We start from the raw sequence: 57,671 nt of genomic DNA on the forward strand, positions 1-57,671 counted from the left end.
ATTCATGTCACATTTGTTTACATAAGAATAATTAATAGTTTTACTGTGATCAAGTAAATAGAAGCATGGATAAGGTTTTATACCGATCGATATTGATGTATACGTTTTTTTGGATAAATATAAACCTTGTAAGATTACCTAACATAACTATACAATGTGTCAAAAGCATAGAAACAGAATCGCTGTTAACACACATCAATGAGACACAGGAAGGGAGCGTGGATGCATGACTTATCATGGATCTGTATTGAAAAAAAGTGGGGCTTTGTTACTGGCGGGAGCTGTCGTTGCCACAACATGGGGAGGAACAGTACCTTCGGCATCAGCCGCAACGGCAACGCCTACAAGCAAAACAACAGTAGCAGCTGTCTCCAAAGGGAAAGCGCCTGCTACGCCGGCAGCATTTGTTCAAGCCATGGAAGAAGCCGCTACACTTGCAGGTGTTCCTTTTACCATGGACAAGCTCTCCGGAACAACCGTACAACGTAAAGATGCTGCGGTTGCCTTGCAACAATGGCTCAAGCTGGATTCGACTACCGAATCATTCAAGGATGTCCCGGATGAATCCACCTTTGCAGGCGCTGTCGGTGCATTGAACACTGCGGGGTTGATGAAAGGCTATACGGAATCCCTCTTCCTTCCAAATGCTGTACTTACCGAGAATGACCTCTCCATACTGAAAGATCGTATCTATAATTACATAAAACCGTTTGTCCTGGAGGAAGCAACCATCATGGATCTCCAGGCCGCTATGACGCAAGGAAAACTGACATCAAAAGAACTGGTTCAGAAATATTTGGACCGCATTGAAAAATACGATGATCAGGGTGTAAGCATCAACGCGGTATTAACCCTGAACCCGGATGCGCTCCAAATCGCGGAGCAATTGGATGAAGAACGTGCAGCTCAAGGTGCCCGCGGACCTCTGCATGGCGTTCCAATTCTGGTGAAAGACAATTTCGATACCAATGACATGCCGACAACTGCAGGTTGTATCTGTCTTAAGGATTCCATTCCTGCTCACGATGCTGAACAAGTGAAGAAACTCAAAGCAGCTGGCGCCATTATCTTGGGCAAAACAAACCTGCATGAATTCGCATTTGGCATCACAACATCCAGCTCATTGGGTGGACAAACATTGAATCCATACGCCCTGGACCACTATCCAGGTGGCTCAAGCGGTGGAACAGGCGCTGCCATTGCATCTAACTTTGCCGCAGCTGGCATGGGTACAGACACTGGCGGTTCGATCCGAATCCCTTCCAGCTTCAACAGCCTTGTGGGTATCCGCCCAACCATCGGACTATCCAGCCGTGAAGGCATTATCCCATTGGCTTTGACACAGGATGTCGGTGGACCAATGGCTCGTACCGTAAGTGATGCCGCAATCATGCTGGATGCTACAGCCGGCTATGACAAAAAAGATGTCGCTACAGCTTACGCGGTTGGGAAAATCCCTTCCAGCTACACTGACTTCTTGGATGTAAATGGACTGAAAGGTGCGCGCATCGGTGTGGCCACCGAACTCATCCCAAGTACCAAAGCTGAAGAAAAAGCTGTTGCTGACGTAATCAACACAGCTGTTGAAGAATTGAAATCACTTGGCGCTACCGCAGTTCCAATTTCTATCCCGAACTTGGCTGAGATCAACAAATACCCAAGCCTTAGTGGATATGAATTCAAGTTCCAGCTAAATGACTATTTGGAATCATTGGGTGCAGATGCTCCATACCATAGTCTGTCCGAGATCATCGCTTCCGGAGAGTTTGATAAGTCCCAAGAACAATCCATGAAGACTCGGGATGCACGCCAAACCCTGGAGACTACCGAATATAAGGATATCGTCCTGAAACGTACCCAAGTTACACGTGAATCCTTGCTGAAAGTAATGGCAGATAATAATCTGGATGCCATCATCTATCCTACGTCCACACAAGCCGCTGGTGTTATTGGCGAAGGACAAAACTCTGGTGGTAACAACCGTTTGAGTCCATTCTCCGGCTTCCCGGCGATCACGGTTCCTGCTGGTTTCACAACCGATGGTCTGCCTGTAGGCATGGAGTTCTTGGGTCGTGCCTTTGATGAAGGAACTTTGATCAAGCTGGCTTACAGCTACGAACAAGGTACACATCACCGCCAAGCGCCTAAGCTTACGCCGTAAAATATTTATGGGATTAAGCATTTCCTGTTAACACAAAAAACAGATGCATTCATATCATTTTATTTAAACGAGTTCTCACTAAAGAGACCACCCTCTTCATGACTGAATGGAGTCCGGGTGGTCTCTTTTATTTTCTCTATTTATTTTTGTGTTGCATACAGTCGTATGTTATCCATTACTAAACTTTGTCCGGTACGCCCCACTTCAGCACCAGACCTGCGTAAGTCAGACCACCGCCAAAACCAAAGAGAGCTACAATCTGTCCTTCTTTCAATTTCCCTTCATCCACTGCAAGCTGTAAAGCAAGCGGAATGGAGGCAGCAGATGTGTTTCCACGATACTCGACGCTGGTTAAAGTACGTTCCAAAGGGACCGGGCCACGTTCGCAAACAGCCTCAATCATTCTCATGTTGGCACTATGCGGGACAAACCAGTCAATCTGTTCAGGTCTTAATTTAGCTTTTGCTATAAGCTTATCCAATTGCTCTGGAATCGTCCGTACAGCCCACTTATATACCTCTCGTCCATTCTGAACCAAACAACCTTCGCCCTGTAAAGGCACTCCATCCATCTCTGAAGACAGACCACTCTTATAAAGATGGATACCGCCTTCTCCATGCGTACCGGATATCGCTGCCATAAAGTCACCTTCATCATGTGCAGCTCTCTCCACCAAGAAGGCTCCAGCTCCGTCCCCAAACAGGACACAAGTCGTGCGGTCTGTGTAATCCGTAATTTTGGATAACGTCTCTGCGCCGATAACTAGCACTTTGCGGTACATTCCACTGGTCACCAGACTGTCAGCAAGCTGCAGCCCGTAGGAGAAACCAGCGCATGCCGCATTTAGATCCAGTACACCCGTGTGGTGGATCTTAAGATTAGCCTGTACTCTGGATGCCGTACTTGGAAATGCATATTCAGGTGTGCTGGTAGCCACAAGAATCATATCCACATCTTCTATACTAACTCCATAACGAGTTATCATATCTTCTACAGCCTTCGTAGCCAGGTCAGATACATATTGGTCTTCAGCTGCAATTCGCCGTTCTCTCATGCCTGTACGTTGCACAATCCATTCGTCACTTGTCTCGACTAATTTCTCCAGATCAGCATTCGTTAATATTCGATCCGGTACATATGCTCCCATTGCCGTGATCGTTGCCTTTGATTGATGATTCATATCGGCATTCACCTCATTTGGTTTTTCACCATTATAGCACTAAGTCTTAGGACTTGGTACTAATTTTATAAAATATTTATTATGATTCTTTCGTTAGTTGTTTATTTTAAAATGATCTCTTCATTTATTACCCAGAGCAATACAAACGATGGCATGCATTTTTGATGAAGAATTGTGAATATCCCCTGACTAACATGAAGAATGTCTTAATTAAATGCGTTTTTTATAGACAGTTCATTCCAACAGGGGGAAAATAAACAGATTACCCTACATTACTAAAGAATAGAGTTGATCTATATCCATGAAAGAATTAAATATCCTTGCTCTTTCCGGAAGTCTGCGCAATCAGTCCTCCAATACGTTACTAATGCACGCCATAATTAAGCTGGCTTACACTAACCTTAAGTTTGAAGTATATGATGGATTAAATGATCTGCCGCATTTTAACCCTGACCTCGATGTCGAGGAGGGTCCAGTGTCCATACAGAACTTGAGAGCCCAACTTAAGCATTCGGACGGTGTCCTTATCTGCACGCCAGAGTATGGAAATGGCGTTCCCGGGGTCTTAAAAAACGCACTAGATTGGGTTGTATCTTCTGGAGAATGGCTCAATAAACCCACTATTGCCATCGCTGCTTCCCCAAGCCCCATGGGAGGTGACAAAGCCCATGCTTCCTTATTGCTGACACTAAACATGATCAATGCACAAGTTCTACAGGAGGGCTGTTTAACCATTCCTCATATTACATTGAAAATGAACAAACAAGGCGTCATCATTGATTCGGAAACCCAGCATGCATTGCAGAACTCCCTTTCAATCCTTGAGAATGCTTGCAATCAAATGAAAAGCTAGACAAAATGTCGTACTTAAATCCCTGATAGAGAAATGATCCTTTTAAAGTTATTTAACATTCTCATAAATATTGAAATAAAAAAACAGCCTTGGTTATTTACCAGGGCTGTTAAGGTTTATATAAGTATTTAGGATTAAAATAAAAAAGACACACTCGATATGATCAAGTGTGTCCTTCGATTGCTTGGCGGCGTCCTACTCTCCCAGGACCCTGCGGTCCAAGTACCATCGGCGCTAGAGGGCTTAACGGTCGTGTTCGGGATGGGTACGTGTGGAACCCCTCCGCCATCGCCACCAAACGCGTAGCTTACATTTCAGAGATCGTTCTCTGAAAACTAGATTCGAAACGAAACATGCGAACTATCACTTGCATATTTGGATAAGCCCTCGACCGATTAGTACTGGTCAGCTCCATGCATTGCTGCACTTCCACCCCCAGCCTATCTACCTCGTCGTCTTCAAGGGGTCTTACATACTGGGAAATCTCATCTTGAGGGGGGCTTCACGCTTAGATGCTTTCAGCGTTTATCCCGTCCGTACATAGCTACCCAGCGGTGCTCCTGGCGGAACAACTGGTACACCAGCGGTACGTCCATCCCGGTCCTCTCGTACTAAGGACAGCTCCTCTCAAATTTCCTACGCCCACGACAGATAGGGACCGAACTGTCTCACGACGTTCTGAACCCAGCTCGCGTACCGCTTTAATGGGCGAACAGCCCAACCCTTGGGACCTACTTCAGCCCCAGGATGCGATGAGCCGACATCGAGGTGCCAAACCTCCCCGTCGATGTGGACTCTTGGGGGAGATAAGCCTGTTATCCCCAGGGTAGCTTTTATCCGTTGAGCGATGGCCCTTCCATGCGGTACCACCGGATCACTAAGCCCGACTTTCGTCCCTGCTCGACTTGTAGGTCTCGCAGTCAAGCTCCCTTATGCCTTTGCACTCTTCGAATGATTTCCAACCATTCTGAGGGAACCTTTGGGCGCCTCCGTTACTCTTTAGGAGGCGACCGCCCCAGTCAAACTGCCCACCTGACACTGTCCCCGCACCGGATTACGGTACCAGGTTAGAACCTAGATACGATCAGGGTGGTATCCCAACGTTGCCTCCACACAAGCTGGCGCTCATGTCTCTCAGGCTCCCACCTATCCTGTACAGATCGTACCCAAATTCAATATCAAGCTGCAGTAAAGCTCCATGGGGTCTTTCCGTCTTGTCGCGGGTAACCTGCATCTTCACAGGTATTAAAATTTCACCGGATCTCTCGTTGAGACAGCGCCCAAGTCGTTACGCCATTCGTGCGGGTCAGAATTTACCTGACAAGGAATTTCGCTACCTTAGGACCGTTATAGTTACGGCCGCCGTTTACTGGGGCTTCGGTTCACAGCTTCGGATTGCTCCTAACCACTCCCCTTAACCTTCCAGCACCGGGCAGGCGTCAGCCCGTATACTTCGCCTTACGGCTTCGCACAGACCTGTGTTTTTGCTAAACAGTCGCTTGGGCCTTTTCACTGCGGCCCCCTCGTGCTATTCACACTACCGGGGCACCCCTTCTCCCGAAGTTACGGGGTCATTTTGCCGAGTTCCTTAACGAGAGTTCTTCCGCGCGCCTTAGAATACTCTTCTCGCCTACCTGTGTCGGTTTGCGGTACGGGCACCTTCACCTGGCTAGAGGCTTTTCTTGGCAGTGTGAGATCATGACCTTCGCTACTACAATTTTCGCTCCCCATCACAGCTCAGCCTTATGATGTGCGGATTTGCCTACACATCAGCCTCACTGCTTAGACGGACATCCATCAGTCCGCGTCACTACCCTACTGCGTCCCCCCATTGCTCATAACGGCTTACGGTGGTACAGGAATTTCGACCTGTTGTCCTTCGACTACGCCTTTCGGCCTCGCCTTAGGTCCCGACTTACCCTGAGCGGACGAGCCTTCCTCAGGAACCCTTAGGCTTTCGGCGGATCAGATTCTCACTGATCTTTTCGTTACTCATACCGGCATTCTCACTTGTATAATGTCCAGCGCTCCTTACGGTACACCTTCAACCCTTATACAACGCTCCCCTACCCCTGATGCAAAGCATCAAGCCATAGCTTCGGTGGTGTGTTTAGCCCCGTTACATTTTCGGCGCAGAGTCACTCGACCAGTGAGCTATTACGCACTCTTTCAATGGTGGCTGCTTCTAAGCCAACATCCTGGTTGTCTGTGCAACTCCACATCCTTTCCCACTTAACACACACTTGGGGACCTTAGCTGATGGTCTGGGCTGTTTCCCTTTTGACAATGGATCTTAGCACTCACTGTCTGACTCCCGGAAGTAAGTCTATGGCATTCGGAGTTTGACTGAGCTTGGTAACCCTTGCGGGCCCCGCACCCAATCAGTGCTCTACCTCCACGACTCTGTTTTCCGAGGCTAGCCCTAAAGCTATTTCGGGGAGAACCAGCTATCTCCGAGTTCGATTGGAATTTCTCCGCTACCCCCACCTCATCCCCGCACTTTTCAACGTGCGTGGGTTCGGGCCTCCAGTGCGTGTTACCGCACCTTCACCCTGGACAGGGGTAGATCACCCGGTTTCGGGTCTACGTCCACGTACTACATCGCCCTATTCAGACTCGCTTTCGCTGCGGCTCCGGCTCTTCACCTTAACCTTGCACGGGAACGTAACTCGCCGGTTCATTCTACAAAAGGCACGCCATCACCCCTAAAACGGGCTCTGACTTTTTGTAAGCACACGGTTTCAGGTTCTATTTCACTCCCCTTCCGGGGTGCTTTTCACCTTTCCCTCACGGTACTGCTTCACTATCGGTCGCTAGGAAGTATTTAGCCTTGGCAGATGGTCCTGCCGGATTCATACGGGGTTTCACGTGCCCCGCACTACTCGGGATCCGTCTCGGAGGGAACAGACTTTCAATTACAGGGCTTTTACCTTCTTTGGCGGGCCTTTCCAGACCTCTTCGTTTAACCAGTTCCTTTGTAACTCCATGTGAGACGTCCCACAACCCCAAAGAGCAAGCTCTCTGGTTTGGGCTTCTCCGCGTTCGCTCGCCGCTACTGACGGAATCACTATTGTTTTCTCTTCCTCAGGGTACTTAGATGTTTCAGTTCCCCTGGTATGCCTCACACTAACCTATGTATTCAGTTAGGTGTAACTGGAAATTACCCCAGCTGGGTTTCCCCATTCGGACACCCCCGGATCAAAGCTTGCTTACAGCTCCCCGAGGCAGTTTCGTTGTTCGCCACGTCCTTCATCGGCTCCTAGCGCCTAGGCATCCTCCGTGTGCTCTTAGTAGCTTAACCATTGCGCTCGTGTTCGAGCTGTCGCTCCGCTTGGTTTGCTTGCGCAAATCCAAAAGTCGCTCCATTTCGATCACTCGCTCCAGCAATCTACCGTTTTTATTGAAACTTGTTTACACAAGTTCAGCTAAAAAGGAATGTTCTAATTCGCATTTACTTTCGTTTCGATATCTAGTTTTCAAAGAACAAGCTCCATGCAAAAGCAAGCTGTTTGAGAGTTTGAGCTCTCAAAACTGAGCAACGAGTGAGTGTTTTGCAGCTAAGCTGCGTATTTGAATGTTTCCACGCGGGAAACGATTCTCCATAGAAAGGAGGTGATCCAGCCGCACCTTCCGATACGGCTACCTTGTTACGACTTCACCCCAATCATCTATCCCACCTTCGGCGGCTGGCTCCTTGCGGTTACCCCACCGACTTCGGGTGTTATAAACTCTCGTGGTGTGACGGGCGGTGTGTACAAGACCCGGGAACGTATTCACCGCGGCATGCTGATCCGCGATTACTAGCAATTCCGACTTCATGCAGGCGAGTTGCAGCCTGCAATCCGAACTGAGACCGGCTTTTTAGGATTCGTTCCACCTCGCGGCTTCACAGCCCGTTGTACCGGCCATTGTAGTACGTGTGTAGCCCAGGTCATAAGGGGCATGATGATTTGACGTCATCCCCACCTTCCTCCGGTTTGTCACCGGCAGTCACCTTAGAGTGCCCATCCGAAGTGCTGGCAACTAAGATCAAGGGTTGCGCTCGTTGCGGGACTTAACCCAACATCTCACGACACGAGCTGACGACAACCATGCACCACCTGTCTAGCATGTCCCGAAGGAAAGGACTATCTCTAGCCCGGTCATGCTGATGTCAAGACCTGGTAAGGTTCTTCGCGTTGCTTCGAATTAAACCACATACTCCACTGCTTGTGCGGGTCCCCGTCAATTCCTTTGAGTTTCAGTCTTGCGACCGTACTCCCCAGGCGGAGTGCTTAATGTGTTAACTTCGGCACCAAGGGTATCGAAACCCCTAACACCTAGCACTCATCGTTTACGGCGTGGACTACCAGGGTATCTAATCCTGTTTGCTCCCCACGCTTTCGCGCCTCAGCGTCAGTTACAGCCCAGAGAGTCGCCTTCGCCACTGGTGTTCCTCCACATATCTACGCATTTCACCGCTACACGTGGAATTCCACTCTCCTCTTCTGCACTCAAGTCACCCAGTTTCCAGTGCGATCCGGGGTTGAGCCCCGGGATTAAACACCAGACTTAAATGACCGCCTGCGCGCGCTTTACGCCCAATAATTCCGGACAACGCTTGCCCCCTACGTATTACCGCGGCTGCTGGCACGTAGTTAGCCGGGGCTTTCTTCTCAGGTACCGTCACCTTGAGAGCAGTTACTCTCCCAAGCGTTCTTCCCTGGCAACAGAGCTTTACGATCCGAAAACCTTCATCACTCACGCGGCATTGCTCCGTCAGGCTTTCGCCCATTGCGGAAGATTCCCTACTGCTGCCTCCCGTAGGAGTCTGGGCCGTGTCTCAGTCCCAGTGTGGCCGATCACCCTCTCAGGTCGGCTACGCATCGTCGCCTTGGTGAGCCGTTACCCCACCAACTAGCTAATGCGCCGCAGGCCCATCCCCAAGTGACAGATTGCTCCGTCTTTCCAGTTTCCTTCAGGCGAAGAAAACAACTATTCGGTATTAGCTACCGTTTCCGGTAGTTGTCCCAAACTTGAGGGCAGGTTGCCTACGTGTTACTCACCCGTCCGCCGCTAAGTCTCAAAGAAGCAAGCTTCTTATCAACTCCGCTCGACTTGCATGTATTAGGCATGCCGCCAGCGTTCGTCCTGAGCCAGGATCAAACTCTCCAATAAAGTATTGAAAAGAGCGATAAGCTCATTTTGAATCTGACGAGATTAAAAATCTCATTTGTGCTCCAGTCGATCCAAGCCAAGGCTTATCTCAAACTTTCGCCTTCATTCTGCAAGCAGAATGTTTACTCACTCGTTGTTCAGTTTTCAAAGATCAAACTTGTTCGTTACCGAATGTCATTCTCTTCAGCAACTCTTATATAATATCATGTCCGAACCAACTTTGCAAGCTCTTTTTTAAGTTTCTTTCGAAGCTTATTTCATTCGCTTGCCGCACCGTGTATCTCGTGTTTTCTTGGCCGGAATTAGAATATACCATGTACAGTTATCGGATGCAAGTCTTTTTTTTCGAATAAGATTAGTTTCTTCAAATATATTATCCATAGTCCTTTAACAAGCATTTCCTCAGTGTCGGACGTATGATACGTATGAAAAAATACTCCCGTACGATTAACCAATCCTATTGTAGAGAAAACTCCTTTTCTATACACGCTACCACAATTGTGCTAATGACATTCAGATCACGAGAAGTTCACTTCACTATTATCCTTCATTGTACAAGAAAGTATAGTATAGAATTTTCATACTTATAGAAACATGCTAACTGTATGATCTCATTGGATAAATAATCAACAGATCATAGAACATTATACTCATTCCTTCTATTATAGAAGGAAACAATTTTGAAATTCATTTTACTCAAGTAAAGAAAACAAAAAAAGCGAAAGCTCCCGGTTTAGATCCCGTGGCTTCCGCTTTTCTTTCATATATAAGGCTACATACTTAATGCAGTATTCTTCCTCACAACTATTGTATGCTTACTCCCCGCCAATAAATACGTATCGGCAGACTACAATGATTGCTAAGATCCACATGAGCCAGTGAATTTTAACTTTACGCTCTGTAACCAAGTTACTGAACACCGCCAGAATCACATAAGATACGATACCTGCGGAGATCCCGTTTGCAATTCCGCCTGTGAAAGGCATCAATACAATGGTAAGGAACGCTGGGAAAGCTTGCAGGAAATCATCCCACTCGATGCTACGTACTTGACTCATCATAAGCACACCCACGATGATCAATGCCGGAGCTGTCGCAGCGGATGGAACAACCAGCGCAAGCGGAGCGATAAACAGGGCCAAAATGAACAACAAACCTGTCGTTACCGAAGTCAGTCCTGTACGCCCACCCGCCTCAACGCCTGAAGCACTTTCAACGTATGCCGTAATTGTACTTGTACCCAGTGCAGCACCTGCACTGACACCAACTGCATCGACGAGCATCGCTTTACCGATCGTTTTCTCGCCTTTTTTCTTGTCCTTCATAATCCCCATACGTGTTGCCGTACCAACCATCGTACCGAACGTGTCGAACAATTCAACGAAGGTGAAGATGAAGATGATCTCGAACAATCCGAGACTGATAGCACCTTTCAAATCCAGTTGTCCAACTGCCAGATCGCTGAAGTTAGGCAACCAGCTTGCGCCTGAAAGACCACTCAGATTCGTAACACCCATTGGAATACCAATCAGCGTTGTTACTACGATCCCGATCAGCAGAGCGCCTTTGACACGCATAACCATCAGTATAGCTATCAGGAGCAAACCAATCAGAGCCAGCAATGCATCGTGATGTGTTACAAAGTTGCCCAATGACAGGTTAAAACTGCTACCCGGAATCGGCTGACTCAGGTCTGCGTCTGGTGCGACATTAACGGTTACCGCCACGAGATTAGCAAGTTTGAAACCGATGATGGTAATAAAGAGACCGATACCCACCGTAATGGCCATTTTGATCGACTGCGGAACTGCCACAAGCAGCATTTGCCGAATCTTTGTCACGGTCAAAATAATGAACACGATACCGGAAAGGAATACCGCTCCGAGAGCAGCCTGCCAAGTAATCGCCCCGTTCGAACTTAGAACAACAGTCATGAAGTACGCATTCAATCCCATACCTGGTGCAAGCGCGATTGGAATATTCACGAACAATCCCATAATAATAGTCATTAATCCGGCACCGACGGCTGTTGCAAAGAATACTGCATTATCCGACATACCCGCTCCGGCCTGTCCCAAGAACAACGTATTTACGAAAAGAATGTAAGCCATTGTCATAAAGGTAGTAAGACCCGCAACAATCTCCGTTCTAACATTTGTTCCGTTTTCTTTTAATTTAAAAAAACGATCCATAATTCACTAACTCCCCCTTAGAGATGTTGAAGCCATATTGAAAAACGACAAATGACCCTGATGAAGATTCTTCACCCAGGGTTCAGCTGACAAGGAGCGGCACGATGCCATTTACTAAGAACAAAAAAAATTCTAATGTGCGTGATGTCCCGCAATCATGTAGAATTCCTGTGCTCAGCCTTCTCCTCTTCGTAGCCAGATCATTAGGGTGATCTCGTAGAGACTCTCAGGCCAATTCCCGAGATTATACGAATTAGTATGCGCTATTTGTTTGTTTCCCATCACTATTTTAGGAGGGCAGTATGTTTTTGTCAATCATAAAAACGAATGTTAATATCGATATCCTATAATATCGTTCGTATTATTTAACAGATTGAACCAGTTCAGCGGTTTACAACCCAATTGTATGCGCTTTTTTCGGTGAAATCTCTAGGGAATATGTTCATTCTGTCAGACTAGGAAGTTCAGCAGTTTAACATAAAAAAGCTAGCCTGATCAAAGGGCGAAAAGCGCTCTAATCTGGCCAGCTTATGTTTCTGATGCGTTTTGGCAATCAGGTGAATAGTCAATGTTAATTAGGTATATGGAGCAATTGGCGACATGTTCCGGAGCTTTTTTTTACCGGATCAGTCCTATGTTAGTTAAATCTCTGTCTGTGGAGCATCCTGTCCCTCTTGTTGTTCCTGATTCGTGTTCGTTGTTAAGTCCGGGTTTCTGGTCTGATCGGAAGAAGCATCCGCTGCCTCTAAGTTCACAAGTGGAAAGTCTCCTGAACCGGAAGCCAGGTCTTGCATACCTGAACCGCACCCTGCCAACATCACCATCAGAAATGCACTTCCAATGCCCATTTTCCACTTGCTCATATAGTCGGTTTTACGCATACATTCAATCTCCTTTCAGTAGCCATATTAGCTCTTAGTATATCCTTATTGTACAGCCTGGACCTGAAAGAATCATGAAATGAACTTTAAAATGGGATGAAATTCTAGAGATTATTAATAAGGAACAGCGCCTGGATTAATGTTTACTCATACGGTACGGTACGCAATAAAAAAGACTCCCTTCTATTTGCTAAACACCGCAGATAAAAGAGAGTCTTTTTTCAATCTATTGTTAAGGCGTATATCCTATTCCCACTCGATCGTTGCAGGTGGTTTGGATGTTACATCATAAACGATACGGTTGACGTTATCGACTTCGTTAACGATCCGTACGGAGATTTTCTCCAGCACATCCCAAGGGATACGTGCCCAGTCCGCAGTCATACCGTCGATAGATGTTACTGCACGGATACCTACAGTGTAGGAATACGTACGTGCATCACCCATAACGCCTACACTCTTCATATTCGGCAGAGCTGTGAAGTACTGCCAGATTTCTCGGTCGAGACCGGCTTTGGCAATCTCTTCGCGCAGGATGTAGTCCGAATCACGAACAATTTTGAGTTTCTCTTCAGTAACTTCACCCAGAACACGGATCGCAAGACCCGGACCAGGGAATGGCTGACGGTGTACAATTTCGTCCGGCAGGCCACACTCGGTACCGACTTTACGTACTTCATCCTTGAACAACGTGCTCAGTGGCTCGATGAGTTTGAAGTTCATGTCCTCAGGCAGACCGCCCACGTTGTGGTGGGATTTGATCGTCTGTGCAGTCGCTGTGCCACTTTCCACGATGTCCGTGTACAGTGTACCTTGCGCCAGGAATGCAAAATCATCGAACTGCTTGGACTCTTCATCAAATACGTAAATAAACTCGTTACCGATAATTTTACGTTTTTGTTCTGGATCATCCACGCCAGCCAGCTTGGACATGAAGCGTTCTTGAGCATCAATTTTGACAACTTTCATGTCGAATTTCCCAACAAACGTCTCCATTACACTCTCAGCTTCACCTTTGCGCAACAGACCGTGGTCGATAAACATACATGTCAGTTGATCACCAATGGCTTTGTGAAGCAATGCAGCAACAACGGAAGAATCTACGCCGCCGCTAAGAGCACACAGTACTTTACTGTCGCCCACTTTTTCACGAATGTCTTTGATCGTGTCATCAATGAATGTTTCCATCGTCCAGTTGCCTTCGCAACCACAGATTTCGAACAGGAAGTTGCGAATCATGTCGTTACCTCGAACTGAGTGACGTACCTCCGGATGGAACTGAACAGCATACAATTTACGCTCATCGTCGCTCATGGCAGCGATTGGCGCACTTTCCGTGCCTGCATCCAATTTGAAACCTGGAGGAAGTGTAACCACGTGGTCACCGTGACTCATCCATACGGTATGTTCACCTTCAATGCCTTTTGCAAGTGCAGATCCAGCAGCAAATTCAAGGTCTGCTTTACCATACTCACGCTTCTCGGAACGCTCTACTTTACCTTCGAGCTGTTGAGCCATAAGCTGCATCCCGTAACAGATCCCGAAGATCGGCAAGCCCAGGTCATAGACAGCCGGGTCGACGTGTGGAGCATTCTCAGCGTATACGCTGGACGGCCCACCTGAAAATACAATCCCTTTTGGTGCCAATTCTGCGATCTTCTCCGCCGGTGTATTATACGGCAAAAGCTCACTGTATACGCCAAGATCCCGGATTCTTCTGGCGATTAACTGGTTGTATTGGCCCCCAAAGTCAAGGACAACCACAATCTCATTCTGCTTATTCATAACCGTGCCTCCCTCAATTCAATGAAACTAATTATACGCAACGACAAAACATACCGTCAAGGAAAGGCGAAACTCCTTTTTTCGACATATCAAAACAGGATTGCCAAATGCCTCTAAATATGAAATTCCGATCAGAAAACATAGCAGCAAGATGCTGGTTCAAGTGTATGATCGTGGAAAGACGCCTCGTTCGCAGCGGAGCGCGAAAGGCGTCTTATGTGTAACATGCAACAATGGACAACCGAAGCACAATAGAACAGATGCGCCAGTGGTGATCATCTGCTGCTGCAACCTGCCAATCTGTATCGGAAGCGATAGCGAGATTGCAATCACCGGCAGGTTGTGTGGCCTCCATGTTGTAACATCCTTGGGTTACAACGCCTGCAATCGCCGGGCCAAACGAAGTGCCCGGCGCAGGAAGTCCAGACTGTCTGCGCGCAGCGGACGGTCTGGCCCGTACAGCAGCCGTTCCCAGTCGGCTGCAAACCGCGCGATGTCCGCGCCGTCGGCGCATGCGGTCAATGCCGGTGATGCTGCATATTCACGCAGCGTCATCCCCGGCGGCCGCGGGCCGTACTGGCGCGCGAGCGCGGCCCAGACCGGAGCGGCGGCGCCCAGCAGCCGCTCGCGGTCTGGAAAGCTGCTGCGCGGCCATGCCAGCAGCAGCCTGATCCGCAGCGCGGGGTGTAGCCGCCGCATGCGGATCACAGCAGCGGCGCCCAGCAGGGCCGCTGCGACAAGGGCTGCCGCGAGCCCCGGCTCCGCGGCAATGGCCCGTGCGCGGGCGAGCAGCCATGCGCCCGCGTTAGCCCATCCGCCGCTCATATACGGCGGAGTCTCTACAACAGGCTGCGGCCCGGCGAGCGCTGCGACATCTTCGCCCGCGCCTTGCGCCATGCTGAAGCCCGGCGTAGCCTCGAACGGCATCCAACCTGCCCCTGGAAAATACACCTCTACCCAGGAATGTGCATCTCCTTGGGAAATGATATATTGACCTGGTATATTCGGGTCAGCCATCCCAGACCCGAAGCCTTTAACCCAGCGGGCAGGAATTCCCTCTGCACGCAGCAACACAATCATGGCAGTGGAGAAATGATTACAATACCCCTGCCGTGTGACGAATAGAAAATCGTCCACAAAATCTGTTCCACGCGGTGGCATACGGGTATCAAGCGTATACTCGGCATGAGCAGCCAGATAAGTCTTGACGGCTTGTACAGCGTCATACCGAGTCTCACTGCCTTGAATGATTTCCTTGGCGAGCGTCTGCACCCGACCCGGGAGAGATGTGGGCAATTGCAGATATGTCCTCCGTATAGAGGCAGGATCTTTCCCTTTATTCACATTCCCTAACAGACGTAACTGTTCCGGCGAGGCCACAGGAAACATGACGTCTGCCGTATAATTTTTAACCATATGATCTTCGCCGGCGTTTGCAAGCCACAACGTTGCGGAATCTCGATTAGATAACAACGTAAGCATGTTCTCCTCATTATTGCTGTTCTTATCTTGAAACGATACATTCAGCGGGATTCCCCCGGTAAATAACGGATTCGGCCCTTTCCATTCCCGTTTCATCGTGACCGTTTGGCGGATACGTTTCCAATAGGTTTGATTCTCCCAACCATCAGAACGCAGGACTCCGTAAGGACTGGCCGTTTCAAAGCTTTGCTCTGGGTCACTCCAGGTACTACCGTTATAATATGAACGAGTCTCTCCTCGCCAATACGTCACTTCCGGACTCTTTGCTGTAAAAAAGAGGGCATTCCCCTGCACCAGAGGTGCTCCCATGGGCGCATCTGCCGTGCTATATCCCGTTACCGCCGTTGCAGCAGGGATGCTACTGTGCTGTGTATAACCTGCCCAGCGAGCTATGCGTTCACCCATCTGCTCCAGGGATATGCGTTCCGGTTGAGGTATGGAAGCGAACTGACCAGGTAACGCAGAGAAAAGGACCATACCTGTGGAAGCAACAATGGTTATAACGCTCCAACGGCCATAGGGACTGCCACGATAACTCGGGGTAGTTACTCCTCCGTTGAGGCGTAGTAGCTGAAGCAGAGCCTGAATTAGAAAAGTCCATAACACAGACCGTATTACTGAAGCATATACATCCAACCCCGCAAAGGATTCAAGCAGAAGCAAGTATACCAGCGTTGCACTGCCAAACAGCATAACGCTTCTACGCAGCAATACAAGGGATTGCACAGAAGCCATGAGCATGCTCCAACCGCACATCATGAACAGTCCTCTCGTTTCTGTACTAATCGAGTGGAATCGCCAGTTATCCATAAAGGTGTCCATATCCGCTGAAAGTATTCCCGGGTATGCAACCGCCCAACGGGCAGGATCACTTCCTCCATACATCAGACATAGCGCAGCGAGTGCAATAAATAATCGGATCAGTATTCCGGTGATCCACCCTGTACGAATTAACCCTGCGAGCAGCAATGCTCCAGTTAACCCCGCCATTACGGACAAGAAACGTTCACTGCCCTGCTGACCTGATGACGTAACAGGATATATCCACTCCAGAGACAGTATAAGTAAAATGGCCGAAATAAATATCCTATACAGAACCGGCACTCTAACAGATCCCTCATCCTTTATCTCTGTAAGAGAAGTGTGGTTCACATTTCTAACTACAGAATGGACCGATTCTAATCTCAGACGGGCTGTTGACGCTTTGTCAGCCGCCACAGTGGAATTGGGTTCCTGGTTTTTATTACGCTCCCACATCCGTTACCTCCACCTTTCCCAATGAAGATAACGCAACGTCTGTAACCGCTTGAATCAATACCCCGGTGTGACGAAGCCGCTCTATACTTGAGCTGTCATGCTCAATTCCAGTCATGAATCTATCCTTTGATCCTAGCTGGTTCGTTTCAGCCAATTGCACCTCTACACGATAACCTGAACCCATTGCAGTTATAATCCATTCGGTCAGAACCTGATCGATCTTGCCTGTGAGAACCACAATTCGCGAACCGCGCGCCAGTCCATCCAGCATCTCCGTTCGGAGTGAAACCGACACGGATTGGGCTGTGGATATTCGTGCTCCTGCTAGTCTGTCCAGACCATGACACTCATCATCTGCCTGGAATGACCCATGTCGCCATTGATCTTGTTCATTACGACTCTTATCTCCGCCTTCCATCCACAGATGATAAGGAATGTCGTCCCGCTCAGCCGTATGAATCCAGCGGGCGGCTGCACCCACCACTCGTTCAAAAGCAGGTGCTTCCATAGTCTCTGGCTGTTTTACCTCATAACCCGATGCGCCTTCATACACAAGGATGCCCAGTGAAGCCAGATCTGTGGTATCGGGCAGAAAGGTCTGAAGTTGCCCCGTTTTGGCTGTGCTTTTCCAATGAATACGTCCCAGCGGGTCACCCTGTTGATATTCACGGAACTCGGGGCTACGGTTTCCCTGGCTATTTCTTCTCTCCGACAGAGTCCCTTCGATCATCGCTGCGAATTCTGCTGAATCCCCCTCCCCCCAAGCCGATGCTTGAGGAACAACAATCAAGGGGGTGCCGCCTGCGGTCTCTGTAGAGTGGGTATTCCAGCCAAACAGATCTCCCCAGTACAATCTGCCCGTATCCCATCTGTAGACCCCTCTGCGTAAACCGGAACATTCATATTGATAGGAAAATTGCCGCCGAGTTCCCGGGAAAATTAATTTGCGATGAACACCTGCAGGTGAATTTTCACACAGAACGATCCATAACAATGGAATACGACATTCGAATTCCAGTTCGACTTGAACCCGCACCCGCTCGCCTGCCTCAATCCGATTCGCATGTATTTTCCGACGGATGTGAATACGCCGTGGTCCGAACCAATGGAGAAGCAGACCTCCTATGAACATCAAGCAAGCCATAATGGATAGAAACAACGCCGCTTTGCCACCATGCCACTGATATAAGGAAGCCAAAGCCACCACAAGGACAGCACTCAACATCCGTTGTCCCAGAGCAGTCATTGCCTCCGTCCCCTTCCCTGTGATGCCATTTGTACAGGAACAGGGACGGATGACAAGGCTTCTTCAATGACTTGGACTTGTCCCCAAACCTCCGCTCTGTTCTGGGCCTTCAATTGAATTCGATGTGAGAGAACAGGCACAGCCAACTCTTTCACATCATCGGGAATGACATAACTGCGTCCTTGAAGGTAGGCAAACGACTGCGCCGCAGCCATCCAGGCCAGTGTTCCACGCGGGCTGATGCCCAATCTGACCGCCGGAAGGCTGCGAGAGGCTACAGCAACGGCCACCAGATACTGTTTGACGACCGGGTCAACATGTACCTGTTTGACTTCACGCTGCATGGCTACAACTTCTTCAGCAAGCAGGACAGGGCGAAGTTCATCAAGCTCTTCTCTACCTTGCATCCGACTTAACAATTCCAATTCCTGTTCCGGATCGGGATACCCCAGTCCAATCCTCATGATAAATCGATCCAGCTGCGCTTCAGGCAGCCGGTACGTACCCTCAAACTGTAACGGATTCTGTGTCGCCAGCAGAAAGAAGGGGCGTGGCAAGGCATAGGTTGTTCCATCAACCGTAATACGTCGTTCCTCCATTGCCTCCAGCAGGGCAGACTGAGTCCGGGGTGAAGCCCGGTTTATTTCATCCGCCAAGACAACGTTGGACATGACAGGTCCGGGGCGAAACTTGAATTCAGCTGTATGTGGATGATAGATTGAAGTGCCCGTAACATCTGCCGGCATGACATCGGACGTGAATTGAATCCGGCCCATGGAGCAGTCCAACGCGGAAGCAACGGCACGAACCAGCATGGTTTTCCCGGTACCCGGTACATCTTCCAGAAGTACATGCCCCCCACTGAGCATTGCAGTGAGAACATAACGAATCTCTGTTTTTTTGCCAACAATCACACTTTCAACACGTTTCATGACCCTGTTTAACAATTCAACCGCATGTTCATGTTCCATTCGGATATAAGACATTTCTCCTGATCTCCTTCCGTCCATCGGCATTTCTGAACCATAGTAATCTATGATTCAGTGTTGCCCGGAAGTAGAGAGAATAGTCCTGCAAGCATGACTTTCTTCAGATCATTTTATACTTAAATATGAGATTCATTGCCGAAATGGACCTGGAAGCGCCCGCCTTTACCGTCCACTCTGCATTATTACTGCTTAAGGAATTCACTTTTAACCCCATCTGCTCCAGTAACTCACGTAACGGAACCCAGATGGTTCCCCCTTGACTCTGTACTGCTCCTGTTTCAATTACCCCTGTTGAGCTCAGTGTTCCGCTCACACTGTCTGCATGAATCGTTCTTTCCTTCCATACTGCTGTGGCTGTCCTTGTCTCTGGGTCCCAGCGCGTGCTGCCCCCGAATTTTTTCATGAATGTACGCAAAGGCACCATGATTCGCTCCCCATCCATTCGGAATTCTCCAGGTTGTAAGGTTGCCGCAGCCAATCCTACCTCTATCTTCAGCTTCTTGCTTGTGAGCCACAACGCAGCATTACCTTCTACATGCTCTGCGATCCATGCCTTTCCCGGAGCCTTGCGGGACTTATACTTAGCATCGGGATGAACTCGGAATTGAACCGGCTGATCCGAACTCTTTATGATGTCAAAACGGTATCCGTGATCACGATAATATTTGATAATACCCGGAAGTGCTTTTACCGTTTCAGCGTGCGCACCTCCATCATGCATCAGGACAATCACCGAACGTGTTCCCGCAGGTACTTTGGTGGAATTTTTAAGGATTTCTTTGGCCGGAACACCTTTTCGTTTGGAATCTCCACTATCGACATTCCAGTCCATGACGGTGTATCCACCCAATTGCAGCAGATCAAAATAACTCTGGTCAAAATGTCCGTAGGTACCTCCTGGCGCTCGCACCAGATTCGGACGGAAACCAGTTATACGCTCCAGCACGTCTTCTGTCTGCTTGATCTGGTTCCAGAACACTTTAAAATCACTGTACAGCTGTTTGTATTGATGATTAAACGTATGATTGCCCAGAGCATGTCCATGCTCCACCAGCGACCGGATTAACTCGGGATAACGCTCTGCCTGCTCACCCAGCACAAAAAAAGTGGCCAGAACCTGCTCTTTGCGCAAAATATCCAATACTTCTCGTGTATGGTTACCCGGTCCGTCGTCAAAACTCAGATAGACGACCTTGTCTTGCGTATTCTTATCTTCCCTGATCGAATCATCTGAGCCAGAAGCAGAAGATGCATACGCGGTGCCAGCGTATACAGCGAACACACATAGTAATATCGCAATTCGCACGAGAATGACAGACCATTGTCCAGATAAAAACGTATGTATGGATGTTACGGGAATTTCCCCTGTTCCCTTGATTCTTAATTCCGGTCTCTGTACCATTTACGAATCGCCCTCCACCGTCTCTAGTGAATTTGCTGATAGACTTCAGCAGATTTGTTAGAATTATATGGAGGCTTTCTTGAAAAAAGACGCCTTTTTGTTTAATATTTTTTCACAATTTGGTATGGTGTGTGATTGATTCTTCGCTTCAGATTAGGTAGCATAATGGACAGGTATAACGTATACACAACACCTTGGAGAGATTCATGCTCCCACCCCGTCTTCAGGAGAGTGAGATCTATTGGAATTGCTTGAGAAGGTCCAACATCTGTTTGGGTCCTACGGATATAGCGTATTGTTTTTTGGCTTGTTGCTTGAATTCATCGCACTTCCCTTTCCTGGTGAAACAACGATGGCTTACGCAGGGTTTCTCTCCTACAAGGGTCACCTCGACTTCGGAGTCCTCACCATACTGGCTTTTCTGGGAACAACGATCGGCATGACAATTACTTATTTTATTGGAGCCAAAGCAGGACTGCCCTTTATAACACGATACGGAAAATGGTTTCTGCTGAAGCAGGACAAGCTCGATAAAACGCAAAAGTGGTTCGCCAAATATGGTAATGCTTTAATCTTCATCGGTTATTTCATTCCGGGAGTTCGGCATTTCACCGGATATTTTGCGGGTATAGCCGCTGTTCCTTTTCGCAAGTTCGCTCTCTACGCCTACTCGGGTGCGCTGTTCTGGGTTGTGCTGTTTCTGGGCATTGGCAAAATATTCGGGCCCCAGTGGAATGCCGTATTCCATCTGGCTCATCAATATGCAGCATATATCGTGGGAGGAGTTGGCTTATTGCTTATTGTTGCCGTGCTTTACCGCTACCGCAAAGCATGGGCATCAAGATCCGCCGTATCCAAGCCAGCCCCTGTACGACAAAGACAAAAGTAAATTGGGACAAACGTCCATCGATAATAAGTTATCAAGGAGTTGCGAATAATCGCAGCTCTTTTTTTATCGCTTTTTTCAAAAAAACGCTGTAAACACTTCCTCCCTCCAAAATACACACTTCCTCAAACACAATGATGAACTATCATTCATTTTTTGTGATAATCCGAAATCATCCAGGTCATACTAACTTGCAAATATAGGATGTATAGGGGGTGAAGGTATGAGTGAACCAAACGTGGAGCATCAAGATCAGAGGCAAATCTCACCGAATCTCAGCGAAAATATGGATTACTGCAAGCAAGTGATGGGGAACAGCAATGACTTAATGATGCGTCCTCTCCAGTGCCTCCATAAATGGCCTGCCGTCATGTTGTACATTGATGGATTAGTGGATGTGCAGATCCTGAATCATTCCATCCTGGAGTCCCTGTTAAAGACACATGAACTCCCGGAGTTCTCGGCAGATGAAGAGCATCTAAGCTACATCCAGAATGATATTTTAGCCGCGAGCAATGTCATTCTGGTGGATGACATGGAGGATGTGCTCAATGCTCTCCTGTCAGGATCGGCCATTCTGCTGATCGAAGGTTGTGTACGTGGATTGAAAATTGCTGCCGCCGGTTGGGAAGACCGTGCTGTGGGTGAACCCATCTCACAGACCGTTGTCCGGGGTCCCATGGAGGGATTCAATGAAAATCTGCGTACGAATACAGCCTTGATCCGCAAACGGATTCGGGACCCTCATCTCTGGATCGAAGAAAGAGAGATTGGTCGCATCACCAAAACAAGAGTTGCTGTCTTATATCTGAAACATACCGTTGATGCAGGTGTGGTGGAGGAACTAAGGCGAAGGCTCGATGAGATCGATATTGATGGGATTCTGGAAAGCGGGTATATCGAAGAACTTGTTCAAGATGAAACAGGTACGCTATTCCCTACCGTGTATAACAGTGAACGTCCGGATACGGTTTGTGCTGCCTTGCTTGAGGGGAGAGTAGCCATCATTGTAGATGGAACGCCTTTTGTGCTTCTGGTTCCGGCATTGTTCGTACATTTCTTCCAGTCACCAGAGGATTACTACCAACGGGCCGATATTAGCACATTGATTCGGATGATTCGTTATCTGTCCTTTTTCATCGCTCTGCTGGCCCCATCCTTCTATATCGCCATTACCACATTTCACCAGGAGATGCTGCCCACCAATCTGCTTATTAGTCTGGCAGCTCAACGTGAAGGCGTGCCTTTTCCCGCATTCATTGAAGCTATACTTATGGAATTGACCTATGAAATTTTGCGGGAAGCAGGCATTCGAATTCCGAAAACCGTTGGTCAAGCCGTCTCCATCGTCGGGACGCTGGTTATCGGCCAAGCCGCCGTTGATGCAGGGGTTGTCTCCGCTGCGATGGTTATTATCGTTTCCATTACGGCTATATCCAGTTATGTCATTCCAGAGAATGGACTATCCATCTCTGTTCGAATTCTGCGATTTGTATTGATGATACTTGCGGCAGCATTTGGTTTCTACGGTATTCTCATTGTTCTGCTCATTACGGTTACCCATCTATGCAGCTTGCGTTCTTTTGGCGTACCTTATATGTCTCCCTTTGCACCTTTCATTCAGAAAGATCTGAAGGATACTCTGTTTCGTGTACCTTGGTCCCATATGAAAACACGTCCACTCTCTACAGGTACACCGAACAAAACCAGACAAGCCAGCAAAAAAACGAAGCGTTAATTCGGTAAGGAGAATAATGTATGAACAAGTGCTTCCGATTAATCCTATGCATTACATTCCTGCTCCCTCTCCTTACCGGATGCTGGGACCGCCAGGAATTGAATGAACTTGGCATTATGCTGGGTCTTGGTGTAGATAAGGATGGTGATCTGATTAAAGTGAGCGCTCAGGTCGTTGTACCGAATGAAGTATCCTCCAAATCGGGCGGAGGGAATGGCACTCCTGTCACACAGTATGAAGCCTCCGCATCCACACTGTTTGAAGCAATTCAAAAGCTGACTGAGACAAGTCCGCGCCGCATATTCATGGCCCATATCCGTATACTGGTGTTCGGTGAGGAATATGCCCGCAAAGAAGGCATCTACGATGTCATTGAAGCGTTAATGAGAGAACCTACTGCGAGACCCGATTATTACGTTATCGTTGCTCGAAATACAACAGCTTCCAAGGTACTGGATACACTTACTCCATTGGAGAATTTACCTGCAGAGAAGATATTTAATTCCCTCGACGTCTCCGCCAAAACCTGGTCACCCACAACTACTGTCACTGGAGATCAGTTGATGGAGTATATGCTGGCTCCCGGAATACAGCCCGTAATCACCGGTGTAGAGGTTGTAGGCAATACTACGAGAAGCGGAAGCAAAGATAATATCTCGACAATCACGTCCCCCGCTCGTCTCAATTCGACGGGATTAAGTGTCTTCAAGAAGGACAAACTAATCGGCTGGTTAACTGAAGATGAATCCAAAGGATACAACTATATTCGCAACAACGTGGTATCTACCATAGGTCACTTGCCTTGCCAAAAGGGCGGTAATGTGACTTTCAAAACCCTTCGTACCAAGACGAAACGAAAAGCGAAGGTTATCCATGACCAGCCAGTAATTCATATCAAAATAAAAAATGTGTCTTCCATTGGTGCAGTTGAGTGCGGAATCCGAATTGGTTCAATGAAAACGCTCAAAGAGTTGGAAAAAGACAGTGAAGAGCGGCTAATCGAGCTAATGGAAAAATCAGTGAAATCGGTTCGGCGAAAATTCCATACCGATATTTTTGGATTTGGTCAGGAAGTATATCATGCCGATCCTGGATTTTTCAAAAAGATTGAGAAGGATTGGGATCAATATTTTGAGAACCTGGATGTCACGTATGAAGCCAATGTTCAGATCAAACGGGTAGGTACACTGGATGATTCATTCAAGGAGGATTTGAAGGAGTGAGATCGGATGTTGATTACAATTACTGTCATTGTCATAGCGGGCCTTATAGGCTTGTTTGATCTGCCGGGTCTTATCCGCCGTAAGGAATGGAGGGAAACAGCTGTGTATAGCGGCATGCTCATCATTGCCACAGGGTTTAGTATAATCGCAGCAAACCTGTGGGATTTTCCGAGTCCGCTCTATATCATCATGTGGATCTATGAACCTGTTAATCAATTCTTGGCGCATCTGACGGGAACCTAGAAAAAGGAGAGGACGATTATGCTTGAACACGGGCGCCTTGGAACAAGACAATTGACCACTCTCACTTTTTTGATGGTGGTAGGAGATATGATGCTGATCTACCCCTCAGTCATCACATCCTACGCAAAACAAGACGCCTGGATCTGTGCTTTCATAGGTATTCCTCTGGGAATGGCACTACTGGCCATGATCCTGAAGTTGTGCAGTTTGCACCCAGAAAAAAATCTGGTACAAATGGCACGAAGCATTCTGGGGTTCTGGCCAGGTACTCTCTTTTCCTGCTTCTACCTGTTCTTTTTTATTATTGGTGCTTCCACTCATACGAGAGAAGTTGGCGATTTCATGACCTCTCAAATCTTCCAGTACACTCCCATTCGTATCATCATTCTGATGTTTGTCATCGTGATCGGCTGGGGAGTATTCCACGGATTAGAGGCGATGGGTCGAAGCAGTGAACTACTGATGCCTGTCGTTATTGTGTTTATTGTCGTCCTTGCATTCTGCCTGCTTCCCCAGATTGATGCCAGCAATCTGAAACCAGTAAGTGATACGAATATGGTCTCTATTTCACAGGGCATTCTGGTAAGCATTATATATCCAATTGGTGAAGTCGTCCCCATCATGATGATTCTGCCCTACGTTGCCAAGCAGGCTCATCGAACAAGGGACGTACTTATCGCAGCAGGCCTAGGCAATCTGGTATTGGCAACACTTGTTACCATATCCCTGCTGGTCTTGGGTGCCTTTCTCACACAACACAACATATATGCTTCTTTTGTTTTATCCCAGAAAATTAGTATTGGAAGCTTCTTTGAACGTATTGAAGCTGTTATGGCCTCTTCCTGGCTGATCTCCACTTACTTCAAAGCGATGATATACTTATACGCCTTTATTGTTGGTTGTGCGGAACTGTTCAAGCTTAAGCAGTATCGGATGCTTGTGCTCCCAGCGTCGCTACTCGTTTTTGGATTAGCCAATCTTGTCTCACCAAGCGTAACCTTTATCGTAATCACCGTTGTTCCCTATTGGGTAGATTGGGATACTACGCTGGGGATCATTCTGCCCGGCTGTCTCCTGCTGATCCAGTTGCTCAAGTCGAACAGAAAATCATCGGTTACTCACAGCAACTCCTCACAGGAATGAATACTTTTTACGGGAAGGAGCCTGGTATAGATGAATAATTGAAGTTCATCAACGAATGTCATCCATGCTGAATTTAGTGAAGGAGTGTAAGGTCTATGTTAATTAAGGAGAAAATCACCATTAGGCAATTTACACTGCTCACCTTCCTGGTCATGGTCGGAGACATGATTCTGCTCTATCCCTCCGTGGTTACTGCTTCCGGTAAGCAGGATGCATGGTTCTGTTCTCTTATCGGTCAGCCGATCGGCTTACTCATTATATGGGTTCTTTACAAACTTCATCAGACACATCCTGATCTGTCACTTATTGAAATCTGCCAAAAAATACTTGGCCGATGGGTAGGAGCTGTTTTGTCATCTGCATATCTGTTCTATTTCGCCATAGGTGCTGCCATATGTATCCGTGAAGTTGGCGACTTCATGACTACACAGATCTATCTTCAGACCCCCATCCGGGTCATTCTGATTATACTTATGTGCGCTCTTATCTGGGGAGTTATGCATGGTTTGAATACAATAGGAGGAAGCAGTGAAATGCTGACGCCGATCGTTGTTGCATTTATGATCCTGTTATTCATGGGGCTGATCCCCCAAGTAAACAGTTCACATCTACAGCCTTTCTTGAACACCCCCTGGCTCCAACTGATTCAATCTACCATTAGGGGGGCTTTCACTTCCTTTGGTGAACTAATCGTGATTACCATGGTTCTCCCGTATGTTGTGTCAGGACCTCATATCAAACGGGACATGTTACTCGCCACCTTATGTGGAGGCTTAATGTTAACCACTCTGCTGCTCATTTCCCTGATGATCTTTGGTCCCTTTCTGACCCAACATGACATCTACATCTCCTATACCCTGTCTCAAAAAATTAATATTGGCAATTTTTTCGAGCGAATTGAGGCGTTCATGGCGACCGCCTGGTTGATTGCCACCTATTTCAAAAGCCTGCTGTACATGTTTTCTTTTGTCATTGGAATAGCACAACTATTTCGGTTGAAAACATACAAGCCTCTCATCCTGCCATCAGCCATGTTACTATTCGCTTTAGCTGTACTGATATCTCCCAATGTCATTTTCTACACCAATACGATCATGCCCGCCTGGGTGGATTGGGATATCACTGTAAGCTTTATTATTCCGCTATTCCTTCTGCTTGTGCATCGGCTTCGTTCTGGCAAGAGCAAGAACAATTCACCCAGTCATAAACGATTGCCCACCTAAAAAGGCTGTGTTCACGGTAAATCCCGCGAAACACAGCCTTTGGTGATGAAACGGATAAGATGTATTCATTCATACATGTCCCGGTTATTACATTACAACGCCTTCACTGCGTCAAGAGCAGCCTCAATATGTCCTTTGACCCGAACTTTGGACCACTCCTGGATCAATCTCCCCTCTTCATCAATCAGAAAAGTGGAGCGAACCATACCCATATACTCCTTGCCATACATTTTCTTGAGTTGCCATACACCGTATTGCTCGGCTACAGCGTGCTCTTCATCTGACAACAAGGTGAACGGTAGTCCATATTTGGCGATAAACTTGTCATGCTGTTTCATCGGATCAACACTAATCCCGAGAATGACCGTGTTCAGCCCTTCAAATTCAGCATGTCGATCCCGGAAATCACAAGCCTGTTGCGTACAGGACGAGGTCATATCCTTGGGATAAAAATAAAGCAGCACCCGCTGTCCGCGGTAATCGGAAAGCTTCACCGTCTCCCCCGTACTGGACGGCAGCTCAAAATCCGGTGCCACTTCGCCTACAGTTAACGTCATGTCAGTTCCTCCCTAGTCTGGCCCACGAATTGCGTTGAGGGCATTTTATGATCCTGCTCCACGATACCGTTTCACGCCATAATTCCACAAAAGCAAACCCACGGAACCAAACACCAACCCCATCACAGGTGTCAGCAGTGCCATGCGATGCATCTCGGACCTTTCCAGGAACAGTGCCGCTGGATAAATGCCAACAAAGGCAAACGGAATGACCCAGGTCAGCAGCACCTGAATGGCACGGTTGTAGATCGTTACCGGGTAACGCCCATATCCCTGGATGTTATACATCAATGGCAGAATACCTGTTGGTGCGTCCGAATAAAAGGACAACGAAGTCAGTGTGGTATAGATTCCGGCATAGATCATGACTGAGCTAAGCGCCAAAATAATCAAGGCAGGAATATGCCACCATTCCAGCACCAGGCCCATCTCTGCTCCGCTGAAGATCATAATGATCAAGCCGATAAACGAGCCCACGAGTGCAGGCGGGTCTACATTTTCAAGCAAGATCTGGAACAAATTATGTGCAGGGCGTGTCAGGATACGATCCATCTCGCCTTTGACGATATACCGCTCACTGAATCCCCACAGATTGATAAAACAACTGAAGATGCCATAGGGCACCATAAAATATCCATAAACAAAGAGCACTTCACTCTCACTCCAGCCGCCCAGGTTATCCGTATGGCGAAAGACCACAAAGATAAAGATCAGGTTGGTTGCCTGGAACAGCAGATCCGATAGGATCTCCACCCAGAAATCAGCACGGTACGTGAGTCGTGTTTTCATGTAGTTCTTCAAATATTCCCAGATCAGACCCATATAGTACATTCTGTTATCCCCCTTGCACGAACAGACGCTTGCGCGCCTTACGCCAGATCAGTACCATCGGAAGTAGCAGCAAGGCAAACCAGAACACCTGAATACCGAGTACATTCCAGATGGCGGTACCTTCCACTCTTCCAGTGAAGACCGAACCGGGCAGATACGTAATGGCCTGAAAAGGCAATACCTTCATCACCGCGGACATCCAGCCTGGATACAGGCTGATTGGGATGATGAGACCGGAGAACAAATCAACCACGACGCGTTTCATGCGCATCATGCCTTCATTGTTTTCCACAAAGAATGCCGCCAGTCCCGTGATCACATTAATCTGGGAATTAATGAGGAAACTGAAGAACAGCATAACGAGAAAGCCAATCCACGCCGATGGCGCCGTAGGCAGTTCAACCGGGAACAGCAGAATGGCAATGAGCATCCCCGGAATCATGAGGAGCAGGAAGCGGAAAATGCCTTCGCCAAGACCCTGCATCATTTTGACCATAACGTAATTGATTGGCCTGATGAATTGAATCGCAATGGAGCCATCCCGTATGTCTGCGGCAATCTCTCGGTCCAGGTTGTTAAAGTAAAAGGCACGTGCCATCCAGGATACAGCGATGTAGGTTGTCATCTGTGCTGCCGTAAAGCCGCCAAGTTCACCACTGCTGCCATAAATGGCTTGCCAGGTAAAGTAATACACGCCGATATTCAGCGTATATATCAAAATGCCAGAGTAATAATTCACCCGGTATGCCAGCATCGTTAGAAAACGGATGCGCATGAAATCAATAAATGCACTATTCATCTTAGGATACACTCACCGCTTCTTTCCCTGCTCCCACAATCTCGGGACGCTCGGCGGAACCGGATTGGTAAATACTGCGCACAATCTCATCCGTGTTGATCTCGATAATCTGAATATCGGTAATATCGGCTTGTCCAACGACACGTCCGAGTACATCCGAAACGTTCAATTCCAGTGGAATCCATACGGATGCAGACAATTCATTCTCAACCGTCCAGCGCACAGGTAACGCCGCAGTCCATTCCTGCATCTGACTCATGTTGTGAGCTGAACCGAATTTGAAGCGAATTTCCCGTTCCTTGCCCCATTGGGACTTCAGATGATCCAGACCTCCATCATAGATGATGTTACCCGCATCAAGCATGATCACCCTGGAACATAGGGCCTCAATGTCCTGCAAATCATGGGTTGTGAGCAAAATGGTTGTTCCATGCTCCTTGTTCATGTCCTTCAAGAAATCCCGAATTTCCGACTTCACCACAATGTCCAAACCAATGGTTGGTTCATCCAGAAAAACAATACTCGGGTTGTGCAACAATGCTGCCACCAACTCGCAGCGCATACGCTGACCAAGACTGAGCTTCCGCACCGGACGACTTAGCAGGTCCTGAAGCTGCAATCGCTCAACCAGTTCATCCAGCCTTTTACGGAAATCGACCTCTCCTACACGATATACTTTGCGCAATAAATGGAAGGATTCGATAACGCCAATATCCCACCACAATTGACTGCGCTGACCAAAAACAACACCAATATTCTGTACAAACTTCTCCCGTTCCTGATACGGAACATATCCACCAACCGATATTTGCCCTGAAGTAGGCACCAAAATGCCGGTCAACATCTTGATTGTTGTTGATTTACCGGCACCGTTCTCCCCGATATATCCGCATATTTCGCCCTGCGGAATCTGAAATGAAATATCATTTACAGCCAATACCTCCTGGTATTGACGTGCAAACAGGTCCTGGAACGCGCCCTTCAGCCCACCTCGGCTTTTCTGGACGCTAAACGACTTGCGCAAATCTTTGACATCAATCGCCAGCATGATTATACCTCACTTGGATTTTGTTGAAATTGCTTGTAGCCCAAAAAGAAATTATAATGGTATCAGTCAAAATTCAGCAATACCTGAACTCGTTTTTTATTTCATCTCAAATACAAAGGAGAGCTAGCATGACCAGAAAGACGAAGAGAACCATCTGGATTTCTCTTGCCGCCTTCGTGTTAATTGTCGGAGGAGCTGCGGCATACTACTTCGGTTCTATTCTCAATCAGTTGGACGGTTTGGCAAAAGACGGTGACGAATCACCATTCGCCGGTATCGAAAATGTGGAGAAAGTAAATACACCTGACCCACCCAAATGGGAAGGCACAGAGACGGTCAATATTCTCGTTATGGGTGTCGATGCGCGCGGATTGAAAAAAGGTGAAGTTCCCCGCTCCGACAGCATGATGGTCGTATCGCTCGACCCACTTACCAAAAAAATCAATCTGTTCTCCATTCTGCGCGACACATACGTCGATATTGACGGGTATGGTAAAGAGCGGATCAACACTGCCATCACCCATGGCCCGAATGCAGCGATGCAAGCTGCCGGCGACCTGCTCGGCATTCCTGTACAGTATTATGTGTATACGGATTTCCAAGGATTCATCAAATTGGTGGATGCCGTTGGCGGTGTTGATTTTAATGTGGAGAAAGACATGCACTATACAAGTAAAGCAGACAATAACGAATACGATATTGATCTCAAAAAAGGGTATCAGCATCTGGATGGCGAGACAGCTCTCATGTACGTTCGTTTCCGTCATGATGCGATGTCGGATTTCGCTCGTTCCGAGCGTCAGCGTGAATTGCTGAAAGCTGTTACGGCAAAAATGCAGTCCACCACTACCATAGCCAAACTGCCTGCCATTCTGGAACAGGTTAATCCTTACGTAGATACGAATCTGACACTCTCCGATATGTGGAAGCTGGGTGGACTCGGATACCAGAGCAGCATGAACGGCAGTGAGCAGATCCCACCAATGAACCTGTTGAAAGAAGAACGTACAGCAGGTGGTGCGCAAGTATTAACGGTTACAAATGAAGAAAAATTGAAGCAGCATATTCAGGATATTATTCACCCGCCTGCTACAACAGATGATAGTACGACCAGCACCGAAGATAAAACAGCCAGTGGTGACGATCAGAAGTCAGAACAACCGGCTCAGTAATCTAAACATGCAGAGGGCAGCCATTACGCTGCCCTCTCGTTGTGCCCGGCTATACTATTATGAGAAAATCATCATATCTTTCTGTGGCTTGTACCTTTATTATATTTTGAATTACGAAAGGAAGTTATCTTATGAAACCATCACGTTCCCGTTCCGAGCTTCTATACGCAGAAGCACTTGAACATATTGTAGGAGGGGTGAACAGCCCTTCACGCTCGTTTAAAGCCGTTGGCGGCGGTGCACCTGTATTTATGAAAAAAGCCCAGGGCGCCCACTTCTGGGATGTTGATGACAACCGTTACATTGATTATCTGGCCGCTTACGGTCCGATTGTTACAGGACATGCCCACCCTCATATTACGCAGGCAATTACAGAAGCTGCAGCCAATGGAGTACTGTACGGTACCCCGACTGAATTAGAGATCAAGCTTGCCAAAATGCTGAAGGAAGCCATTCCTTCTATGGATAAAGTACGCTTTGTTAACTCCGGTACAGAGGCGGTCATGACTACGATTCGGGTAGCTCGTGCCTATACCAAACGTAACAAGATCGTTAAATTCGCCGGATGTTACCATGGTCACTCGGATCTGGTGCTTGTGGCGGCCGGTTCTGGCCCATCCACGCTGGGTATCCCGGATAGTGCCGGCATTCCTACCAGTATTGCGCAAGAGGTCATCACCGTGCCTTACAATGACCTGGATAGCCTCAAAGCTGCACTGGAGCACTGGGGTGACGATGTTGCCGCAGTCATGGTTGAACCGATCGTTGGCAACTTCGGTATGGTTATGCCGGAACCCGGCTTCCTGGAAGGTCTCTGTGCCATGACACGCGCCAATGGCTCACTGGTTATCTATGACGAGGTGATTACGGCTTTCCGTTTCCATTACGGTTCCACACAGACGTATGCCGGGCTCGATAATCATGCGGAGATTGAACCGGATCTGACGGCTCTTGGTAAAATTATTGGTGGAGGCCTGCCCATCGGTGCTTACGGCGGACGCAAACACGTTATGGAGCAGGTTGCTCCACTCGGCCCGGCTTATCAAGCGGGAACGATGGCTGGTAACCCTGCATCCATCTCGGCGGGTATCGCATGTCTGGAGGTCCTGCAAGGCGCAGGTGTATACGAGGAGATGGAACGGCTTGCTATCGACCTGACAGCAGGTCTGCAAGCTTCTGCTGACCGTCATGGGATTGCACTGACAATCAACCGGATTCGCGGTGCATTCTCCACCCATTTCTGTGATCACCCGGTGACGAACTACGATCATGCTCAAGACACAGACGGAGAACGGTTCGCTTCCTTCTTCCGCCACATGCTGGACCGTGGCATTAACCTCGCTCCGTCCAAGTACGAAGCTTGGTTCCTGACTACGGCTCATACAGACGAGGATGTTCAGGCTACATTGGAAGCCGCAGAAGCTTCCTTCAAGGCAATGGCTCAGGAATAATCCGAACAATTAATTCTTCAGATGTAATACAAAATAGTTGAGAGACAGCAACTACGAAAAATGGGCGTCCAACAAGTGTTCAACTTGTGCGGACGCCTTTTGTTTGTTTACAAATAGGGGTGATTGTCTAGACAGGGTTAGGGTGAGATGTTATGCAACATCTTCAAGCGTAGCTTATTAATAGGGTGCACTGTTATGATCCTGCCATTACTTAACTTATCTCTGACTGATCTGCAGCTTCAAAATTTCCTCTCGGATCACCTGCATCCCTTCCTCGATTCGCTGCTTCGGCACATTGGAGATGTTCAATCGCAACATCTGATCCTGATGTACCTGATAGGTTCCCTCTGGATAATACCTTTCAGTCGTATCAACGATGACTCCGCGCTTTTGAAGCCGGGATAGCAGAACACGAAGCGGCATATCACCCGCCAAAGGTAACACCGTATGCTCTCCTCCTGTTCGAGGAGCGTCCATAAACGGAGCAAAGTCTGGATAAGCGTCCAGCTGCTCCTGCACCGTGTGCATCCGAGCAGCATAGCGGTTGCGAATCACTTTCCTGTGATGAGCAAACATGCCGCTATGGACATAGATCTCCAGAGCAGCTTGAGACAGGACTGAAGTGTCGATATCAAGCATTTTTTTGTAAGCACCAAAAGATTGAATGAGTGGTAAGGGCAGAACGCCTACACCAATACGCAAGCCTGGAAACAGAATTTTGGAGTAACTCTTCAGATAGATGACCCGGCCTTCCGTATCATAGGACCATAGCGGGTCCTGTTTCGTATTGTCATCCAGATCAGACAGATAATCATCCTCCACCAGATACACATCGTACCGCTGAGCAAGCCGGATCAGTCTCTTCTTCTCCGCAATCGTTAACGATGTACCAATCGGATTGTGAAAGCGTGGCATGACATAGAAAAACTTGATCTCTTCCTCTGCGAACTGACGTTCAAGCGATGCCCAGTCCAGCCCATCTTGGGTACGTCTCACACCAGCAATAGGTACATTTAATCCACCCAATAGGGAAGGCATATTGTGATAGGTCGGTAGTTCAAGCATTACTGTTCTTTTTCCATTGGGAAAAGGCATTAACGCAAGTACAGCCAGCGCCTGTTGCACACCTGATGTGATAAAGAACTGCTCTGTTCTTGCAAAAACCTGATAATCCGCAAACTGCTTCTGCAACAGCAGAATTAGCGAAGGCAATCCCTGATCTGTTCCATACATAAACAACTCTGCCTGTTTCTTCTCCATCGCCTGATCCACGCAATGACGAAAGTCCGCATAAGGGAACACCCGCGGATCCGGAGCAGCCGAAGCGAAGTCCAACGCTCCCTGCCAGTCCATGTCCTGAGCACCTGTCCCGTTCTGTACGGCATAATAGCCGGATTGAGGGATGGCGTACACCAAATGCCGCTGTTCCAACCATTCATATGCACGAATTGCTGTGCTTACACTGCATTGATACTGTTCAGCTATAACTCGCACGGCTGGAAGTCGGATGCCCTTATCTGCCCACTGGCGACGATCCTGCTGCTGCATCTGTTCCTGAATCCATTGCTTTATAGCTTCGGCAATCACTTCATATTTTCTCACCTCATCCACTCCTCTCCTATAACTGTACCGATACAGTTTAACCTTTTATCTATTGTAGCACGATGCACCCGGCAGTATATTGAATAAGGCAAGCACGTGCCTTGAACCTGACATATTTCAGGATGATAAAGATCCTACGCTATGACAAATGTATTGGAGGAGCATTCATGAACACAGCACATACTCGGGGATACGCATATATCGCAGCTGTATTGTACGCGGCTATTATCGGTCTATCTTTTCTATTTGTTAAAATGACGGTCACTGTTGCACATCCCATTGATGTGCTTGCCCATCGATTTGCGCTGTCGCTAATCGTTGTTAGCATTCCTGTCGTTTTGGGTTGGATCCAAATCCGACTGAGCCTTCGTGATCTGTGGCGAATTATTCCACTGGGGCTGTTATCTCCCGTCCTATTTTTTGCCTTTCAAGCCTTTGGACTCGTCTCGTCCAACTCATCGGAAGCGGGTATTATTCAGGCTATGGCCCCTGTTTTCACTCTCATTCTCGCTTCTGTCTTCTTGAAAGAACGAACATCCACCCTGCAGAAGCTATTCCTGCTGCTGTCTGTCGCTGGAGTTGTTTTTATTTTCATGATGCAAGGTAATGGCATGTCTTTGGGTAACCTGAAGGGCATTGCATTATTGCTGTTATCCACGGTGTGTTTTGCAGGTTATGGCGTACTTGCGAGACCATTAACCCAGAAGTACAAACCCATGGAATTAACATGGGTCACGCTGATGGTTGGCTGTGTTGTATTTAACGCAGGCTCCCTGGTCCGACATGCTTCAAGCGGTTCCATGATGGACTACATCAAACCACTGGGAGATGCCTCCTATCTGGGTGCCCTTGCTTATCTGGCCATTCTTTCCACCATGATCTCCACCCTGCTTGCGAGTTATGCCCTGACGCACCTGGAGGCGTCCCAGATGAGTGTATTCAGCAACCTGTCCACACTCATCTCCATCGTAGGAGGTGCATGGATATTGCACGAACCTGTTGGTAGTCATCACTATATTGGTGCATTGTTGATTATCGCAGGTGTGCTTGGCACCAATATGAGCGGTCGCAAACATAGGCTGGTCAGTGGAATCAAAGCGTGATATAATTCTGGAAATTGTAAACATTTGTTATCCGCGATGATGAAGAGAAGTACATATGTCAGGATGCTACAGAGAGCCGGCGGCTGGTGGGAGTCGGTGCATCGGATATGTGGAAATGGGCTTCGGAGTTCCAAGTTGAACAAAGTCTGTATCCTTTCCTAGGAATACACACTTTCAGTAGGCGAGGCGGCATGTCCAGCCGTTATCCATGGACAGGATATCGATAGGCATGGAAGCTCATAAAAGAGCTCCTGGTACCATCCGTATCCCTCAAGTGGGCCGCAACAGAGCGGCCAATGAAGGTGGCACCGCGAGGCACAAGCTTCGTCCTTTATTCTGTTCCCAACCGGGGAATGAGATAAAAGACGAAGCTTTTTTGATTTTTTTGCAGGCTGAAAGGAGGTGATGGTCGTGGAAGACGGCTGGTGGCGACAGCTCAATGTTGAAGAATCACAAAACCAAAGGAGAATAAACCATGAACAAAAACAAAGATATTATTTTGACAGGAGATCGGACTACCGGACAACTTCATCTCGGCCATTACGTAGGCAGCCTGCGCAGTCGGGTACAATTGCAGGAAGAGTACAAAACCTATATTTTACTGGCAGATGTTCAGGCACTCACCACCCACTATGATCAACCTGGCCTGATTGCAGATAGTGTTCATCAAGTCACGCTTGATTACCTCGCCGTAGGCATTGATCCGAACAAAGCTACCCTGTTCATTCAATCCATGATTCCGGAAATTGCGGAATTGACTGTGATCTTCTCCATGTTTGTTACCGTCAATACACTCCGGCATAATCCGACTATCAAGAGCGAAGCACGTGATCGCGGATATACCGACCTGTACTACGGATTTCTCGGATATCCGGTCAGTCAGGCTGCTGATATTGCATTCTGTAAAGCCACCCTTGTTCCAGCAGGGGAAGATCAGATTCCTCACATTGAGACAGCACGAAAATTGGTTCGCCGGTTCAACGAGTTATACGCTCCCATTCTCCCCGAACCCCGCATTTTGACCGGAGAGCGGCTTGGAGGGCTGGATGGCGTTGGTAAGATGAGCAAAAGCATGGGCAATGCGATCTCATTAAATGCAAGTCCTGAGGATGTAAAAGCTAAATTGATCAAGGCCAAGACAGATCCTGCCCGCATCCATCGTTCCGATCCGGGACATCCGGATATCTGCCCTGTTTTTGCCTATCATCAGCTTTTCCGCAAGGAGAACGCAGTCGAAATACATGCCAGTTGTAGTCAAGGCCGGATTGGATGCAAAGGATTGTAAACAGATCGCAGGTGAAGCCATCAATGATCTGCTTGCTCCTTTTCGCGAACGACGTAATTATTATGAACAGCGTGATGATCAAGTGAAAGAGATTCTTATCGAGGGTACCCGTGAGGCCAGAAAAGCGGCCCAGGAAACGATGTTAGAGGTAAGAGATGCCATGGGCATTCGTTATTTCGACTGACGGTATGAAGGGCTTCAAACACGTTAACACTGCTGAGGACAGTCTAATGGGAAAAGGGGACTCTTCAGCATGAAACGAACACAGCCTTCTTTTTTACAAGCCATGATGTTGATCATGTTATCCGTTGGCTTGATCAGCCATGTTCTGATTATTCCTGCCCTTTTGGCTGCGGCCAAAAGGGATTCTTGGATTTCCGTCCTGCTATCGGCCGGACCCTTTCTGATATTCGCGCTAATGCTTGCTTATGTCTCTCGTTTCCTTCAGCATCAAACGCTGCATGATTGGTTAACTTCCCGTCTCGGAAAGCCCCTTGGCATGTTATTTCGAGTTGGTAACAGCCTCTTTTTTCTCAGCGTCATCTACTTCACCCTGCACGATACCACGGCTTGGGCTAAAACGAACTATCTGACCGAAACGCCCGTATTGGTAACCAGTATTGCCCTGATGTCTCTCTGTGCCTACGCTGCTTATAAAGGTATTCGCTCGCTGGCATTTACCGCAGGTTTAGTCCTGCCACTAGTTGTCTTGTTAGGTTTCTATGTTGCTATCGTAAATACGCAATACAAGGACTACAGTCGTCTGTTGCCTGTTCTTGAACATGGATGGCATCCCATTCTTAATGGCATGGTCTACAGTCTTGCAGGCATGTTTGAACTGCTGTTCATCTGGTACATCCAGCCTCATCTCACCAAACGTATACGTGTATGGCAGTATTTGATGCTCGCACTCATTCTTGTAGGACTGACTGTCGGCCCACTCATTGGGGCGATTGTGGAATTCGATCCTTTTGAGGCTGCCAAAATGAGATATCCCGCCTTTGAAGAATGGCGAATTGCCTCTTTGGGCAAATACATTGCCCAGACCGACTTCTTTTCCATCTACCAATGGCTGGCAGGTGCATTCACCCGAATTAGTCTTGCCATGTATATTGTAGTAGAAATATGGAATATTAAGAGCTCTACCAAAAGGCTTATCAGTTGTATCTCGTTGGGTGTCTTCTTTATCCTGACCATGTTGTATCCTCTGGATGATATGACCTTCGAAAAGCTTCTGGTCGAATACATATTCCCGTTCAATCTCATATATCTGAGCGGACTTGCGATTATAGCAACGACGGTTGCCTTTATCCATTCACGCCATCAGAGGAGGAAACATCATGGAGCATCAAAAGATTGACACCACGTCCCATGAAACACTGCTTGCCTCTTTGAAAGAGCAGTTCAATCCATGCGCAGATGTTGTTATTCAGACCTTTCCTGTCAAAGATGAATCCGATCAGCCGGTCATCTTGCTGTATTGCGAAGGGCTTGTCGACGGTAAACAAATCAACCAATTTATTATCCCACGTTTAGAGCGGCACGCCCTAATCATTGAGGAATCACATCCCAAAGAGTTGGGATTAACCTTAAATCCGATTGAGGATATCACCAATTTCAAGAAACTTAATCTGTTGATTTTTAGTGGACAGCTACTGATCATCTTCGATAACGGTGTTCAAGCCTGCAGTCTGGATATTGCTGATATTCCAGGACGCAGTCCAGAAGAATCAGCTATTGAGACCTCAGTTAAAGGCCCTCGCGATGGATTCACCGAAGAACTCACGACCAACATCGCCCTTATTCGCAAACGAATGAAAACATCTTCGATGTGTTACGAGAAATATGTCAAAGGCGGTCGTACTCAAACTGCCATTGGACTACTGTATGTAAAAGATATTATTAATCCAGACATTCTAAAAGAAGCACGACACAATCTGGATCAAATTGAGATTGACGGCATTATAGGTAGCTCCATCATGGAGCGAGCTGTCATGGGAGGGGTTCGGAGCATCTTTCCGCTCACGGATAACACTGAACGTCCTGATTTTGTTGTCGATTCCCTGTTAAATGGACGTTTTGCCGTTCTCATTGAAGGTTCTCCAGTAGCAGTCATCGCGCCAACTACACTTTTCAATCAATTGAAATCTCCTGAAGATAGGAGTACACCCTTTTTCATCGTTACCTTCGAACGAATCTTGCGCATCTCCGGACTGCTGATTGCCTGTTTCTTCCCAGCCTTCTATATTGGGCTGACCAGTTTCAATGTGGAACAGATACCGCTACCGCTCTTGGCTACAATTGCTGGTACTCGAATGGGCCTGCCTATGCCTGTGACACTGGAAGCATTTCTAATGATTTTTATGTTCGAGCTATTCAACGAAGCTGGTCGCAGGTTACCACGTGCATTGGGTCAGACCGTCAGCGTGGTCGGCGGGCTTATCATTGGGGATGCCGCTATTCGCGCAGGGATTACGTCTCCTACCATCATAGTCACGGTAGCCATTTCAGTTATCTCCAGCTATATTCTCGTGAACACCGTGCTGAGCGGAGCTACCGCCCAGGTTCGGATCGGGATGCTTCTCATCTCTTCCATTCTTGGATTATTCGGATTCATGATTGGACTATTCGCCCTGTTGGTTCACCTTGTATCCTTAGAATGTTATGGAGTGTCTTATCTGACGCCCGTCTCTCCCTACATTCCAGGAGATTTCACGCAGGCCGTATCCATGCCACCGTCCATGAATAAAAATAAGCGTCCGGAAGCACTTCACACCCAAGATTCAACTCGTCGGAGAAAACGCCCATGATCCGATGGACGTCCATGACTTGCCTACTTGTGGGGTGCTTGATCCTGCTAACCGGATGCTGGGATTCCAAGGAAGTGCAAAGTATTAACTTCATCACAGCGATAGGAATAGACTATGTGGACAACCAATATATTGCGTATGCCCAATTGATAGACTTCTCGAGCATTGCAAAACAGGAAACGCCAACTTCCCGGGAAACAAGGGACATGTGGATAGGACGAGGCAAGGGTACAACTCTGAGCATGGCTATTAATGACTTGTATGAAACATCACAGCAGCAAACGCTCTGGACTCATGTTAAGGCCATTGTTTTATCAAAAAATGCTTTGGACGGAAAGTTGGAGGATATATTTAATACGTTGCTGCATTCAGGTCAACTGAGATATACACCTTGGATTTATGCGACTGAGCAGGACATTCCGGAAGTGCTCTCCCCCTCTGCTTTGCTGAACCAATCCGCCCAAACCATTGAGTTATTTGAGCCCATGAGGTTATACAAGCAGCATTCCGGTTATGAACCGATCCGGCTACATCAGCTTCTCGATGGATTACGGGAACCAGCTTCCGTCATTCTCTTACCCTCGGTCTCAACGAGGAATGAAACGTGGTTCAATGGCGATAAAAACCCACCCCTGGTTAGAATGGATGGATTTTATGTCATTTCCCAAGGCAAAAGTCAGGGTAGAGTTGCAGGAGCAGATGCAGACGGTACACGATACGTGAAATATAAGCGCGTTCATCACTATCCATTGTACGTGTATGGGAATGGCGGGAAGACTCCTGATTTAACCCTGATGCTACGTCACCCCAAGACTAGAATCACGGCCAGAAAACAAGGAGACGGCGTCACATTCGATCTGGTTACCTCGGTCAAAAGTTCCATCACCGAAGACCATGGAGCCCCGCGCACGCCGCATGCCATGGAACAAGAAGCGGAAAAACAGATCGAATCCGAGATTCGAGATACGTTCGAAAAAACCAAGTCACGCAAGATTGATTCATATGGTCTTGCGGAACATCTCTATCGCCACAATCTACCCTTGTGGCAGCAAGAGGTCTCTAAACGGTCTGATCCCCTTGAGCGTTTCAAGCTTGGCAAAGTGGAGGTCCATGTGGATATCCTTGATGCGAGCACGTATAAATACAGTAAATAAAAGAAGACCTGTGACCTGCATACATGCAAGTACTGGTCTTCTTTTGGGTTTGAATTTCGTGCCAAGTCGATACGTTATTTTAATGGATAAGCCATGACACTCATCAGAGCCAATTCTGGCTGGGTGGTGTCCAATCGACTGTACTGAATGATGACTGGGATATTGCTTGAAACCGTGATGGCATAAGGTACGCCTGACGGGATAGACTGCTCTCCCGATTGTAGCGATGCGGTACGAATATGTTTTGTTCTTCTCGCTGGCACCTCCGCCACAATATCTTCGAGTGGTTCTCTGTCTTCAAAATAGATTGTGATGTTCAGTTCCGCATCGGCGGCACCTGTGTTTAATACACAGATGCTCTCGTGACTTTCCAGTGTGCCGCTGCTCTCCGGCGGGATGTAGCCATCAGGGATAACCCAGTAGGTATGACCTGTAGCTGTCGGATCGTTCTTATGGGCTGATGCACCTTGTTTGGTCGGCTCCAAAGTCATTGAAATATATCCTCCAATCATTAAGTTAAAATCGGGTGGGCTCGCACGGTAGTCGCTCCGATGGACGGATCGGGCTGTGGGCCGCTGTTGGCTCGGGATTTCTTTGGCTCATTCGCGGGGGCAAACTCTTAAAAATCCGGTGGGCTTGCGGGGCTGGCGCTCCGGCGGGCGGATCAGGCTATGGGCCGCTGTTGGATCGGGATTTCTATTTATTCCCCCTCAGCAGGGGAAATCCCACTCCAAAGGCGGACGCTTCGCTCCCTCTACCCGATTCCGTCCTCCTCCGCTGCTATGCTCGCCGAACTGATTTAAAAAATTATTGCCTTCGCTCTTCGCTGGGCAACTTTGTTTCGCTCGTTACTTCGTTTAACTCGCTTAATAATTAAGGGCATGAACCTACCGCAGATACATCTGCAATGGTTGTAATTGCAACTCGCGGATGGCTTCTGCCACCTGCTGGGCAAGGCGGCGGGCGCCGCGTTCTTGAAAATGCGTGTTATCCTCCACACCCGAAGGGAAGTTCACATACTCTCCTGGCAGCACCCACATAAAGTCGTCCTTGGTGCCCTCAACGCCCGCCTGCTCGAACAGACGGCGGCTGCGCTCAGCCAGATCGATCAGCGGTACACCTTCCTGTTCCGCCAGCTCACGTACGGCGATGATATAATCGCCATGCGTATCAGTCAATGTGCCATCATCCGCGAAATAACGACGATGCACCGGGGTTATGAGCACCGGACGAGCCTTGGCTTCACGGGCAGCATCGATATACTTTTTCAGATATTCCTTATATGTTGTGAATGGGTCGGTCCCACGTTCAGGGTCCGGCTTCTCATCGTTATGTCCAAATTGAATAAACAGAAAATCTTCGGGCTTGATTCGCTCCAGAATGGCGCTGAGCCTGCCTTCATTCATAAAGCTGCGGGAACTGCGCCCTGACTGGGCATGATTATCCACTGCCACATCATGTTTGAACTGTGCTGGCAATAGCTGGCCCCAACCACAATACGGATACCCACTTTCCGGCTGGTCCGTTACGGTTGAATCCCCGGCAAGAAATACAGTCATGGTCTGATTCGCAAGGGTGATCTCTAACGCATTGATTCTTGGCGCGGGACCGGAAAATGACAGACGAAGTCTGCCGCCACGAACAACAACCGAGAATCGCACCTCTGCAAATTGCCCGGGAAGTGTACGAATGGTTGGCAGTACAAGCCTGCCCTCACCAACTTTCACGCGGGTTACTGTCTCAGCCAATTCATCACCTGCAACAAGTAAAACTTGATAGGTTCCATCGGGAACATCCACGATGAAGGATGCTTTGAGCGGAATACAGAAGCCCGAACGCAATCGGGCAGACATGGTTGTCTGCCCCGGATTGTTATGATGTTGTTTCGTGGAATTCGACACGTCATCATCTCCGATGCGTTGTTTCTCATACACCAGAGAACCCGCTTCGAATCCGTATCCGCCTCGTTCCTCATATGCGGTTGTTGCAGTTACTTTCAGATAATCCCCTGTCTCATCTGCTCTTCCCGAATCCGGTCCAAAGTTATACTTCCAGCTGGTCACGGACACTGCCTGGCCCTCTGCCGCTGCCTCCATGGCAACGGCCTGACTATCCTGAGCTTTATTCAAAAGCGATAACCTCCTTGGTTAACTTTCGTAAACGTTCAATCGGGCAAGATACGAAGATATACAGTCAAGCCTGCTTATCCTTTCAATCCGCTGGTGCTCATCCCTTGAACAATTTGTTTCTGGAAGATGAAGAACACAGCTACAACCGGAACCAGACTGACGATGGACATAGCAAACATGGCGCCCCAGTTAGAAGCAGATTCGCTATCCAGGAACATTTTCAGTGCCATCGATACGGTATATTTCTCAGGCGAGTTGAGGTACAATACCGGACCGAGCAGATCCTCCCATCTCCAGTAGAAGGAGAAAATCGCTGCTGTTGCCAGAGATGACTTGATCAGCGGCATAATAATCTGAATATATAATCTGAATTTGTTACATCCATCAATGGTTGCAGCCTCATCCAGCTCCTTCGGAATTGTTCGAATGAACTGTACCATCAGGAAGATGAAGAACGGCATTCCGAAGAATGTAGGGACAACGATTGGCAGAATCGTATTCAGCCAACCCAGCTTCGTGAAGATAATGTATTGAGGAACCAAGACCACGTCATGTGGCAGCATCAGCGTCAACATCATAATGGAGAACCAGAAGCTACGACCTTTGAAGCTAAGTCTGGCAAAACCAAAAGCGATCAGCGATGACGATATCACAGCACCGATGGTAGATATAACTACAATTACAAGGGAGTTGGTGATGTAATCCATGAACGGTCTTCCTGCTGTTCCTTTCCAACCATCCACATAGTTACTCCAGATCCACTCTGCTGGAAACAGGGTATCTGCGGTAACAAAGATCGTACGACTTTCCTTGAATGAACTGAAGAGCATCCAGAGTACGGGATAGAGCATCAGGAGGGCAAGAGCTGCAACGAACAGGTGATACACGGGCCATTTTACATTTTTCCATACCATCATCGTTACTTCCCTCCTTCAGATTCATAGAATACCCAATACTTGGATGTCAGGAACACAGCCACCGTGAGTATTCCAATCATAATGAGCATGATCCAAGCCATTGCCGAAGCATACCCCATGTTGTTAAACATAAATGCCTGACGGAACAGATACAGGGAGTACAGCATGGTACCATCCATTGGGCCGCCTTCGCCTTTGGAGATAATGTAAGCAGGTACGAAGGTCATGAATGCCCCAATTGTCTGCATGATCATATTGAACAGGACGATTGGGCTAAGAAGCGGCAAGGTGATGCTGAAAAATTTTCGAACCGGATTCGCACCATCCACACCTGCTGCCTCGTACATCTCAGGGGAAATGTTTTTGAGACCAGCCAGGAAGATCAGCATGGACGAACCGAACTGCCACACAGACAGTGAGATCAGCATAACCAGGGACGCATTCGGGTCACCAAACCAGCTTATAGGCCCAATCCCAATTGCCGTTAGAGCGCTGTTGATAACACCCTCATTACTGAAGAGGTTACGCCACATAATAGATACAGCCACACTACCGCCGATAATGGATGGCAGGTAATACAACGTCCGGTACGTTCCAATCATACGAGAGCCAGTATTGAGGACCATCGCTACGAAGAGGGCAAAGATCAATCTTAACGGAACCCCAATGAATACATACAGAAACGTCACTTTGACCGAGTTCCAATATTTCGGGTCATCAAAAAACATTTTGGTGTAGTTATCGAGCCCAATCCACCGCGGAGAAGTGAACAAGTTATAACTCGTGAACGACATATATAAGGATACAAACATGGGGATGAGTGTGAAGCCCAGGAATCCAATAATAAACGGGCTTATGAACGCATATCCGGTTAAGTTTCGACGTAACGACGAATACTGCCTCAATGGAACGAACCTCCTTCATGGATCAGCTTGCTCTCTCATCCTTACTTCGGTCATCTGGACGGGGAAAGGCCCTCGCATTCGCGAGCAGCCCCATTCCCGACCATCCCTGAAGTGGGACGAGCAAGCTATCATTCAACTGTTATTTATTGTTTGCAAGTACCGATTCGGCATTTTTGCGGAATGTTTCTGCTGCCTGTTCAGGTGTGATTTTGCCAAAGTTCAACTCTTCAACCACATCGGCCAGAGCAGAGATTACTTCCGGTGAACCCACCGGTGGCGGTGAACTCATTGGTGAAGCCTTAGGCTCCATTGCGGCTACGAATTCAAAGACCTGTTTCGTGGCGTCACTCAGCTCAGGTGCGATGGCTTCCTTGATTGCTCCGGAGATTGGTACACCGCGCTCCCCTTTGATCAGTTTGTTGGCTTCCACGTCATTCACCCAGAAATCAATGAATTTAGCCGCTTCTTCCTTCACTTTGGAGTTGGACGTTACACCCCAATACATACTTGGTTGCATATAAAGTCCTTTTTCCATATCAGGTCCTGGCATTGGAGCAATTTCGAGCGGACGGTTCGCTACCTGTTGCAAAGCTACGAACTGGTTGGACCACTGCCATACGCCAATTCCTTTTTCCTTCACGAGATCCGATTCCTCAATAATGCCTTTGGTTTGGTTGGCTACATCCGGTGTAGGTGCTGCGCCCTGCTCAATCATGCGGCGCATAAGTCCGAAGAATTCAACAAACAATTGGTCATCATCATAACCAAGACCTGTGCCTTCCGCATTGTATAGCGACAACCCTTTGGTACGCAGGAAGTAATGGAAGAAGATATCCGGAGCTACCCCTCCATCCAAATACAGACCTTTCTCAGCGGCTTGTTTACCCAGTGCTTCGTACGACTCCCAAGTCATATTGTCAGGGATTGCATCCACGCCTGCTTTTTTAAGCAACGCCGGATCATATTGGAAGCCCAGAACGTTAACACCGGCAGGTACACCGTATTGTTTACCATTAATTACACCTGTGCTAATTACATTCTCAGACACATCGTCCACTTTGATCTGGTTGCCCAGATAAGGAGCTAGATCCTCAAGCTGACCATTCTGTGCATATTGGCTGATGTAGGAAATATCCATCTGAACGATGTCAGGCAATTGATTTGCTGCTGCTTGTGGTGCGAGCTTTTTCCAGTAGTCATCAAATGAAGCATATTCCACGTCAATTTTGACATTCGGATTTTTCGACTTGTATAGGTCAATGACCTTCTGTGTATATTCATGCCGTGCATCCGAACCCCACCAAGCGATCCGCAGAGTAACCGATCCATCCGAAGACCCCTGTTCGCTTCCTCCACCTGAACTACATGCCGCTGTAAAAACGAGCAACGCAGCCATCATCAGGAATATTGCCTTTTTCACCATGCCAATCTCCCCTTTTATGTTGATATGGTTGTGTGAACGCGTTACCCTCTTATTTCTGATAACGCTTTCACAAACTTGTTAATGTCATTTTCGCAAATGTACGACCAGAGTTGAATACACAAAACCGTCTTGTTGGTTCAAAAAACAGAGGAGGACAACAGCCCCTCTTAGCGCTGTTCATCCTCCCCAGACATGAGTCATACGATTGATATCCCATTGTTATATGCCGATCCTGCGGAATTCCGTAGGTGTCATACCGGTCCATTTTTTGAACACCTGGCTGAAATATTGCGAATTACCGCCGAATCCGAACAACTCAGCTAGTTCGAATACTTTAACATCCCCGCCTCTGCGGATATGATCACACGCCCGTTCGATGCGCAGACGATTGACGTAATTGGAGAAATTCTCGCCCGTGACTTTTTTGAAAATCTTGCCCAGATAATCCGGATTCATATATAACATCTGATGAGCGACTCCATTGAGCGAGAGATCTGCCTCTCCATAATGACGATCCACGATATCCATCATCTTCTCCACGGCGGAAGACTGGCGGCTGATATGGTTTTTGTAATATCCGGAAGTTAGCCGGGCTGCACTGCTTGCAACAAAAGTTTTTAATCCAGATAACGTATCGATATGAGGCAGTTCCGCCATACGCTGGGTGAATTCTGTTGCCTCCTCGGGCGGACATACATGAACCATCGCAGAATACAGCTGCACTACATACGAACGAGTCACCTCAATCTCCAACTGCTGACGCGATAATAGATCAAACAGACGATCCACCTCTGCCGCGGTTTCTTCTGTATTGCCCGATTTGATCAACTGACACAGTTGCTCTGCATCCTGTTCTACATGCACGCCGTCGCATTCTCCTGCCAGAACGAGATCATTCTTCGTGATCAGTTTGCCTTCACCAATAAAAAAACGATGGTTCAGATACTGCAATGCCTCACGAAACAACCGCCGGGACTGGATCATTCGATCTGCTTCACTCAGCGCAGCGGTCACTTCCAGTTTATACAGTCTGGTAAATGCAGCCCGAACCTCTTCAATATTTTCTTCCAATCGGCCCGGATCAGTTGAATCCGCAAGCAGAATCAGAAGTTTGCCTTCAATGGTAGTGCTTAACAGTACATCCGGTAGCAGATCACTGGCAATGTTTTTGATCGCAAATAAGTGACTGTAATCATGCTCATCTACGATTCGGAACAGCAGTAACCGAACTGTGTTCTCTTCAAGCTCCAGATCGAACAGCTCCTGATAATATTCCAGATCAACTGGCCCATAGGTTCGGTTGGTCATGAATTCTAGCAGAAATTGCTCCTTCACATGTGGAAGGACACGCTGCAATCGCTGTTTCATCTCACCAGCAACATGCTCCTTCACTTGAGCATCCTGATGTTCCTGCAACAGTTCGGTTAACGCATCATGGATCTGATTCTCATTACATGGTTTGAGCAAATAATGCTTCACACCATATTGCATCGCCCTGCGGGCATACTCGAACTCCTTGTAGCCGGATAACATGATGAAACGTACCCCTGGATATGCTTCCGATGCCTTCTCTATGAGTCCGAGACCATCCAGACCAGGCATGGAGATATCCGTAATAATAATGTCAGGTCTCGACTGCCCGATTTTGTCCAATGCTTCAATCCCATTCCTCGCCGTACCCACCAATTCCGTACCTGCCGCGGCCCAATCGACCACTTGGGAAATCCCCTCCAGAATGACACGTTCATCATCTACGAGCATTACTTTGTACATCGTCATCGTCCTCTCTGATCCAAGGTATGCTGATCGATACTACAGTTCCTGATCCGGGCTTGCTGCTCATCACCATTCCACCTTCATCACCGAAGGTCAGTCTGATTCGTTCCTGGATGTTAGATAACCCAATGCCCTGTCCTCTTGTCTGAATACGTCCTTCGTGTAGTTGTTCCAGAAATTCCGGTGTCATCCCCGGACCGTCGTCTTCGACTTCGATAATCACCTTATCTCCATCTGCTCTCGCCCGAATACGAATTCGGCAGGGTTCAATGCTTGGTTCGAGTGCATAATGTATGGCGTTCTCCACGAGTGGCTGTAACGTTAACTTGGGAATCCGGGCCGTTCCCACCTCAGGGGCAATCTCCATATCAAAATTAAGTCTCTCCTCAAAACGAGTGCGCTGAATCGTAACGTAACTGCGGACTATGTCCAGCTCTCTTTCAAGCGTGATCCACTTCTCGGACATATTCACAGAGCTGCGCAGCAGAAATCCAAGCGCCTCAACCATTTCCGAGATCTGTCGTTGCTTCTGCACTTTGGCCAACCAGTTAATTGATTCCAACGTGTTGTATAGAAAATGTGGATTAATCTGCGCCTGAAGCGCTTTCAACTCCGTCTCACGAATCACCAATTGCTTAGCATAGTTCTCATCAATCAATTCACGTATCCGTTGAAGCATCATCTTGAAGGTGCGATGCAGCAGCCCCACCTCATTCTGTGGAGATATGGGAACATTGCCAAGGGCAGCCTCCTCCAGTTTATCCAAATCGCCTTTTTCGATATTACGCATCTTTTTGATCAACTGCGCAATCGGGTGGGTGATACTGCGAGAAAACTTCGCTCCAATAATCAGTGCGACCAGAAAAATCATAATAAAGATGACCGTGACCAGCTGTTTGACAAACTGAATTTGTTTAAACATCTGATCAAAAGGCGTCGTATATAGGTAAGTCCAGTCAGTGTAGGAAGAGTTGGCCCGGGCGACAAAATAACGACCATGCTCAAACATGGCGATGCCATAAGGTTGGGTCCGCTTCAATTCTGACTCTATCTCAGCTTCACTGACTGCTGATTCTGTTGGATAGATCACTTCTTTTCCATCCGTAATCAACAACTGGGAGTCCTCTGCCGGTTCTTGCATCTGATCCTGGACAATTCGGTCCAGACGGACACGGATAATCAGCGTACCGAGCTTTTCCAGCGTAAACGCCCCACCCGTAAAAGATTTCACCTGTCGGACGGATAAAAGCCTAGCTTGTTGATCCCCACTGGTATGCCACACATTGGACCCCGAATATCGGTCTCCCAATGTCACCAGTTCCTTCTGTTTTGTCTCCGAAATTCCTTCCCGGTTCCCTGCAGCCATAACGTTATTATCATTATCGATAAATAGCATGGAATAGACGTATTTCTCAGACCCTGCATAGGCAACTAACCGGTTAGTAATTTTTTTGCGCAGACCATTTTTCTCGTAACCTGTCTCGGCCTTTTCAAGTTGAAGCAGATATTGCTGAAGCGGCTCATCTGACATCACCTTGAAAGAGAGACTGGACATCTCACGCAGTTGATTCTCAATGCCTACTGAAGACATATTGAGGACTTGCGAGGACTTCTCGTAGATTTGACGATCATAGATGCTGAACACATATCGGAGCACAGACGCATAAAACGTAAAGCTGATTAACATCAAAATGCCAATAAGAAGAATCGTTTTGTGATGAATCGGCAGTGTTGTGAAAGCGTTCTTAATTTTAGTCATCCTAAGCGCTCCTTTGCCTTGCGAAGGGTGCTGTCGTGTTATGGTTTAATCGTTTTATTGTAAGTTATTTTCATATTTACACATCCATTGGGCATCTGACAAGATATATTTATCCAACATTTCAGGTCATTAGAGGAGTGATCCATCTGTGTCAGCAACTCAAAAAGAACACAAAACAGCCAGAATGCCTTGAACAAATCAAGGCATTCTGGCTGTTGAATCACATCATGCTAAAGCATGAAACATATCTTACGGATTAACAAAAACAGTTTTCAGCTTCGCTACATATTGCACATCAAAGCCAAGTCCTTCAGCTACCATGGCAAGGGGTACATAGGTTTTAGACTCTTTGCCTACCTTATTCAGAAATGCAGGTGTATCCACGTTAACCGATGCTCCATTTACCTTCACTGCATTGGCACCAATCTTCACAGCAACCTTCCGATCTCCATATGTAATGGTTGCGGTTGAAGTCTTGTTATCCCATACCGTAGTGGCACCAACAGCGTTCACGATATCTTGAATCGCCACAAAGTTTTTGCCGTTACGGATAATTGGTTTGTACGGTGTATTCAAGGTTTTACCACTCACGATAATATTCATGGGTTCACCTGTGGCAGGTGCAGTCAGCTTGGTGTAATCTCCCCAGATCGTTTTGGCAAATACTTCGGCAATGGCCGCATATCCGAATTGATTCGGGTGGAAATCACGATCTTTGATCATATGAGTCATCGTGCCTTCACCGCCAACAAACTCTTTGGCCACGTGTGCGACTTTGACATTGGTTCCTTGAGCAGAGAATTTAGCTGCGATTCCATCAATCGTCTGTGTGAAACCTTGGGATGCCTCCATCAGTTTGGCATAGAGTGCCTTGCCCGCTACTTCTGGCATCGGTTGATATTGGTCTGCGATGACAATTGTAGCGGTCGGATTAATTTCATGGATCGTATTAATCGTTGCACTAACATTGTCTGTATATGTTGCAAGTAATTCTTTTAATTTTGTTTGCAGTTCCTGATCACTCAGTTTGTCTGCTGTACCGAGAAGCTCAGATACATCATTTCCCCCAATGGTAATTGCAACCAGATTGGCTTGCGCTACACTCTCACGGATTGCAACAATATTGGCTCCGATCTGCCCTGCTCTTGGATCAGGAAGACTTGGTTGAATGGCTTCGGAAGTCAGTGTTTTGCCATCCTTAATTGCAGTAGTGAAGTTTTTCAGACCACTGGTCTTAAGTCCCGCAATCCCGTAGTTGTCCACCTGTGTACGTCCGTGCAGCAAACCTTGCTCTTGCAGACGTTCGACATAACCATAAGGCAATTCTTTCGTGTTGGGCTCATAACCTACCGTTATGGAATCTCCCAATGTGACGATGCGGAACTCCTTCGTTACGACTACTGCATCTTTCTTCGCAGTCAGCGAAGCTTCGTTTGTACCCGCTGGCAGTACACCGGTTTTGGTGTCAGCCGCGTGTGCAGGCAATGCAGAAGATGTGAAGAGCAGCATTCCTGCCAACATGCTCGCCGTTAAACCGGCAGCCGTATTTTCCCATATCCGTTTACGCTTCATTCAGGTAACACTCCTTTTCGTGAATCTATCTTCATTCACACTAATATATAGTACATCGCTCATTCCAATGATATAAGTTCGTGTTACTCTATTCTATCATTTTAAAGCAGGCGCTGTCCTCTCTGCTGGAAGTGCGCATGAAATAACAGACTCCCGGATGGGGAGTCTGTTACTGGTGAAGCACAGTTATGACATTCAGTGATTAGTTAAGATTGCGGCTTATCCGAGTCTTGGGCATTCGAATGACCCTTGTCGCTCTCCGGTTTGTTCCCGGTAGCTCGCTCCAGATATCGATCATAACGATCATCCAATTCGCGTGCCATCTTCCGGTACTTTAACGTTTCCTCGACAATCGGATCACGCTCTGTCTGGATTCGCACTTCATATTTGGGAGGAATCAGCTGGCGTTCACGCTGATCGGTGTCGCCGGACTCTTCCATGTCCCCTTCCGTCAGCATATCACTGAGCCGTCGTTCCAGTTCTTTGGATTCATCCATTGTTCTCGCTCCTTTAATTAAAGTCATACATGCGTTAAATATTGCTATTGTACGTTCACTTCGTGTACAGAACCATCTTCCGATCGCTGTTATCCCCAGATTTCTTTGATCCCCTTTCCAAGGTAGAAATCCGGTGATAAAGGCGTAGCATATGCTTACGAAGCAGCTTTCTTTCAGTAAGCTTTTAGCTCCGCTTCTTCAGATGCTTTCTGTCCCCTCCGTTAATGTACAATTAAAAATAATTAAAGCATCGATGAGTTAAATAAACTCACTCCAGACCCGTTGCTTTCGCTTCCTTCAACACATCCGTCAGTGCATCATGGATTTTGCCATTGCTGGCAACGACATGACTTACTGACAGTTGATAAGGTGTTCCGATGGTATCGGTCACCTTGCCGCCGGATTCTTCAACCAACAGCGCACCTGCGGCAATATCCCACGGTTTCAACCCAACTTCGGTGTAGGCGCTGAGACGCCCTGCGGCAACATATGCCAGATGAAGAGCGGCAGATCCGCCTGCACGCAAGTTACGAACTTGCGGAGCCAGCGCCTGCACAGCAGCCATATTCAGTGGCAACGCAAAGGTTGTGTCTGCCGGGAATCCAACCGCGATCAGGCTCTGAGCCAAATTCTGTTCACCAGATACTTGCATCCTGTTGCCGTGAACGTAAGCTCCTTTACCTTTTTCCGCAACAAACATTTCATCACGGGAAGGGTCGTAGATCACGCCGACAATGACTTCACCATTATGAGCCAATGCGATAGACACCGAGTAAAACGGGAATCCGTGTACGAAGTTCGTCGTTCCATCCACCGGATCAACAATCCACAGGAACTCTTCTTCCTCGGCCTCTTTCAATGCTTTTGCCGAAGCTTCCGGTCCCGGTTCTACGCCTTCTTCACCCAGAATGGCATGGTGGGGAAAATGCGTAAGAATCAGGCGGCGGATCATCTGCTCCGCTCCTTTATCCACTTCGGTCACCAGATCCTGGGGTGAATATTTGGTGCCAAGTTCAGCTACCGTCCCAAGACGGCTTTTGATCCATTCGCCAGCTTTGGAAGCTGCATTAATAGCAACGGCAGTATAGCTTTTGCTTGTCACGACATAAGGTATCTTTTCCTTCTCATTCAAAGCGTTCACTCTACTTTCTATATCAATCTACGAAAAGTTGAAATACTTGTTAAAAGTATACGCCCCGCAGGTCGTAAAGTTTCTCGTTGCCCAAGCCCCTTTTGGCTCTACGGATGAATGATGACGGTAGACTCGTCCACCCACTCCACGCCTTCTTCGTGATAGAATGCCAGCTTCTGCATCAGCTGCACAAGAGCCTCATCCTTGCGTTTGGCCTCAATCATCACGTCAAGCCTTGGGGTGTCTGCTGCGATATGACGCAAGAAGTCGAGCATAGGCTCTACCTCCACGCCATCCGCATGACCTCGCACATCCTTTTCACTCTTCGGACTGGAGACATGAATTTTGGGTGGCAATGGCTGATCAGCCGGTGAATCTGCCTGGGCAAGCGGTGACTCCCAGGTCTTCAAAATATCAGGCCACAGATCCCATGGCTGTTCTCCCTCGTTGTTCACCCACTGGTGATGGATATCCAATACCATGGGTAATCCCAGGCGCTGGCACACGGCCAGTGTCTCGGGTGCGTTGAATGTTTTGTCATCATTTTCGAGTGTGAGCCGCTCCTGAATGTCCCGATCCAGCTTCAAAAAATTTTCTTCAAAACGAAGCGCCGCCGAAGGCTTGTCCCCGTATGCACCACCAATATGTATATTGTTCTTGGCAGTGGCATTCAGCCCCATGGCATCCAGCATCCGAACATGATGACGAAGGTCGCGAATCGAGTTGCGCAGAACTTGCTCACGGGGTGTACTAAGTACGGTAAAATGATCCGGATGAAAGGAGACACGCATATGATTTTCCTTCACAAAATCACCTATGGCCGCAAAGTCCTGCTTCAGAGCCGGGAACGGGTCCCAGTCATTCAGATCCTCGTGTGTTGCCAGTGGAATCAATTTGGAAGAGAAGCGATATACATGAATATGGCTGCCCTTGTTGTGCCTGAGCAAACGTAATGTATTATGCAGGTTCTCGGCTGCAATCCGTTCGAGCTTGCGGATCGCTGCTTCCCTGTCATCGATTTTGTTAAAACTCGACATGGTCATGGTCCGGGAAGGCGAGGCATTCTCTATGAGCACGGACATGGCCACGTAACCAAAGCGTACGAGCATGAATTTCTTCCTCTCTATTAGGGCGGAGAACCTGCACGGCATGTTCAGCCGTCAGGATGTACCGTCACTGTATATAACCAAGTTTTACCCTAAAAGAGTGACCATAATCGTATTCTGGCAAATCAGTCCATCCAACCCGCATTCCCGGTCAAAATCACTACTCCTGCGCTTGTTCTCCAAAGAACATCTCATCGGCAAGCGCGGTCTGGATACGTGATTCTTCCTCCGTCAGTTTGCGGATCAGTTGCATCTCCACTTCGGTTACTTCTTGCCCCTGGAAGTTGATCTCTGCAATGGAAACCACGATCTTCACGATGGCTACAGCCACGTTATCCGGTGTGTATGCAATCACTTTCTGGCCGGTAGGAAATACCCGGAAGCCCTGTTTGACCATTTTGCCGCGTCCGTATTCAAGCAGTTCGAACAGCTCCTGCTCACTCTTGAACTTGCATACGGAATTGAATTCAGTCTGAAATCCCATGCATATCCCTCCTGATCTTGTGGTTGCAGGCTACGCCTGTACGCCGTTCTCGTAATTCAGTGCCTGCTTGCGGTTGTAACGCTCCAGTGCCAGCTCAATCATGCGATCCAGCAATTCGGCATACGAGACACCTGTCTCACGCCAAAGAAGTGGATACATGCTATAGGGTGTGAAACCAGGCATGGTGTTCACTTCATTAATAAGCAATGCGCCGTCATTTTTCCGAATGAAGAAGTCCGCACGTGAAATGCCGTTACCTTCAATCGCACGGAACGCCTGCAGAGCTGCCTCGCGAATGCGATCTGCGGCCTCCGGGTCCAGTGGAGCTGGGATCAGCATCTGTGATTGACCATCAATATACTTGGCTGCATAGTCATAATACTCACCGGAGGATACGATCTCGCCTGGAACGGAAGCCATTGGCTCGTCATTGCCGAGCACGCTAACCTCAACTTCACGTGCTTCAACGAACTCCTCAATGACCACCTTCGTATCATACCGTAGTGCGAACTCGACAGCTGTCTTCAACTCATCGCGGTTACGCGCTTTGGAGATGCCCACACTGGAGCCCAGATTGGCCGGTTTGATAAAACAAGGATACCCCAGCTGATCTTCGACCTGTACGATCATTTCGTGCTCTGTCTGCTTCCATTGTGTAGCATTAAAGTACGTAAAGGCACATTGGTCAATGCCAGCCTGTGCAAACAGCTTTTTCATGACCACTTTGTCCATGCCGCCAGCCGAAGCCAGTACGCCTGCACCTACATAAGGCATATCCGCCATCTCGAACATGCCCTGAATGGTGCCATCCTCGCCAAACGTACCATGAAGCAGAGGGAACATCACGTCCAGCGCTTCTGCTCCACCATACAATCGACCAAACAGTGCGTTCAGCGCATCCTGCGTTCCACCCGCCGATTGCTCCAGCTTCAAATCTTCAATCTGCGCGAACGGCGCATGCATGACAGGTCCTTTTTTCCACGTCCCCTGCTTGGAGATATAAAAAGGAACCAGTTCATACTTCTCGTAATCAAATGCGTTCGTTACAGCAAACGCCGTTTGTAGCGACACCTCATGCTCGCCTGATTTTCCGCCGTACACGACGCCTACTTTTAATTTATCCATACTCATGTGTACCCTCCGATTATCTGTGCCTGATGCTGTCATGCTCAGCACCCTTGTTTTTCTGCTTGTGTTATCTGGTCTTATTTTACACGGAACTGGATGTCTGCGTCACCGCATCCCGAAAATCTTTCGTGTTCAAAACTCATCTGAAATATGAAAAAGCCGGTATACCGTCCGCTCCGTCCAAGCGTAAGAATCCCGGTAATCCCAAAATCGGTGACGGCTGCTAACCGTGTGTGCGTTGACCAGCGGCATACCACCCGCATCAAACGCGGTCACAACGGTGCTGTGCTGAAATCGTCCATCTCCATCCCAATCGTAGAGAATAACATCACCGAGCATCAGCTGCTCAGGACGCTCCACTTCTGTCGCGGTCAGACCCCAGCTGCTGCCTGACAAATAACGCTCCAGACTGTTGGAAACTGCCCAGCTGTAACTCCACATTTCGGAGCCGTTCACATACCCCTTATACCACCAGCCGGCTTCTCTTCTACCAGTATAGTGGATGGGTGCGCCCCCTGCAAAGAGACATTGGGACACGTAATTGGTGCAATCCACATCAAATTCCTCAAAGGCCGGATTCCCCGCATTCCACCACCGATCCGCATAGGCAACCACCAAATCTCTGCGATAGGCTTGTTGCCGTGAGCTTCTTCCCTGACCCAACACTTCCCGATTCAGCAGCGGTCGATTCATCGCCTGTACAAAATCAGCTTGTTGAAACGGACGCCCTTCCCCCGCAGGGCGACGCTCCGGCACTTCTCGCTCAACCCGTCCAATGATCCATCCACCACTCTGCCGCAGAAAGGTTAACCGCTCCCGCTCAATCCGGTCCTCCCGGTGGGTAATACCGCTCTTCTCATAGAACAGTCTGCTGTACAATTGTACATCCACCACGGCTTCTTCCTGTCCATCCATAAGCGTGCGCACAAGCTTGGCGCTGGTCTCGCTGCGAAGAGGCACGGCGCGCCGCTTACGATACCATTCGTCCAGCCTTGCCATACGCTCTCCCCGTTCCACCACGAATTCAGGATCGGTAACGATCCGTTCGCTGGTCTGTGGACGGTAGTCGATCTCACAGCGATTGTACTGGTTCACGTAAGTATATAAGGCACTCTTCCATTCCCGTTCCAAGCCTATGTCCCCCTTTGGCATGAGTTCTGTCCGGAATATTCATTGCGTATATAAACTCCTACTATTCATATGAGAGGGTCCCCAGTTGTATGTACACGGCTCGGGAAGGAGGTCCAAAATTCGGCAAATACAGGTACACGAGATATCTTATTCCTGCCTGCTTCACGAAAACGCCTTCATTGGTCCAAATGCTTGCTTGATCAGGCAAAAAGACCTTTACGTACGGAGGTGAAAACGGTATACTTAATACTAAAGTCATGATTATGAAATTACGTTTCATCTGATGAAACTAACGAACAAGAACACGGAACGATGAAGGCCTGTTCTTCACCTAAATGAACGTTTTCTTCATCTCACCGACACATCCCAAGGAGGTACATGTATGTCAGCAAAGAATCATTTCTCCGCCGCTCGCAGTCTTGAGGTTGGAGGCAAGTCTTACCGCTACTACAGTCTCGATGCTCTTCAGGAAAACGGCCACGGCGATCTTTCCAGACTCCCTTTCTCCATTAAAGTGTTGCTTGAAGCAGCAATTCGTCAATTCGACGGACGTGCCATTACCGAAGAACATGTAAAACAACTGACCGGCTGGGCAGATGGCCGTGATAATAACAAGGAAATTCCATTCATTCCTGCACGTATCGTACTGCAGGATTTCACCGGTGTACCGGTTGTCGTTGACCTCGCTGCAATGCGTGATACTGTGAAAAAAGCAGGCGGCGATCCGAAACAGATCAACCCGCTCGTACCCGTCGATCTCGTTATCGACCACTCTGTTATGGTTGATGCTTTTGGTACCAACGATGCACTTGATTACAATATCAAAGTTGAGTTCGAGCGTAATGAAGAGCGTTACCGC

The 57,671-nt window shown here is 48.0% G+C and carries 45 protein-coding genes, 3 rRNA genes, 1 riboswitch and 1 other annotated feature (1 of these 50 running past the window's edge); of the genes, 17 read left to right on the forward strand and 31 right to left on the reverse strand.

Annotated features, from left to right (window positions below; translation table 11 throughout):
• Window positions 1–226 precede the first annotated feature (226 nt).
• On the forward strand, window positions 227–2,161 hold the full coding sequence (locus ACX9NY_RS20065) for an amidase family protein (protein ID WP_472474684.1): 1,935 nt from the start codon (window positions 227–229) through the stop codon (window positions 2,159–2,161).
• 178 nt (window positions 2,162–2,339) lie between these two features.
• Here ACX9NY_RS20065 and ACX9NY_RS20070 read toward each other — a convergent pair whose 3' ends face one another.
• Complete coding sequence (locus tag ACX9NY_RS20070; protein ID WP_472474686.1) at window positions 2,340–3,341, reverse strand: beta-ketoacyl-ACP synthase 3; 1,002 nt, start codon at window positions 3,339–3,341, stop codon at window positions 2,340–2,342.
• Window positions 3,342–3,642: 301 nt separating this feature from the next.
• Between ACX9NY_RS20070 and ACX9NY_RS20075 the strand changes: the two genes are divergently transcribed.
• Window positions 3,643–4,194: an NADPH-dependent FMN reductase gene (locus tag ACX9NY_RS20075; protein WP_472474688.1), complete on the forward strand. Its 552-nt coding sequence runs from the start codon at window positions 3,643–3,645 to the stop codon at window positions 4,192–4,194.
• A 182-nt stretch (window positions 4,195–4,376) separates the two neighbouring features.
• Here the strand turns inward: ACX9NY_RS20075 and rrf are convergent.
• The 11 genes from rrf to ACX9NY_RS20130 all read right to left on the reverse strand — a co-directional run bounded on the left by rrf (window position 4,377) and on the right by ACX9NY_RS20130 (window position 20,585).
• Window positions 4,377–4,493 (reverse strand): 5S ribosomal RNA (gene rrf / locus ACX9NY_RS20080).
• 76 nt (window positions 4,494–4,569) lie between these two features.
• Window positions 4,570–7,495 (reverse strand): 23S ribosomal RNA (locus tag ACX9NY_RS20085).
• A 304-nt stretch (window positions 7,496–7,799) separates the two neighbouring features.
• Window positions 7,800–9,351: ribosomal RNA gene (locus tag ACX9NY_RS20090) — 16S ribosomal RNA — on the reverse strand.
• Together the 16S, 23S and 5S rRNA genes form the textbook arrangement of a ribosomal RNA operon.
• Before the next feature lie 815 nt (window positions 9,352–10,166).
• Window positions 10,167–11,543 (reverse strand): NCS2 family permease, encoded by a 1,377-nt coding sequence (locus tag ACX9NY_RS20095; protein WP_253430011.1) that lies wholly within the window; start codon window positions 11,541–11,543, stop codon window positions 10,167–10,169.
• 172 nt (window positions 11,544–11,715) lie between these two features.
• Window positions 11,716–11,815: riboswitch (purine riboswitch) on the reverse strand.
• A 369-nt stretch (window positions 11,816–12,184) separates the two neighbouring features.
• Window positions 12,185–12,424: a hypothetical protein gene (locus ACX9NY_RS20100; RefSeq protein WP_150364231.1), complete on the reverse strand. Its 240-nt coding sequence runs from the start codon at window positions 12,422–12,424 to the stop codon at window positions 12,185–12,187.
• Window positions 12,425–12,670: 246 nt separating this feature from the next.
• A complete protein-coding gene (guaA, locus tag ACX9NY_RS20105) occupies window positions 12,671–14,209 on the reverse strand; it encodes a glutamine-hydrolyzing GMP synthase (protein ID WP_339239472.1) in 1,539 nt (512 codons plus the stop codon).
• A 214-nt stretch (window positions 14,210–14,423) separates the two neighbouring features.
• Window positions 14,424–14,564, reverse strand: coding sequence for a hypothetical protein (locus ACX9NY_RS20110; RefSeq protein WP_342571800.1), 141 nt, complete (start codon window positions 14,562–14,564; stop codon window positions 14,424–14,426).
• Window positions 14,565–14,581: 17 nt separating this feature from the next.
• On the reverse strand, window positions 14,582–16,948 hold the full coding sequence (locus ACX9NY_RS20115) for a DUF4129 domain-containing transglutaminase family protein (RefSeq protein WP_472474691.1): 2,367 nt from the start codon (window positions 16,946–16,948) through the stop codon (window positions 14,582–14,584).
• Complete coding sequence (locus ACX9NY_RS20120) at window positions 16,935–18,194, reverse strand: DUF58 domain-containing protein (protein ID WP_253429993.1); 1,260 nt, start codon at window positions 18,192–18,194, stop codon at window positions 16,935–16,937. Before ACX9NY_RS20120 ends, ACX9NY_RS20115 begins: the two co-directional genes overlap by 14 nt.
• Window positions 18,191–19,180, reverse strand: coding sequence for an AAA family ATPase (locus ACX9NY_RS20125; RefSeq protein WP_342571797.1), 990 nt, complete (start codon window positions 19,178–19,180; stop codon window positions 18,191–18,193). The genes ACX9NY_RS20120 and ACX9NY_RS20125 overlap by 4 nt, the downstream gene beginning before the upstream one ends.
• A 103-nt stretch (window positions 19,181–19,283) precedes the next feature.
• The gene (locus tag ACX9NY_RS20130) at window positions 19,284–20,585 is read right to left on the reverse strand and encodes a polysaccharide deacetylase (RefSeq protein WP_472474693.1); all 1,302 of its coding nucleotides are present in this window, start codon (window positions 20,583–20,585) and stop codon (window positions 19,284–19,286) included.
• Between the two features lie 241 nt (window positions 20,586–20,826).
• On the opposite strand from ACX9NY_RS20130, the gene ACX9NY_RS20135 reads away from it, so the two are divergent.
• From ACX9NY_RS20135 to ACX9NY_RS20160, 6 genes are all read left to right on the forward strand, one after another.
• Entirely contained in the window at window positions 20,827–21,474 is a 648-nt protein-coding gene (locus tag ACX9NY_RS20135; protein WP_472474695.1) for a DedA family protein, read from the forward strand.
• A gap of 220 nt (window positions 21,475–21,694) precedes the next feature.
• On the forward strand, window positions 21,695–23,209 hold the full coding sequence (locus ACX9NY_RS20140) for a spore germination protein (protein WP_339239460.1): 1,515 nt from the start codon (window positions 21,695–21,697) through the stop codon (window positions 23,207–23,209).
• Window positions 23,210–23,229: 20 nt separating this feature from the next.
• On the forward strand, window positions 23,230–24,432 hold the full coding sequence (locus tag ACX9NY_RS20145) for a Ger(x)C family spore germination protein (protein WP_342571793.1): 1,203 nt from the start codon (window positions 23,230–23,232) through the stop codon (window positions 24,430–24,432).
• 6 nt (window positions 24,433–24,438) lie between these two features.
• Window positions 24,439–24,675 (forward strand): hypothetical protein, encoded by a 237-nt coding sequence (locus tag ACX9NY_RS20150; protein ID WP_339239457.1) that lies wholly within the window; start codon window positions 24,439–24,441, stop codon window positions 24,673–24,675.
• Between the two features lie 18 nt (window positions 24,676–24,693).
• Complete coding sequence (locus ACX9NY_RS20155; RefSeq protein WP_342571792.1) at window positions 24,694–25,818, forward strand: GerAB/ArcD/ProY family transporter; 1,125 nt, start codon at window positions 24,694–24,696, stop codon at window positions 25,816–25,818.
• A gap of 95 nt (window positions 25,819–25,913) precedes the next feature.
• Window positions 25,914–27,041: a GerAB/ArcD/ProY family transporter gene (locus ACX9NY_RS20160; protein WP_342571791.1), complete on the forward strand. Its 1,128-nt coding sequence runs from the start codon at window positions 25,914–25,916 to the stop codon at window positions 27,039–27,041.
• A gap of 92 nt (window positions 27,042–27,133) precedes the next feature.
• On the opposite strand, the gene bcp is transcribed toward ACX9NY_RS20160, so the two are convergent.
• From bcp to ACX9NY_RS20180, 4 genes are read right to left on the reverse strand one after another with little or no spacing between them, the layout of a single operon-like run.
• Window positions 27,134–27,598: a thioredoxin-dependent thiol peroxidase gene (gene bcp / locus ACX9NY_RS20165; RefSeq protein ID WP_339239453.1), complete on the reverse strand. Its 465-nt coding sequence runs from the start codon at window positions 27,596–27,598 to the stop codon at window positions 27,134–27,136.
• A 45-nt stretch (window positions 27,599–27,643) separates the two neighbouring features.
• Window positions 27,644–28,429 (reverse strand): ABC transporter permease, encoded by a 786-nt coding sequence (locus ACX9NY_RS20170; protein ID WP_339239452.1) that lies wholly within the window; start codon window positions 28,427–28,429, stop codon window positions 27,644–27,646.
• A 4-nt stretch (window positions 28,430–28,433) separates the two neighbouring features.
• Complete coding sequence (locus tag ACX9NY_RS20175) at window positions 28,434–29,228, reverse strand: ABC transporter permease (protein WP_339239450.1); 795 nt, start codon at window positions 29,226–29,228, stop codon at window positions 28,434–28,436.
• 1 nt (window position 29,229) lies between these two features.
• Window positions 29,230–30,276 (reverse strand): ABC transporter ATP-binding protein, encoded by a 1,047-nt coding sequence (locus ACX9NY_RS20180; protein WP_339239449.1) that lies wholly within the window; start codon window positions 30,274–30,276, stop codon window positions 29,230–29,232.
• A gap of 128 nt (window positions 30,277–30,404) precedes the next feature.
• Between ACX9NY_RS20180 and ACX9NY_RS20185 the strand changes: the two genes are divergently transcribed.
• Window positions 30,405–31,448, forward strand: coding sequence for an LCP family protein (locus tag ACX9NY_RS20185; RefSeq protein WP_339239448.1), 1,044 nt, complete (start codon window positions 30,405–30,407; stop codon window positions 31,446–31,448).
• Between the two features lie 131 nt (window positions 31,449–31,579).
• Window positions 31,580–32,899 (forward strand): glutamate-1-semialdehyde 2,1-aminomutase, encoded by a 1,320-nt coding sequence (locus tag ACX9NY_RS20190; protein ID WP_339239447.1) that lies wholly within the window; start codon window positions 31,580–31,582, stop codon window positions 32,897–32,899.
• Between the two features lie 216 nt (window positions 32,900–33,115).
• On the opposite strand, the gene ACX9NY_RS20195 is transcribed toward ACX9NY_RS20190, so the two are convergent.
• Window positions 33,116–34,501, reverse strand: a complete 1,386-nt coding sequence (locus ACX9NY_RS20195; protein ID WP_472474700.1) for an aminotransferase-like domain-containing protein — start codon at window positions 34,499–34,501, stop codon at window positions 33,116–33,118.
• A gap of 167 nt (window positions 34,502–34,668) precedes the next feature.
• Between ACX9NY_RS20195 and ACX9NY_RS20200 the strand changes: the two genes are divergently transcribed.
• From ACX9NY_RS20200 to ACX9NY_RS20225, 6 genes are all read left to right on the forward strand, one after another.
• The gene (locus ACX9NY_RS20200; protein ID WP_472474702.1) at window positions 34,669–35,604 is read left to right on the forward strand and encodes a DMT family transporter; all 936 of its coding nucleotides are present in this window, start codon (window positions 34,669–34,671) and stop codon (window positions 35,602–35,604) included.
• 27 nt (window positions 35,605–35,631) lie between these two features.
• Window positions 35,632–35,939, forward strand: a binding site (T-box leader).
• A 140-nt stretch (window positions 35,940–36,079) separates the two neighbouring features.
• Entirely contained in the window at window positions 36,080–36,889 is an 810-nt protein-coding gene (gene trpS, locus ACX9NY_RS20205) for a tryptophan--tRNA ligase (protein WP_472474704.1), read from the forward strand.
• Window positions 36,846–37,073 (forward strand): hypothetical protein, encoded by a 228-nt coding sequence (locus ACX9NY_RS20210; protein WP_472474706.1) that lies wholly within the window; start codon window positions 36,846–36,848, stop codon window positions 37,071–37,073. Before trpS ends, ACX9NY_RS20210 begins: the two co-directional genes overlap by 44 nt.
• Before the next feature lie 69 nt (window positions 37,074–37,142).
• Entirely contained in the window at window positions 37,143–38,249 is a 1,107-nt protein-coding gene (locus ACX9NY_RS20215; protein ID WP_472474708.1) for a GerAB/ArcD/ProY family transporter, read from the forward strand.
• The gene (locus ACX9NY_RS20220) at window positions 38,230–39,699 is read left to right on the forward strand and encodes a spore germination protein (protein WP_339239441.1); all 1,470 of its coding nucleotides are present in this window, start codon (window positions 38,230–38,232) and stop codon (window positions 39,697–39,699) included. The genes ACX9NY_RS20215 and ACX9NY_RS20220 overlap by 20 nt, the downstream gene beginning before the upstream one ends.
• Complete coding sequence (locus ACX9NY_RS20225) at window positions 39,696–40,853, forward strand: Ger(x)C family spore germination protein (protein WP_472474710.1); 1,158 nt, start codon at window positions 39,696–39,698, stop codon at window positions 40,851–40,853. The genes ACX9NY_RS20220 and ACX9NY_RS20225 overlap by 4 nt, the downstream gene beginning before the upstream one ends.
• 74 nt (window positions 40,854–40,927) lie before the next feature.
• Here ACX9NY_RS20225 and ACX9NY_RS20230 read toward each other — a convergent pair whose 3' ends face one another.
• From ACX9NY_RS20230 to ACX9NY_RS20295, 14 genes are all read right to left on the reverse strand, one after another.
• Window positions 40,928–41,344, reverse strand: coding sequence for a sensory rhodopsin transducer (locus tag ACX9NY_RS20230; RefSeq protein ID WP_339304213.1), 417 nt, complete (start codon window positions 41,342–41,344; stop codon window positions 40,928–40,930).
• Between the two features lie 396 nt (window positions 41,345–41,740).
• The gene (locus ACX9NY_RS20235; protein ID WP_472479357.1) at window positions 41,741–42,949 is read right to left on the reverse strand and encodes a rhamnogalacturonan acetylesterase; all 1,209 of its coding nucleotides are present in this window, start codon (window positions 42,947–42,949) and stop codon (window positions 41,741–41,743) included.
• Window positions 42,950–43,056: 107 nt separating this feature from the next.
• Entirely contained in the window at window positions 43,057–43,896 is an 840-nt protein-coding gene (locus tag ACX9NY_RS20240) for a carbohydrate ABC transporter permease (protein WP_339242906.1), read from the reverse strand.
• A 5-nt stretch (window positions 43,897–43,901) separates the two neighbouring features.
• Window positions 43,902–44,804 carry a carbohydrate ABC transporter permease gene (locus ACX9NY_RS20245; protein ID WP_253429934.1) on the reverse strand — a complete coding sequence of 301 codons (903 nt, stop codon included), beginning with the start codon at window positions 44,802–44,804 and terminating at the stop codon, window positions 43,902–43,904.
• 139 nt (window positions 44,805–44,943) lie between these two features.
• Entirely contained in the window at window positions 44,944–46,227 is a 1,284-nt protein-coding gene (locus ACX9NY_RS20250) for an ABC transporter substrate-binding protein (protein ID WP_339239437.1), read from the reverse strand.
• Between the two features lie 219 nt (window positions 46,228–46,446).
• Entirely contained in the window at window positions 46,447–48,000 is a 1,554-nt protein-coding gene (locus ACX9NY_RS20255; protein WP_339239436.1) for a response regulator transcription factor, read from the reverse strand.
• Complete coding sequence (locus ACX9NY_RS20260; protein ID WP_472474714.1) at window positions 47,975–49,762, reverse strand: sensor histidine kinase; 1,788 nt, start codon at window positions 49,760–49,762, stop codon at window positions 47,975–47,977. The genes ACX9NY_RS20255 and ACX9NY_RS20260 overlap by 26 nt, the downstream gene beginning before the upstream one ends.
• Window positions 49,763–50,011: 249 nt before the next feature.
• Complete coding sequence (locus tag ACX9NY_RS20265) at window positions 50,012–51,334, reverse strand: SGNH/GDSL hydrolase family protein (RefSeq protein WP_339258723.1); 1,323 nt, start codon at window positions 51,332–51,334, stop codon at window positions 50,012–50,014.
• Between the two features lie 206 nt (window positions 51,335–51,540).
• Window positions 51,541–51,831 (reverse strand): hypothetical protein, encoded by a 291-nt coding sequence (locus tag ACX9NY_RS20270; protein WP_339258721.1) that lies wholly within the window; start codon window positions 51,829–51,831, stop codon window positions 51,541–51,543.
• A 268-nt stretch (window positions 51,832–52,099) separates the two neighbouring features.
• On the reverse strand, window positions 52,100–52,963 hold the full coding sequence (locus ACX9NY_RS20275) for an inositol monophosphatase family protein (RefSeq protein WP_445252932.1): 864 nt from the start codon (window positions 52,961–52,963) through the stop codon (window positions 52,100–52,102).
• Between the two features lie 107 nt (window positions 52,964–53,070).
• Window positions 53,071–54,072, reverse strand: coding sequence for a UV DNA damage repair endonuclease UvsE (gene uvsE, locus ACX9NY_RS20280; protein ID WP_339239429.1), 1,002 nt, complete (start codon window positions 54,070–54,072; stop codon window positions 53,071–53,073).
• A gap of 157 nt (window positions 54,073–54,229) precedes the next feature.
• Window positions 54,230–54,553: a hypothetical protein gene (locus ACX9NY_RS20285; RefSeq protein WP_062837611.1), complete on the reverse strand. Its 324-nt coding sequence runs from the start codon at window positions 54,551–54,553 to the stop codon at window positions 54,230–54,232.
• A gap of 30 nt (window positions 54,554–54,583) precedes the next feature.
• Window positions 54,584–55,684: a D-alanine--D-alanine ligase gene (locus ACX9NY_RS20290; RefSeq protein ID WP_036614110.1), complete on the reverse strand. Its 1,101-nt coding sequence runs from the start codon at window positions 55,682–55,684 to the stop codon at window positions 54,584–54,586.
• Between the two features lie 129 nt (window positions 55,685–55,813).
• Window positions 55,814–56,812: an amidase domain-containing protein gene (locus tag ACX9NY_RS20295; RefSeq protein WP_472474718.1), complete on the reverse strand. Its 999-nt coding sequence runs from the start codon at window positions 56,810–56,812 to the stop codon at window positions 55,814–55,816.
• 382 nt (window positions 56,813–57,194) lie between these two features.
• Between ACX9NY_RS20295 and acnA the strand changes: the two genes are divergently transcribed.
• Window positions 57,195–57,671, forward strand: the beginning of a protein-coding gene (gene acnA / locus ACX9NY_RS20300) for an aconitate hydratase AcnA (protein ID WP_124118742.1). It continues 2,238 nt past the right edge of the window; 477 of the gene's 2,715 nt are visible here — the first part of the coding sequence; it begins with the start codon at window positions 57,195–57,197; its stop codon lies off the right edge, out of view.

The organism is Paenibacillus sp. CB74, from assembly GCF_055687625.1.

Excerpts from the sequence above, each read along its gene's own strand:
- ACX9NY_RS20065 (WP_472474684.1), top strand. The coding sequence starts at position 227 with ATGACTTATCATGGATCTGTATTGAAAAAAAGTGGGGCTTTGTTACTG.
- ACX9NY_RS20070 (WP_472474686.1), bottom strand. The coding sequence starts at position 3,341 with ATGAATCATCAATCAAAGGCAACGATCACGGCAATGGGAGCATATGTA.
- ACX9NY_RS20075 (WP_472474688.1), top strand. The coding sequence starts at position 3,643 with ATGAAAGAATTAAATATCCTTGCTCTTTCCGGAAGTCTGCGCAATCAG.
- ACX9NY_RS20095 (WP_253430011.1), bottom strand. The coding sequence starts at position 11,543 with ATGGATCGTTTTTTTAAATTAAAAGAAAACGGAACAAATGTTAGAACG.
- ACX9NY_RS20100 (WP_150364231.1), bottom strand. The coding sequence starts at position 12,424 with ATGCGTAAAACCGACTATATGAGCAAGTGGAAAATGGGCATTGGAAGT.
- guaA (WP_339239472.1), bottom strand. The coding sequence starts at position 14,209 with ATGAATAAGCAGAATGAGATTGTGGTTGTCCTTGACTTTGGGGGCCAA.
- ACX9NY_RS20110 (WP_342571800.1), bottom strand. The coding sequence starts at position 14,564 with ATGGAGGCCACACAACCTGCCGGTGATTGCAATCTCGCTATCGCTTCC.
- ACX9NY_RS20115 (WP_472474691.1), bottom strand. The coding sequence starts at position 16,948 with ATGTGGGAGCGTAATAAAAACCAGGAACCCAATTCCACTGTGGCGGCT.
- ACX9NY_RS20120 (WP_253429993.1), bottom strand. The coding sequence starts at position 18,194 with ATGACTGCTCTGGGACAACGGATGTTGAGTGCTGTCCTTGTGGTGGCT.
- ACX9NY_RS20125 (WP_342571797.1), bottom strand. The coding sequence starts at position 19,180 with ATGTCTTATATCCGAATGGAACATGAACATGCGGTTGAATTGTTAAAC.
- ACX9NY_RS20130 (WP_472474693.1), bottom strand. The coding sequence starts at position 20,585 with ATGGTACAGAGACCGGAATTAAGAATCAAGGGAACAGGGGAAATTCCC.
- ACX9NY_RS20140 (WP_339239460.1), top strand. The coding sequence starts at position 21,695 with ATGAGTGAACCAAACGTGGAGCATCAAGATCAGAGGCAAATCTCACCG.
- ACX9NY_RS20145 (WP_342571793.1), top strand. The coding sequence starts at position 23,230 with ATGAACAAGTGCTTCCGATTAATCCTATGCATTACATTCCTGCTCCCT.
- ACX9NY_RS20150 (WP_339239457.1), top strand. The coding sequence starts at position 24,439 with ATGTTGATTACAATTACTGTCATTGTCATAGCGGGCCTTATAGGCTTG.
- ACX9NY_RS20155 (WP_342571792.1), top strand. The coding sequence starts at position 24,694 with ATGCTTGAACACGGGCGCCTTGGAACAAGACAATTGACCACTCTCACT.
- ACX9NY_RS20160 (WP_342571791.1), top strand. The coding sequence starts at position 25,914 with ATGTTAATTAAGGAGAAAATCACCATTAGGCAATTTACACTGCTCACC.
- bcp (WP_339239453.1), bottom strand. The coding sequence starts at position 27,598 with ATGACGTTAACTGTAGGCGAAGTGGCACCGGATTTTGAGCTGCCGTCC.
- ACX9NY_RS20170 (WP_339239452.1), bottom strand. The coding sequence starts at position 28,429 with ATGTACTATATGGGTCTGATCTGGGAATATTTGAAGAACTACATGAAA.
- ACX9NY_RS20175 (WP_339239450.1), bottom strand. The coding sequence starts at position 29,228 with ATGAATAGTGCATTTATTGATTTCATGCGCATCCGTTTTCTAACGATG.
- ACX9NY_RS20180 (WP_339239449.1), bottom strand. The coding sequence starts at position 30,276 with ATGCTGGCGATTGATGTCAAAGATTTGCGCAAGTCGTTTAGCGTCCAG.
- ACX9NY_RS20185 (WP_339239448.1), top strand. The coding sequence starts at position 30,405 with ATGACCAGAAAGACGAAGAGAACCATCTGGATTTCTCTTGCCGCCTTC.
- ACX9NY_RS20190 (WP_339239447.1), top strand. The coding sequence starts at position 31,580 with ATGAAACCATCACGTTCCCGTTCCGAGCTTCTATACGCAGAAGCACTT.
- ACX9NY_RS20200 (WP_472474702.1), top strand. The coding sequence starts at position 34,669 with ATGAACACAGCACATACTCGGGGATACGCATATATCGCAGCTGTATTG.
- trpS (WP_472474704.1), top strand. The coding sequence starts at position 36,080 with ATGAACAAAAACAAAGATATTATTTTGACAGGAGATCGGACTACCGGA.
- ACX9NY_RS20210 (WP_472474706.1), top strand. The coding sequence starts at position 36,846 with ATGCCAGTTGTAGTCAAGGCCGGATTGGATGCAAAGGATTGTAAACAG.
- ACX9NY_RS20215 (WP_472474708.1), top strand. The coding sequence starts at position 37,143 with ATGAAACGAACACAGCCTTCTTTTTTACAAGCCATGATGTTGATCATG.
- ACX9NY_RS20220 (WP_339239441.1), top strand. The coding sequence starts at position 38,230 with ATGGAGCATCAAAAGATTGACACCACGTCCCATGAAACACTGCTTGCC.
- ACX9NY_RS20225 (WP_472474710.1), top strand. The coding sequence starts at position 39,696 with ATGATCCGATGGACGTCCATGACTTGCCTACTTGTGGGGTGCTTGATC.
- ACX9NY_RS20230 (WP_339304213.1), bottom strand. The coding sequence starts at position 41,344 with ATGACTTTGGAGCCGACCAAACAAGGTGCATCAGCCCATAAGAACGAT.
- ACX9NY_RS20235 (WP_472479357.1), bottom strand. The coding sequence starts at position 42,949 with ATGGAGGCAGCGGCAGAGGGCCAGGCAGTGTCCGTGACCAGCTGGAAG.
- ACX9NY_RS20240 (WP_339242906.1), bottom strand. The coding sequence starts at position 43,896 with ATGGTATGGAAAAATGTAAAATGGCCCGTGTATCACCTGTTCGTTGCA.
- ACX9NY_RS20250 (WP_339239437.1), bottom strand. The coding sequence starts at position 46,227 with ATGGTGAAAAAGGCAATATTCCTGATGATGGCTGCGTTGCTCGTTTTT.
- ACX9NY_RS20255 (WP_339239436.1), bottom strand. The coding sequence starts at position 48,000 with ATGTACAAAGTAATGCTCGTAGATGATGAACGTGTCATTCTGGAGGGG.
- ACX9NY_RS20260 (WP_472474714.1), bottom strand. The coding sequence starts at position 49,762 with ATGACTAAAATTAAGAACGCTTTCACAACACTGCCGATTCATCACAAA.
- ACX9NY_RS20265 (WP_339258723.1), bottom strand. The coding sequence starts at position 51,334 with ATGAAGCGTAAACGGATATGGGAAAATACGGCTGCCGGTTTAACGGCG.
- ACX9NY_RS20270 (WP_339258721.1), bottom strand. The coding sequence starts at position 51,831 with ATGGATGAATCCAAAGAACTGGAACGACGGCTCAGTGATATGCTGACG.
- uvsE (WP_339239429.1), bottom strand. The coding sequence starts at position 54,072 with ATGCTCGTACGCTTTGGTTACGTGGCCATGTCCGTGCTCATAGAGAAT.
- ACX9NY_RS20285 (WP_062837611.1), bottom strand. The coding sequence starts at position 54,553 with ATGGGATTTCAGACTGAATTCAATTCCGTATGCAAGTTCAAGAGTGAG.
- ACX9NY_RS20290 (WP_036614110.1), bottom strand. The coding sequence starts at position 55,684 with ATGAGTATGGATAAATTAAAAGTAGGCGTCGTGTACGGCGGAAAATCA.